At 59.5% G+C, this 56,643-nt stretch carries 37 protein-coding genes and 6 pseudogenes; 19 read left to right on the forward strand and 24 right to left on the reverse strand.

Annotated elements, in window-relative coordinates:
- The 3 genes from AC0L3E_RS31920 to AC0L3E_RS31930 form a co-directional block, all read right to left on the reverse strand.
- Positions 1–1,121: N,N-dimethylformamidase beta subunit family domain-containing protein (locus AC0L3E_RS31920; RefSeq protein ID WP_473606548.1), on the reverse strand; the 1,121-nt coding region annotated here is incomplete at its 3' end.
- On the reverse strand, positions 1,066–1,542 hold the full coding sequence (locus AC0L3E_RS31925) for a N,N-dimethylformamidase alpha subunit family protein (protein ID WP_473606549.1): 477 nt from the start codon (positions 1,540–1,542) through the stop codon (positions 1,066–1,068). The genes AC0L3E_RS31925 and AC0L3E_RS31920, both read right to left, overlap by 56 nt.
- A gap of 106 nt (positions 1,543–1,648) precedes the next feature.
- The gene (locus AC0L3E_RS31930; protein WP_473606550.1) at positions 1,649–2,386 is read right to left on the reverse strand and encodes an SDR family NAD(P)-dependent oxidoreductase; all 738 of its coding nucleotides are present in this window, start codon (positions 2,384–2,386) and stop codon (positions 1,649–1,651) included.
- A 1,249-nt stretch (positions 2,387–3,635) separates the two neighbouring features.
- On the opposite strand from AC0L3E_RS31930, the gene AC0L3E_RS31935 reads away from it, so the two are divergent.
- From AC0L3E_RS31935 to AC0L3E_RS31955, 5 genes are all read left to right on the forward strand, one after another.
- Positions 3,636–4,688, forward strand: a complete 1,053-nt coding sequence (locus tag AC0L3E_RS31935; RefSeq protein WP_473606551.1) for a GmrSD restriction endonuclease domain-containing protein — start codon at positions 3,636–3,638, stop codon at positions 4,686–4,688.
- Positions 4,688–5,545, forward strand: coding sequence for an SIR2 family NAD-dependent protein deacylase (locus tag AC0L3E_RS31940; protein WP_473606553.1), 858 nt, complete (start codon positions 4,688–4,690; stop codon positions 5,543–5,545). The genes AC0L3E_RS31935 and AC0L3E_RS31940 overlap by 1 nt, the downstream gene beginning before the upstream one ends.
- 133 nt (positions 5,546–5,678) lie before the next feature.
- Entirely contained in the window at positions 5,679–7,286 is a 1,608-nt protein-coding gene (locus tag AC0L3E_RS31945) for a DEAD/DEAH box helicase (protein WP_473606554.1), read from the forward strand.
- Entirely contained in the window at positions 7,276–9,099 is a 1,824-nt protein-coding gene (locus AC0L3E_RS31950) for an ATP-binding protein (protein ID WP_473606555.1), read from the forward strand. The genes AC0L3E_RS31945 and AC0L3E_RS31950 overlap by 11 nt, the downstream gene beginning before the upstream one ends.
- Positions 9,099–10,010, forward strand: a complete 912-nt coding sequence (locus AC0L3E_RS31955) for a phospholipase D family protein (RefSeq protein WP_473606556.1) — start codon at positions 9,099–9,101, stop codon at positions 10,008–10,010. Before AC0L3E_RS31950 ends, AC0L3E_RS31955 begins: the two co-directional genes overlap by 1 nt.
- Positions 10,011–10,062: 52 nt before the next feature.
- Here AC0L3E_RS31955 and AC0L3E_RS31960 read toward each other — a convergent pair whose 3' ends face one another.
- The 9 genes and pseudogenes from AC0L3E_RS31960 to AC0L3E_RS32000 form a co-directional block, all read right to left on the reverse strand.
- Positions 10,063–10,908 (reverse strand): phosphoadenosine phosphosulfate reductase domain-containing protein, encoded by an 846-nt coding sequence (locus AC0L3E_RS31960; RefSeq protein WP_473606557.1) that lies wholly within the window; start codon positions 10,906–10,908, stop codon positions 10,063–10,065.
- Positions 10,905–14,240, reverse strand: a complete 3,336-nt coding sequence (locus AC0L3E_RS31965; protein ID WP_473606558.1) for a hypothetical protein — start codon at positions 14,238–14,240, stop codon at positions 10,905–10,907. Before AC0L3E_RS31965 ends, AC0L3E_RS31960 begins: the two co-directional genes overlap by 4 nt.
- A complete protein-coding gene (locus AC0L3E_RS31970; protein WP_473606559.1) occupies positions 14,237–15,166 on the reverse strand; it encodes a DUF4007 family protein in 930 nt (309 codons plus the stop codon). The genes AC0L3E_RS31965 and AC0L3E_RS31970 overlap by 4 nt, the downstream gene beginning before the upstream one ends.
- Before the next feature lie 39 nt (positions 15,167–15,205).
- A complete protein-coding gene (locus AC0L3E_RS31975; protein ID WP_473606560.1) occupies positions 15,206–16,357 on the reverse strand; it encodes a cysteine desulfurase family protein in 1,152 nt (383 codons plus the stop codon).
- A 912-nt stretch (positions 16,358–17,269) separates the two neighbouring features.
- Positions 17,270–18,801, reverse strand: a pseudogene (locus tag AC0L3E_RS31980) (L-aspartate oxidase).
- Positions 18,798–19,753 (reverse strand): annotated as a pseudogene (nadA, locus tag AC0L3E_RS31985) (quinolinate synthase NadA). The pseudogenes AC0L3E_RS31980 and nadA overlap by 4 nt, the downstream one beginning before the upstream one ends.
- A 59-nt stretch (positions 19,754–19,812) precedes the next feature.
- A complete protein-coding gene (locus AC0L3E_RS31990) occupies positions 19,813–20,934 on the reverse strand; it encodes a tyramine oxidase subunit B (protein ID WP_473606561.1) in 1,122 nt (373 codons plus the stop codon).
- 56 nt (positions 20,935–20,990) lie between these two features.
- A complete protein-coding gene (eno, locus tag AC0L3E_RS31995) occupies positions 20,991–22,265 on the reverse strand; it encodes a phosphopyruvate hydratase (protein WP_473606562.1) in 1,275 nt (424 codons plus the stop codon).
- Between the two features lie 2 nt (positions 22,266–22,267).
- Positions 22,268–23,731, reverse strand: a complete 1,464-nt coding sequence (locus AC0L3E_RS32000) for a glycerate kinase type-2 family protein (protein ID WP_473606563.1) — start codon at positions 23,729–23,731, stop codon at positions 22,268–22,270.
- Between the two features lie 193 nt (positions 23,732–23,924).
- Between AC0L3E_RS32000 and AC0L3E_RS32005 the strand changes: the two genes are divergently transcribed.
- From AC0L3E_RS32005 to AC0L3E_RS32030, 6 genes and pseudogenes are all read left to right on the forward strand, one after another.
- Entirely contained in the window at positions 23,925–24,920 is a 996-nt protein-coding gene (locus AC0L3E_RS32005; protein ID WP_473606564.1) for a glycine betaine ABC transporter substrate-binding protein, read from the forward strand.
- 173 nt (positions 24,921–25,093) lie between these two features.
- Positions 25,094–25,981 carry an ABC transporter permease gene (locus AC0L3E_RS32010; protein WP_473606565.1) on the forward strand — a complete coding sequence of 296 codons (888 nt, stop codon included), beginning with the start codon at positions 25,094–25,096 and terminating at the stop codon, positions 25,979–25,981.
- A complete protein-coding gene (locus tag AC0L3E_RS32015) occupies positions 25,974–27,083 on the forward strand; it encodes a quaternary amine ABC transporter ATP-binding protein (RefSeq protein WP_473606566.1) in 1,110 nt (369 codons plus the stop codon). The genes AC0L3E_RS32010 and AC0L3E_RS32015 overlap by 8 nt, the downstream gene beginning before the upstream one ends.
- A gap of 99 nt (positions 27,084–27,182) precedes the next feature.
- Positions 27,183–28,729: pseudogene (locus tag AC0L3E_RS32020) on the forward strand (MFS transporter); the annotation flags it as partial.
- 1,120 nt (positions 28,730–29,849) lie between these two features.
- On the forward strand, positions 29,850–30,194 hold the full coding sequence (locus tag AC0L3E_RS32025) for a hypothetical protein (RefSeq protein WP_473606567.1): 345 nt from the start codon (positions 29,850–29,852) through the stop codon (positions 30,192–30,194).
- 282 nt (positions 30,195–30,476) lie between these two features.
- Complete coding sequence (locus AC0L3E_RS32030) at positions 30,477–31,196, forward strand: LuxR family transcriptional regulator (RefSeq protein WP_473606568.1); 720 nt, start codon at positions 30,477–30,479, stop codon at positions 31,194–31,196.
- Between the two features lie 673 nt (positions 31,197–31,869).
- Here AC0L3E_RS32030 and AC0L3E_RS32035 read toward each other — a convergent pair.
- Positions 31,870–32,139 carry a DNA -binding domain-containing protein gene (locus AC0L3E_RS32035; RefSeq protein WP_473606569.1) on the reverse strand — a complete coding sequence of 90 codons (270 nt, stop codon included), beginning with the start codon at positions 32,137–32,139 and terminating at the stop codon, positions 31,870–31,872.
- A 128-nt stretch (positions 32,140–32,267) separates the two neighbouring features.
- Between AC0L3E_RS32035 and AC0L3E_RS32040 the strand changes: the two genes are divergently transcribed.
- Positions 32,268–32,501 (forward strand): helix-turn-helix domain-containing protein, encoded by a 234-nt coding sequence (locus AC0L3E_RS32040; protein WP_473606570.1) that lies wholly within the window; start codon positions 32,268–32,270, stop codon positions 32,499–32,501.
- A gap of 195 nt (positions 32,502–32,696) precedes the next feature.
- Here the strand turns inward: AC0L3E_RS32040 and AC0L3E_RS32045 are convergent, their stop codons facing one another.
- From AC0L3E_RS32045 to AC0L3E_RS32065, 5 genes and pseudogenes are all read right to left on the reverse strand, one after another.
- Positions 32,697–33,215, reverse strand: a complete 519-nt coding sequence (locus AC0L3E_RS32045; RefSeq protein WP_473606571.1) for a (2Fe-2S)-binding protein — start codon at positions 33,213–33,215, stop codon at positions 32,697–32,699.
- Positions 33,216–33,238: 23 nt separating this feature from the next.
- The gene (locus AC0L3E_RS32050; protein ID WP_473606572.1) at positions 33,239–34,954 is read right to left on the reverse strand and encodes a xanthine dehydrogenase family protein molybdopterin-binding subunit; all 1,716 of its coding nucleotides are present in this window, start codon (positions 34,952–34,954) and stop codon (positions 33,239–33,241) included.
- 1,424 nt (positions 34,955–36,378) lie between these two features.
- Positions 36,379–36,683, reverse strand: a pseudogene (locus AC0L3E_RS32055) (iron-sulfur cluster assembly accessory protein).
- A gap of 861 nt (positions 36,684–37,544) precedes the next feature.
- Positions 37,545–38,240, reverse strand: coding sequence for an OmpW/AlkL family protein (locus AC0L3E_RS32060; RefSeq protein WP_473606573.1), 696 nt, complete (start codon positions 38,238–38,240; stop codon positions 37,545–37,547).
- Positions 38,241–38,400: 160 nt separating this feature from the next.
- Positions 38,401–40,506 (reverse strand): prolyl oligopeptidase family serine peptidase, encoded by a 2,106-nt coding sequence (locus tag AC0L3E_RS32065; RefSeq protein ID WP_473606574.1) that lies wholly within the window; start codon positions 40,504–40,506, stop codon positions 38,401–38,403.
- 1,035 nt (positions 40,507–41,541) lie between these two features.
- Between AC0L3E_RS32065 and AC0L3E_RS32070 the strand changes: the two are divergent.
- Positions 41,542–41,718 (forward strand): annotated as a pseudogene (locus AC0L3E_RS32070) (transcriptional regulator domain-containing protein); the annotation flags it as partial.
- 115 nt (positions 41,719–41,833) lie between these two features.
- Positions 41,834–42,349, forward strand: coding sequence for a DUF2285 domain-containing protein (locus AC0L3E_RS32075; protein ID WP_473606575.1), 516 nt, complete (start codon positions 41,834–41,836; stop codon positions 42,347–42,349).
- 1,440 nt (positions 42,350–43,789) lie between these two features.
- Here the strand turns inward: AC0L3E_RS32075 and AC0L3E_RS32080 are convergent.
- The 4 genes from AC0L3E_RS32080 to AC0L3E_RS32095 form a co-directional block, all read right to left on the reverse strand.
- Positions 43,790–44,563, reverse strand: coding sequence for an HAD-IIA family hydrolase (locus AC0L3E_RS32080; RefSeq protein WP_473606576.1), 774 nt, complete (start codon positions 44,561–44,563; stop codon positions 43,790–43,792).
- A gap of 498 nt (positions 44,564–45,061) precedes the next feature.
- Entirely contained in the window at positions 45,062–46,519 is a 1,458-nt protein-coding gene (locus AC0L3E_RS32085) for an NAD-dependent succinate-semialdehyde dehydrogenase (RefSeq protein WP_473606583.1), read from the reverse strand.
- A gap of 978 nt (positions 46,520–47,497) precedes the next feature.
- Positions 47,498–48,883 carry a M16 family metallopeptidase gene (locus AC0L3E_RS32090; RefSeq protein WP_473606577.1) on the reverse strand — a complete coding sequence of 462 codons (1,386 nt, stop codon included), beginning with the start codon at positions 48,881–48,883 and terminating at the stop codon, positions 47,498–47,500.
- Between the two features lies 1 nt (position 48,884).
- Complete coding sequence (locus tag AC0L3E_RS32095; protein ID WP_473606578.1) at positions 48,885–50,141, reverse strand: M16 family metallopeptidase; 1,257 nt, start codon at positions 50,139–50,141, stop codon at positions 48,885–48,887.
- An 847-nt stretch (positions 50,142–50,988) separates the two neighbouring features.
- On the opposite strand from AC0L3E_RS32095, the gene AC0L3E_RS32100 reads away from it, so the two are divergent.
- The 3 genes and pseudogenes from AC0L3E_RS32100 to AC0L3E_RS32110 all read left to right on the forward strand — a co-directional run.
- A complete protein-coding gene (locus AC0L3E_RS32100; RefSeq protein WP_008874821.1) occupies positions 50,989–51,201 on the forward strand; it encodes a cold-shock protein in 213 nt (70 codons plus the stop codon).
- Between the two features lie 435 nt (positions 51,202–51,636).
- Complete coding sequence (locus tag AC0L3E_RS32105; RefSeq protein WP_473606584.1) at positions 51,637–51,912, forward strand: prephenate dehydratase domain-containing protein; 276 nt, start codon at positions 51,637–51,639, stop codon at positions 51,910–51,912.
- Positions 51,893–52,333 (forward strand): annotated as a pseudogene (locus AC0L3E_RS32110) (prephenate dehydratase domain-containing protein); the annotation flags it as partial. The gene AC0L3E_RS32105 and the pseudogene AC0L3E_RS32110, both read left to right, overlap by 20 nt.
- Positions 52,334–52,784: 451 nt before the next feature.
- On the opposite strand, the gene hemN reads toward AC0L3E_RS32110, so the two are convergent.
- Together hemN and AC0L3E_RS32120 are read right to left on the reverse strand one after the other, a co-directional pair.
- Positions 52,785–54,122, reverse strand: coding sequence for an oxygen-independent coproporphyrinogen III oxidase (gene hemN, locus AC0L3E_RS32115; protein ID WP_473606579.1), 1,338 nt, complete (start codon positions 54,120–54,122; stop codon positions 52,785–52,787).
- 204 nt (positions 54,123–54,326) lie between these two features.
- Positions 54,327–54,794 carry a Ros/MucR family transcriptional regulator gene (locus AC0L3E_RS32120; RefSeq protein ID WP_473606580.1) on the reverse strand — a complete coding sequence of 156 codons (468 nt, stop codon included), beginning with the start codon at positions 54,792–54,794 and terminating at the stop codon, positions 54,327–54,329.
- A gap of 524 nt (positions 54,795–55,318) precedes the next feature.
- Here AC0L3E_RS32120 and AC0L3E_RS32125 point away from each other — a divergent pair.
- Entirely contained in the window at positions 55,319–56,356 is a 1,038-nt protein-coding gene (locus tag AC0L3E_RS32125) for a cytochrome-c peroxidase (RefSeq protein WP_473606581.1), read from the forward strand.
- Between the two features lie 36 nt (positions 56,357–56,392).
- A partial coding sequence (locus AC0L3E_RS32130) for a hypothetical protein (protein WP_473606582.1) occupies positions 56,393–56,643 on the forward strand: 251 nt, incomplete at its 3' end.

Consider the following 56,643-nt stretch of genomic DNA (forward strand, 5'->3'; position numbering starts at 1 on the left):
AAGACATCGTCTTCTCCGAACACCAGAAGGCTGCCCATGCTCATCTCGTCGAGCGGGTCGCGTGCAATGAGCGACTGGTTGGCATAAGCCATGTAGGTCGCGGTAGAGGCCAGGTAGACCACATCAGAAGTGGCCTGGCCCTTGGGCGGCCGCACGAAGAAGATCACATACGCCGGACTTGCATCCTGAGCGTCGAGGCGCGCGGCATAAACGCCGCTTTCCAGCCCGCTCGGGATCGTAAAGGCAAAGTCGGTCGCCCATCCTGCGTCATAGAGGTCATCGTCGTGAAAATGGATGGCACCATATTCACTTGGCGCGGCTCGCCAGTCATGGAATCTCCCGGTCCAGTTGTAACCCTTCATGGCCCGGGTAGGCATGTTGACCAGGCGACCGTCTCGCCCATTGCCCGAAACATCCTTGAAGACCTCCGAGCCCTGATCGATGCTGAAATCCCAAGCGGCCGAAACACACTTGTTCAGCCGGTCGACTGCGCCGCCGCTGCCAAGCGAGGCCATCTCCTCAACGGAAAGGGCGCAGGCGTGAAGTTTAGGAGAGTCGATCTTCCCGTTGTAATGTCCCCCCGCCAACAACAGTCCGTCGCCAGCCGACGCTTTGTGGGCAGCGATGAAGAAATTTCTTTGCGCAGCGTTCCCATGAGAGGCGGCAATATCAAACTTGCGGGTTTCCGCAGAGCCGAGATCACCGATGTCACAGCGGGGACTCTGGTGCAGCACCACCGTGCGATCTTTTGCGCTGTAGCTGGCCGCAACGAAGACCCACTGCCGCTCAAGCAAGGGCGTGATCAAATTGGCGGTGGTATCGCCGATCAGGAACGTCAATCGACCCATCTCGTCGATCTCGATGGCAAAACCCAAGCTGCGGCTCTCGTCCCAAGTACCGGCGATTGTTTGACGCTTGGTCCCAAGCAGGGTTGGCCACAGCCAGGTCTGGAACGTGAAATCCTCCACTCCGGAAAACGCGGTCGCATGCTCGACATAGCCGTAAGACCCAGTGTGGATTGGCTGCCGTCGAGCGCGATATTCCCCCTTGAACGCGGCATCGACTTCACGTTCGATCAAACCGGCGGTGCGCGGATGCTCCTCGGTAGTGATGAGCCGCACCAGACGAGCCGAGAAGGTCGACGCGGGGCCGTGCGAACTGACCTTGAATTCGACGGTGTCGCCCGGCTTGGCGCTTATAACGTTTGAGTAACCAGACAGCGTCCTCATGCTTCAGCCCCATCCGGAAGCTCAGTTCCAAAATTTGACGCCAGCGTTGGCGGAACACGTGCCACTCCGCCTCCGCCAGGTCCTCGAAGACAATGTCCTCATGTCTTGTGATGCGTCGGCCGGGGATCCCTGTGAGGGTGACGAGCATCCAGCTCCGATTGGGCCGGATTGCGAGCAAGGCGTGCTTTCCGGCGATCGGAACACTGCGAAACATGCGCAGAAGCTTCTGCAGGTTCGGGCTGTGATGCCCGAACGGTGCACGACGGAACTCACTGGCCAGTGCAAGTGCCTCGAAGGGATCTGCAAAGTTCATGAGTTCTCACCTGGCCTGAGCAACCGTTTTTGCCGGAGCAAGCTCACTTTCGAGCGCAGCGTCGATCGATTCGTCGATGGTGTCCAGAGCTTCGTTACGCTGCCACTTACTGCGGCAGGCTCAGCATAGCCATTCGGCCTCCGTCTATCGTCCACACTTGTCCAGTGACAAAGGACGACTCCGGTGATGCGAGCCAAGCAATCAGGCTTGCGACCTCCTCCGGCTTCCCGGTGCGGCCTACCGGATGGATTTTTCCTACCTTTTGGCGGAAGCCCTTTGGATCGGGTAGGTTTTGAATGAAATCCACGTTTATGTCAGTGTCGATCCAGCCGGGTGCCACTGCGTTGCAACGGACACCTTCGCCGCTGTGGTCGATCGCTACCGCCCGGGTGAGGCCGTGGATACCCGCTTTGGACGTGCAATAAGCCGCATGTTTCGGATTGGAACCCAATCCTTCGATTGAGCCGACGTTCACGATAGTGCCGCCCGCCGACCGCAAGTGAGGCATGGCCGCCTTGATCAGCATGAAGGGTGTGGTCAGATTGACAGCCATCGTGCGTTCCCAATCCGCCAGGCTCATCTCCTCGACCCGCGCCTCCTGCATCATTCCAGCGTTGTTCACCAGGACATCCAGCCGCCCGGATTGGTTGACTACGGCCTCGACCGCACGGCCCGCCTCGGCCGGAGCCGCGAAATCGATCGCGATCGCTTCGAATTCCTGGTCCTCACCCCGTTGCGCTGTGAAGACGCATGCACCCTCGTCCCTAAGACGTCGGGCGGTAGCGAGCCCAATGCCGCTACGCCCACCCGTCACGAGGGCGACCTTACCTTCAAACCTCTTCATCGTTGCTCCTTCCAACGTTTAACTTAGACAAGCGCTCGCATGGGGGGAGAGAAACGAACGAACTCATTTCGGCTCCGAAACCTGCCGAGCGCCGCCGCATTGGCTGCCCGACCGCCGCATGGATAAACTTCGTTGTAGCCATGTGCGGGGCATGGCGTCCATGCTCGGCTTCTCGATGTCAGCATTGCAGACCGCGATTGTTCAGCCCGCCCTCTATAACGCCAAAAGGCAGTCTGGAGAGCTCTTCCTGACCGATGCGAGCGAGGGTCGCACATCGACGCCAACGGCCTTCATGGTCCGATGGTTTTGCCTCGAATTTGGATGAGAATAGGGTTCGGAATCCGACCCGGCAAACATCCTTTTATAGTTAAACTCATACCTTTTCCGCTGTGTGGAGTGGAATCGTCGGACCGTCGCCTTTGCGGCCCGGGAATGGAGCAGTGTCAGTCCCCTCAAATCCACACTGCGGCGCCGGAGTAACTGTAAAGAACGAGCTACACCGCCGATACGGGGAGCTTGCTGACCATGAAACTCATGATAGGGGATCAGCCGCCCACAGTAGAATGCCTAAAAATTTTAGCTGGTGGTAAACTCAATTTATGTCTGGCCAGGCCGCGACAGGCCAAGAAGTGACAGCCAGGGCAAAGTCGCAGAAAAGTGGTCAGCCGGTCTTATCGCTGTCTTTGGTGAGGAGACCGGTAGCCGTCGTTGTGGAGCCTCTGGATCGGGTGGGAGACGCTCGGCTGCTTGGCTCTCTTTTGCACTGAGCAGGGCAGGCGCCCGAGACAAAGAGCAACTGGATCAAGGTACAAGGCTGAAGCTTAGACTGCAAGCTGGGTTGATATCGACTGTCACAGGTGGACCGCAACGTGGTCGTCCCGATTGTTGTTCGGGTGATCGGAACTCGGAGCCTCATTGCCGCCTTTCCCCTCGGCATAGGCATAGTTCCTAATGCGATGCCCTATCCTTAGTCCGAGTAGTAGCTCTCTGTTTTGGTCAGAACGGCTCAGCGACCTTCTTCTTTCCGCCGGAATTTCAGAAGGCAGCCATTGAAGCGCCCCGGCTCCACATGTATCTGTCTACGCTACGGAACTACGTCGAAGTAATCGGCGGCCGGCTGGAGTTGATAGTGAAGTTGCCAGACCGGCCAGATCTTCGGCTGCAAAACCGGCGAGACAATAGCGGATGCTCCACGACGGCCACCAAGGGTCGCCAGACGGCGGAAGCATTCGGGGGGGGAAGTTTCAGAATGCGAATTCGGCAACGCCGATGGAAGGTGGAAAGACTTGTCCGTGACCAGGCAGAGATCAATCTAAATCCGGCCTGGCAACGTGGCCCAGCATGGAAGTCCCCGCGTCAAGTTCTCCTCATTGACTCGATCTTGCGGGGGATGGACATCCCGAAGGTGTATCTGCGCGCTCTTCCGGCCGGTGGACTCCATACTTACGATGCAGTCGACGGGCAGCAGCGCCTTCGCGCGATCTGGGAATTTCATGCCGGCAAACTCGTGCTTGACCATCCTGAAGCGCTGCAGCCCATCGACGGTAGCCTTGTCGCTGGTCGGCGCTACGCCGAACTCGACGCCCATCTTCGCAGCCGGTTCGACAATTTCGTTGTCAGCATCGCGGACATCGAGTCAGCCAGCCAGGATGAGATTACGAACTTATTTTCCCGACTGCAGATGGGTGTGTCACTGAATCCTGCCGAGTTGCGGAATGCCCTCGGTGGGCCTATGCGACACGTCATTGACGTGATCGCGACGTCCCACGAGTTCTTCCTTGATAGCCGCATCCCCGATGCTCGCTACAAGCGTCAGGACTACGCGACACACGCCTTCGCTATAGCAGCATACCGCAGCACTCGGGACATCAAAGCACCAGATCTCCGAGCGATGATCGTCGAATACGGCCCTGATCGCGCGGCCGAGGTGCTTGAGCTCTCCGCAGAAATTGGCGACGCGTTGAACGTCCTCGCTCAGGTTAATCAACTCGCCAACTATAGGATTACCCAAAAGTGGATTTTCGTCGACCTGTGTTGGCTCGTCATGCAACGACACGCCGCGGATGCGCAGGTTGACCCGGTCAGGCTTGCCGCCGCCTATGAGGCATTTGAGACCCGCCGCAGGCAATACAATAGCTCTCCCGAGGTACTAATTCGAGGCCGGCGCAGGGATAGAGCGTTGGACCGGCACCTCTACAACTACATCAACGCGTTCCGCCTTCAGGGCGGCACAGCCGCTAACCTAGCCATCCGCGCCGCGGCATTGTGGGCCTTCTGCCCTGACATTGACGGGAGACCCTAATGGCGTACGACTCCAACCTAATTCCTGACAATCTCAAGGCCGCGTATAGGGACAAGAGATGCGCGGTACTTGTTGGAGCAGGTGCCTCTGTCGGGGCCGGCCTCCCCACTTGGGGCAAGTTCCTTAGTGACATGATCGACGTGGCCAAGTCCCATCGCGTTATCGGCGACGACAAGGCTGCCGAGTATCGAAAGCTTGTCTCAGACCCCGCCAAGTATCTGATGATTGCAGCAAGTTTGAAAGAGGACATGTCCGCCTATTTCGATGAGTTTATCGATCAAACATTCATGGCGCCAAAGCCCCAGCCCACCGACCTTCATCGCTCACTGACCCAAGCTGACCGACTTCAATTCGTTCTGACGACCAACTACGACATCGTCATCGAACAGGCTTATCGCGCCGCTGGTATGTACGATGTCTCGGTTTGTACATTCACAGACACGGGCGAAGTACAGCGAAGGTTGTCAAAGCGCGAATTCTTCATTCTCAAGGCGCATGGAGACGCATCCAGAGTGGGCAATGGCATCATTCTGACAGAGGTCGACTACCGGAATATAATCTATCGGCAGCGCGCATACCAAAGCCTGCTGTCAGCTATGTTCACGATGTTCACGATCGTCTTTGTCGGCGCGTCCATGACTGACCCCGAAATCAAGCTCCTCTTGAGTTACATCGCCGATGCTTTTTCCCCAACCTCAGGCCCAAGCCATTTCGCGTTGATGGCGGAGGAAGATATTACTAATGTCGAGAAAGATCGCTGGCTCCGAGATATGAAGGTACAGCTGATCCCTGTTAGTAAGGCCAATAAGTACAAGGAAGTCACTGAGTTCATTCAGGCTTTACACGCCTCGGCGTAATCATTCCGGATGGGATAATGCTGATGGTCAAAAAGCCGAGCGGTAGACTTGTGGCCAGTCGCGTAGAAAGGGGCAATAAATCTTGGTGTTCGATTCACAGCGGGGCTATGCGGGAGCTTCTCCAGGGCAAAGCTTGGAACGTTTGCTTGGTCGCCTAACCGTGCGCGACCTTGAAATGATCGTTGGCCCACGCGTGCTTCCCCTTCTTCCATCAAAGCCTAAGGGCGACCGTTCTGCTCTTCTCGCTGCGGCAGAGCGCGCTCTGCAAGACCGCGCACAAGAAGCCGTTTCGGATGTCGAAATCAGGAAGACCCTGCTGCGAAATCTGGATCCTGGTAAACTCGAGGAATTGAAAAACCGATTAACTCAAGGAGGGGTCGATGTCGCAGAGGATGCGCTGGACATTAGAGATCTCACGGCACTCCGGCCTTGGGCCATCGCTAGTGGCTTTTTTGGCTTGCAAGGCGAGGATACAGCCGCTGGAACGACTGCTCTAAACCGCCAAGAGATCCAGCCATCATTCTCTCTCTTTCCCCATCAGCGATCTGTGGTTCGACGAGCTTATACACGTGTTGGGAGCGGATTTGGTCGAACGCTCATTCACATGCCCACCGGCTCCGGCAAGACGCGAACTGCGATGCACCTGCTATCCCGCGCACTGAATGAATTCGAGCCGGGTATAGTTGTCTGGCTCGCCACCAGCCGCGAACTTTTAGAGCAAGCCGCCGAGACCTTCGAGGCGGCTTGGTCCTCGCTGGGCAATCGTGATCTGGAGCTTCGCCGTTTCTGGGGCGCGCGCACACCAACGCCAGAAGATATGGCGGATGGCATTCTCATCGCTGGGCTCGCCAAACTACATGCATGGCGTGAACGCGACGGCTTGGCTTTCCTGAAGCTGGCGGCCAAGGTTCGCTTGGTCATCATGGACGAGGCCCACCAGGCCGTGGCACCGACCTATCGGGAGGTGATCGAAGGTTTATGCGGCGCGGGAGGAGAAGGCGCCTTGCTCGGCTTGACCGCCACTCCGGGGCGGTCCTGGAATGATATGGGCGCCGACGAGGCCCTTTCGGATTTCTTCGGCGGTTCGAAGGTCGTGCTGGAGATAGGCGACGATCCCAATCCCGTCAAATACCTACTAGATAACGGCTACTTGGCGCGACCTACGTTTCAACAGATTGAATACTCGCCCGCCATACGGCCGTCCCCGGCAGAGTTGAAGAAGCTGGCGAGGCTCGATGATTATGCCGATGAGACTTTGGACAAGCTCGCCGCCGACACCGCCCGGAACCTTGCGATCCTCGATGCGGCCAAGGGACTGATCGATCGCGGCCATGCGCGGATCATCTTATTCGCGGTCAGCGTCGAGCATGCTCAAGACATGGCTAGCGGTTTGGCTGCACATGGTATCATGTCCGCCGTAGTGTCAGGGGAAACTCCTGGCACTAAGCGAAATTCGATCCTGAAGACCTTTAAGAGTGCGACCTCCCGGCCGCAGGTAATCTGTAATTTTGGCGTACTGACCACCGGCTTCGATGCCCCGCGCACGAGCGCAGCCATCATCGCGCGACCGACCAAATCCCTTGTGCTCTATAGCCAAATGGTCGGTCGGGCCACACGCGGGCCGCGGGCCGGCGGCAACGACAACTGCGAAATCCTCACTGTCCACGATCCCGCCTATCCTGGGTTCGGAGATATCGCCGAGGCATTCTTTAACTGGGAGGACGTCTGGCATGGCGACTGACGAGACCACGATCGAAGACGCGTCCTTCATTCCTGCCGATCTCGCAATCCAGGCGATGCGAGACAGCGGCTACAAGAACACCGCTTATGCTCTGGCGGAGTTGATCGACAATTCTGTCCAGGCCGAAGCCAAGGGCATCGAAATCATTTGCATCGAGGAGCAGGTGCAACTTGCGGACCGCAAGCGGAAGCGGCTCACCAAGATCGCAGTGCTCGACGACGGGTTGGGGATGGATGCGGTGGTGCTGCGCAAAGCGCTGCAATTCGGCAATGGGACGCGCCTAAACGATCGCTCCGGCATCGGTCGGTTCGGCATGGGCCTGCCCAATGCCTCCATCTCGCAAGCCGGAAGGCTCGACGTTTGGAGTTGGCAGAACGGGCCCGACAATGCGCTCCATAGCTTCCTCGATGTCCAGGAGATTCGTGACCGGCTGCGCAGGGACGTGCCTATCCCGAAACCGTCGGCGGTTCCGGTCGAATGGCGCGATCGGGCGCTGAGCTTGGGACATAGCGGCACCTTGGTCGTCTGGACCAAACTTAGCCCGGATCGGCTCACGTGGAAGGGGGCCAAGGCTACATTGAAGAATACCGGGTGGCTGCTCGGGCGTATCCATCGCAGGTTTGTGGGCGATGGGAGTCTCAACATCCGTTTGGTGGGTGGCGAGGACGGCTGTCTGGAGTCCGATGCGGTCACAATCAACGATCCGATGTACCTGATTGCGGCCCCCACCATGCCGGCGCCGTTCAATAAAGAACCCATGTTCAAGGATGTTTTCAGCGTTCCGGTCACGGTGGAGGTCAATGATAAGACCTATCAGGTCCAGACCCGCTACTCGGTCGCCAAGGATATCACGCTCGATCTCGCTGGCACGGTGAATCGCGGTGACACCGCTTATGGAAAGGACGCAGCCAACAATATCGGCGTCTCTGTCATGCGGGAGGGCCGGGAGCTAATGCTCGACCGATCCTGGACAATTCAGTACGATCCGCGCGATCGTTGGTGGGGGTGCGAGGTAGAGTTCCCCGCCGCACTCGATGAAATCTTTGGCGTCACGAACAACAAGCAGGCTGCGACGGTTTTCAACGAACTGTCCAGCCTGGACTGGAAGGATCTTGCGGAGCCCGGCGAGACCATGCCCGAGGTTGTCGCGCGTTTGAAGGATGAGGGGGACCCGAAAGGCGTGCTTCTCTATCTCAGCGAAACCATCAAGAACAACCTTTCCCAGCTTCGAAACACAATTAAGATTCAGGCCAAGGGAACGCGGAAAGGCGGCAAGCGCCACACCGATGGCGACCCGACCGAAGAGGCCAACAAACGCTGGAAGCAGCGGGACGGGATTAACCCCTTACCTGACGGGGATGCTGCGCCCTCGACCGACGATCTGAACGAGCTTTCGGACGACCTAACCGAGGATGGACGCAACGCCGAGGATACGTCGGAGATTGTTGCGCGGGTCGTATCCGGCGACCTGAAGGTCGTTTTCATCGACAAAGCCCTTGGGGGATCGTCCGAGCTTTTCACCGTTGTCGCACGCGGGCCACTCACAGAGGTGGTCTTCAATCGCCGGCATCCGGCTTTTGATATGGTCTTTGACACAGTTTCCGCCGATGACGATCTCGATACTCTCTCCAGTACCGAGTTGCAGGATCGTCTGCTGAAAGCAGGCCAAGCCGTCCAACTTCTCTTCGCGGCTTGGGCGCGTATGGAGCGTGAGGATCCACCAAACCAAGCGCGGTATGAAAGGGTCCGAGAGAGCTGGGGCAAGCTTGCTCGTGATTTCCTTGATCCGGTCGACATTTCGGGCCTCGACTAATGCGGCGTGACGGCGATCTGCTCATCGCCCATCTGGCGCGGGCGAAGACGAGCGTGCTGCTCTGCGCACCTTTCATCAAGATGGGCGTCGCTAAGCGCCTGCTCGCCGCTATCAGTCCCCATGTTGCCGTGGAAATCGTCACGCGTTGGCATGCTGAGGAAGTCGCCGCGGGCGTGAGCGACTTGACCGTGTTTGACCTCGCCGCCGGCCGGCCGGGCGTCACGATGCGGCTTCTCGACAATCTGCACGCCAAACTCTATGCCTCCGACAATCTGCTCCTCGCCGGTTCTGCAAATCTCACCGCGACGGCACTCGGCTGGTGCGACGATCCCAACCTTGAGCTGCTCATGCCCGTCCCGTCAGACGACGAGGCTGTCCTGCGGTGTCGGCTCGCATTATCTGCGGCGCGTCTGGCAACCGCCGAGGAACGCGCAGCAATTCAAGCGGTCGTGGATGGATTGCAACGACCGCCTCTTCCTGCGGGCAAGCCGGTTGATGAGGCGCTGGCCGAACCCTGGCTGCCCAAACTGGCGGCCCCCGAACGATTGTACGCCGCTTATATACCCTCGGCTCGGGAGAGACTGACGTCTTCAGCCATCGAAGCGGCTGATCATGACCTTCGAGCGCTTGCCATTGAGCCCAACTTGAACGAAGCGGTTTTTCGCACGCGGGTTGCTGAGCGCTTTTCCACTATGCCTGCTGTCCGCACCGTTCTGAGAGCAGCTCAGAGCGACCTCTCGGACGCGGCCGCCGCTGACCTGATCCAAACACTCGTCGGAACGTCCGATATGAGTGCTGCGGCGCGTTGGCAGATCGTGCGCGAATGGCTGATCTATTTTCTCCGGGATAAGTACGAAATCGCGCCACACTCCTTTGTCACGCGGCTACGTCCTGGAGCCGGCCGCGAGTAGACGATCCTATCAAGGAATAAGCTTTCGTGCCCTATTTCCGATCATGCCCGAGCTATTTGTGGCATACCACGCAGCCGGCCGAGGCTTCGTCGATGCCGTAGTAATCGTCAACGGTCAGAGTCTTGTCGCCTGCCAAGGGGTTCACGCGCCGCCGCGCCAGAAGGCGAGCGCGCCGCTGCTCGAACTCGAACTCGACCGCTGTGATCCGATCGGGTTGTTCAAGGTCGATAAGGCTCTCGCCCTGGCTCCAGGTAAAGGGTGAGCCGTGCTCAATGGCGGTTTTCTCGTATCGCTTGGCATCTTCATAGGCGTCGGGATGCTCGCGTTTTAGTCGGACCCACTCGATCTTCTGCTGAAAGAAGCAAAAGGTGCACCCCGATCGTGTCCGCCACTGATAATAGTCAGGCTCGCCGACGCCGGCACTTTCCAGCATGTCAATCACTCCGGCCCGATCAATACCGGCTTCGCGCAAAGGAAAATGCACGACCATGTTGCCGTTCGTAGCTTGGTAGCCCTCTCGGTTAGGTTCGTCGGCTCGGATCGCGACATAGGAATGGACGACAACGCCTGCTTCGAGATCATCCTTGAGCCAGTGCTCTAAGGGCCGCAGCTTGAGCTGACGGGTACACCAGCGGGTGCGCGGCGACGGAAGGAAATGCTTGTATTCCTTGAGCCAAAAATCGAAATCCCGATCCGGATTAAGCCGCGTGATCGGCCGCCCCAGAAAACCTTCAAGACGGTCCAGAAAGGAGTAAACTTCGGCCAGTTCCTTGCCGGTGTCGGTGAAAAAATACTCCAAATCCAAATCCGGTCGAGTTTGCCGCATATGGACCGCCAAGGCGGCGCTATCCCGTCCACCAGAGATGCCGAGAATATGACGCTCGCGAATATCAGTCATGCAGTCTCCGTCGCTTCCTCTACAGACAGCCGTTCGACGATCCGAGCTAACGCCGCCAACTCGACGGTCGGCCGCAAATTGCGTCCGCGCATTCGCCCTAGGAAATCGTCCGCAAGCTTTTCGGCTTGCGCAAGCTCCTTGTCCGTCACTTCAAAAGTATGGAAGACCGGCTGCTCCTTCGGATTGAGGCCGACCATCACTGATATCGCCTGCGACGTAGGCGCCCGACCCTTCACGCCAGCAAAGGTCTCCGCTTCGCGGAAGCGCCGCGAGAGCTTGGCCAATTCGAACAGAGCCTGCTCATGCTCACGGTCGGACCAATTGCGCGGTGGCTTATGGACTAGCAGGCTCGCCAGACCCTCGATATCGCCTTCATTGGCCTCAAAGGCACCCGCGCGCATGGCAAAGGCATCCAGACGCAGGTCGGCCGTGACCCCCGCGGCGGTGACTGCCCGAAAGCCTAGTCCTTCGAACGTGTCTATGTCTACGCCGAGGTGATCGGCGAGCGCACTCTTCAGCGCCGCGAGCATGCTAGGATATGCGGTCTCGGACGCCGCCAACGCCTTAGCGATCGCAACTGCGGGATCGACTTCATCCTTCAAGACCTCAGCGAGATCGGCAAATAACAGGGCTTCGGGATCTTTCGCCTTCAAAATGACGTCGCGCACCCGCGTCACAGCAAGAGGCAAGCTCACGGTGCGCTGCGCCCATATCGGAAGCGCGTGGAAGCGCTGAAAGAGCGCTGACGCAACCGGCAAGGCCTCGGCTTCAACTGCCGCGCCGCTCCGCGATAGCAACGTTGCAAGCCCAAGAATGAAGGCATCATCCTTTTTCGAACGCACGACGCGCCGGAACTCGATCGCCTTGGGCTCCTGCAGCATCCTATCCACGAAGACATCGTCGATCACAGCCTGATACAGCCCATCGACATAGACGGCGATCGTGGCGCGGTGCGCAATGAGAAAGGCAAGAACCAAGACCGGCATGACCCCGCGTTTGAGACCATAGGGCCGCTTACTCCATTTGTCGTAGAGCTCGTTGAGCGGCAAGCGTCGAGCGGTGGCGAGCACCTTCCAGGCTGGGCGCAAACTCTGGCCGGCGGCTTCGCCATTGGGATCCTGGAACCGCCAAATCCCAGCATCGTCCTGCCGATGAAGCCCGAACGGCTCCAGGATGGTGAGATAGAGACCCCGCTCCGCCGGAAACCCGCTTATACCCAAATCCGCTTCCCCAGATCTGGACACCATGGCATGCGCCAAGGCGCGCAAACCAGCCATGGCGCTACTCGACGGGCGATCCCGATAAAGCAACTCACTTTGAATGGTCGGCGCGTCATAGAACGCCGTGCTGGCTACGGCCGACGCGACGACGCTGAGAGATCGCCCGTCGAGATGCTTGTCGCGCTCGCCGAGCCGCCACCAGATCGCGGTGGCGAATGCGTCTAGCAGTTCACGCCGGACCGCGTCCGTGATATGTGATCGGCGAGCGGACAGCTCGCGACGGGCGATGCGGTCCCCTTCCAACTGAGGATGAGATGCCTCGATACGGTCGACCGCGTAAAGATCCGTCGCGTGCTCACGCAGCATGAAGATGTTCTTTGCCGTAGCAACGGCGGCAAGAACCCCGGCATCCTCTAACGCTTTTCCGAGCACCTTCGCAGCCGTCTCGGGTTTAGCCTCAAACGTGTAAGCGTCAGGCAATAACAAGATGAGCACACCGCTGGCACGCCGCTTGGTCCGGGTCAAACGCGCCGCGATGGCCGCCGCCCAGGGCGTACAGTCCTTGGGGACGTTCTCGCCGAACTGCAGCAAGACATCGAACGTGCGCAGCGCGCCGGTTTCGAAATAATGACGCTTCGCCGCGATCGGGCCGATCCCCAGCCGAACCGGCAAATCCGTCAGGGCGTCTGCTTCGAGCTTCTCGCTCGCCAGACGGATCGCTTCGTCGAGATCAAAGTCGCTGCCAGCAAATAGGGCGTAACCGCCCAGCCGCGGTTGTCGGATCAAGATCGCCCGGGAGACCAGTTCCGCCAGCGCAGCATCGACCTCCGCCGTCGTCGCTGTGGACGCGCACAAGCGCAAGAAGTCGTCGGCAACCGCTAGACCGGAGCCGTTTCGGAAGAACTCGATAAGCGCGGCCGCCTTGGCCAGCTTGGCGCAGAGCGCCCCGCGAAGCGCCGCCCGCTCAACCGCCTCCATCGCCAGCGTCATCCGGGCTCCGTCCGGACCGACCGACAGTGCCGACCCAAAGTTTGCGACCAGATAGTCCCATAGCTGGTCCGGCCCGAACCAGGCATCAGCCGCTCGCGCGTCGGTCGCCGCCAAATGCGCCTGAAAGCCATGCGGCTCTGCAGACGACAGGAAGCCGAACACGCTGCGTTCGTTCTGAGCGAAACGCTGGCGAGAAACGGGGCCGAGCAGGAGAGCGGTCACGGGATGCAGCGGCCACGCCTGCCGCAAGGCGTCTGCCAGACTGTCGGCATCAACCGGACGGCGCGCTGAGACCGCCTCGGCCGTCTTCCGAGCCAAGACCTCGGCCGCAGCTGGGGTACGATCGCTGGTGACTGCTCGCGCCAGGAGCGCCGCAACCTCATCGGCTTGGGCCACGAAGGGCACGTTCTGGAAACGGCCCTGCACCTTGGCCCATTCGTCGCGCGCCGTGCGATTGAGCTTCCCCGCATATTGCTCGAAGGACTGATGCAGCACACCAACGATCACCAACCTGCCCTCGGAGCGGCTAGCGCGTTCGGCGAGATCTTGAAGCAGATGCACGTCACCGCCCTCGGCGATTGCATGCTCAAAGAACTTGCCAAGCTCATCAACAATGAGCAGGAGGCCGCCACGCTTTTTCGCCTCGGCTTCAAGCTGCGCAATCAAGACGCGATCATCCGCCTCGACCGCTGTCCGAGTGGTCTTCGTCCAGTTGAACGCGTCTGTAGCCGCAGCGACGAGGTCGCCCGCAAGGCTAGCCCGGCGCCCCGTCAAGGCTAGGACGGCCCAATGCCTATCCTTGGCAACGAACGCACGGCCGAATTGCGCTACTAGTTCTTCGCCTGCGATCTCGCGCGCAATCTTGCGCTGCTCGGGCGCGCCTGCAACCAAGTTAGCCACGAGAAGAGCCGCGCACGACTTGCCCCCGCCATATGGGCCTGTCCAGGTAAACGCCCGCTGACCGCCATCCGCGATGGCGGCGACCATGGCTTCGAGGGACTTTCGTACGCTCGGCTGGAGAACATAGCCGGTCAACGGCGGAGTCCCCGTCAGGTCGGAATCAAGTCGTGCCGACAGCGCGAAACGGCGCTCAACGCGCACGATCTCCGTAAGGGTCGTCATGCGGCCCTCCGGTAGGGATAACTGGATGTGACGAGTGCCTTGTCGTCAATCGTAGCGAGTTTGCGGGTCATTGAAACCTGTCGAAGACCGGCGGTGTCCGTCCAAATGATCGCACCGCCCGTAACCTCGCCAATCTTCGCCAGACGCGCCATGACGCTATCCTCATCAAGTTTGAACACCCGGCCAGGCGACCCCGGGCTATAGCTTGCCTGCTCGGCCGATAAAGTGGGCGCATCCGGATGCCACCGCGCCCAGAACCGCTTCAACACCAGCGCAAAGACGCCGTCCTGAAGATTCGGCTTTGGGCCTCGCACGAACTCGAACTGGCCCGCCAGCCGAGATTCGCGGATCAAAGCCAGCTCGGCCAGCAGCGGCTCAGCAGCATCCTCGCCCGCGTCGCCAGTGCGCGGGGCATAGCTGCGCAAGAATACCTCAACGTCGCGCTTCACGGTCTCCGCCGTCGCGCGCGCACCGCGCACCTTCGCCAGATCGTGGATCGCCTCGACCAACCCCTCGCGATCAAACACCGCCTGATTCAATATATTGAAGGCGAAGAAAAACGTTGTCGACTGCTCCGGTGCTCCCGCCAGGGCAGCATGAACCAGCCAAAGTGTACTCGGGTCCTCCAGAAAGGGATCGAGGCCCGCTCGATTGTCGAGCAGCAACCACGCCAAGGGAGTTGGAACGAGCGAGCCGTCCTCGTCCGCCAGCATGCCCGTCGCTAACGCCCAATGACGCATGGCGAGCGCCATATTCTTACCCACACCAAATTGCGCGATCGCCGACTGTTCTTGAAATGTTCTGCGATCTGCCCCATGATACGCGACGGCGTCGAAGGCCTTCTTCAGCCAAAGCAGGCGAAGCGGGAAAGTTTCGTGACCTGCGAATTGCAGGCGCAGATTAGAATCGGTAAGCGCGTCTTTCATGCGAGGACCTTACTGGAGGAGCGGTCCAGGGCGCAAGGGTCAACTATAAACCGCGTCGGCGATCGCGGTCGCAGCGTAGTCGATTTGCGAGCTGTCGTTATATCGACCACAATAGATACGGATAGTTTCGCGAGTTTCTGCCTCCGAAAAACCCATTGCGGTAAGTACGTGAGAAGGTTGGATTTGACCGCTAGTGCAAGCCGACCCCTCTGACAAACATACCGTATCTGCCAAGGCATCGATTAAGGACGGCGCGTCTACACCCAAGAGACCTAAACTTAAACTTCCCGGCAACTGATGTTCATTCGGTACATTCCTTCGAAAGCGAATCTGGCGCGCCTCCAGACCAGCAACAAGGCGGTTGGCTAAGGCGCGGGCATGGGCGCCATCCTGCTCCAGTCTGTTCGCCGCGACCTTCGCCGCTGCGCCAAAGCCAGCAATAAGCGGTGTCGGCAAAGTCCCCGGACGAAGACCGGCCTCCTGCACTCCGCCATGAAACAGTGGTCGTGGGCGATATTGCGCGGCCGCAGATGTGAACAGGGCACCAACACCCACCGGCCCATACATCTTGTGCGACGATATGCTGGCGTAATCGTAATCGGCGATATCCATCGCGAGCTTGCCAACGAGCTGAGCTGCATCGACATGGATCATCGCGCCGACCGCCCGGACCATGGGAAGCACTGCATCGATCGGCTGGACAGTCCCGGTTTCGTTATTAGCGGCCATCACGGAGACCAGAAGCGTTCTGTCCGACAGCATACGCTCGAATGCAATGATATCGAGCCGACCATCGTTTCCTACCGGACAGACCTGAACACGAAAGCCGCGCTCCTCGAGACTTCTAGCCGCGTTCAAAACACTTTTGTGCTCAATCGCTGAGACGATGATTTCACGACGTGTGTCGCCGGCGCGACCGGCCGCTTCGGTAACGCCGAGTATCGCAATATTGTTGGATTCCGTCGCGCCCGAAGTGAACACAATCTCCTGCGGGGCGGCTCCAACGAGGTTAGCCACCTCGACGCGGGCCTGCTCTACTGCGGCAGCCGCCTCACTCCCGCGTCGATGAGGAGAATGAGCATTGGCAGCACGGCGGTGCCACCAGGGCGCCATCGCTGTCTCCGCTTCCGGAGCCAGCGGCGACGTCGCGTGGCCATCCAAGTAAACAGGAAGAGTCGTGTTTTCGCTCATGTGACTTCTCGATTCTGTCCCAGCTTATCGTGCAAATCGTCCGGCGGCGATGATCTCAATGACAACCAACGCAGTGCGGACGGTCGTCTGCAGAAGTGAGGCGTCTAGCCCCGCCCAATTCCGCCTTGACTCCTGACTATGAAATCCGGAACAGATAGAGAACATGATGCTGAACTCCCTCTCGGAGGTCAAGGAGGAACGCGCGGTCCTATGCCGCCGTCGAATTATTGCGCGCGCAGATCGAAAAGATCGAGGGCCGAAGCCGGCGCGTGAAGTGGGTCTTCCATTCGCAATTGCCGGGCAGACTTTACAACCCCCCGACGGCGGCTGCCGCTTGCTGTGCCGGCGGCGGTAACGGCGCGGTCGACGGCACGGCTGCGGCACCACTCGCATCAGGCAAGTTTTTTGGGTCAAACCTAGTGACCAACTTGCCAGTCGAAGTTCTTTCCGCGCGGTTTAGAAGCGTGGTACGGATGCCAGCCAACTTCACCTGCAGCCAGGTGGTCTCGTCCTGATCAACCACATGCGATGACGTCCCCCCGCCGCAACTTGCGCATAGACGCGATGAGAAGGATCGTGTGGGGCAGCATCGGCAGGCCGCTCGTCTGTCTGTTCGGCCTGCGCGGTGCAATAGAGCTCGTAGATGTCGCTCTCCCGGTCACTGATAAGCACGCGGCGCTCGGGCGCGCCACCGAGCGCAATGGACTGGCGCAGCTATGGACACGCTTGGATGATCGTGATGATCACGCGCGAATACATAAAACCGCACCCAAACGCGGGCGTTTTAGCCTTGCAATCGACGGGGGACGATCGCATCGCTCGTGATGTCACTCGCTCTGCCCAGGTCTTCCAGTAGGGCACAACGCACGACGGGCCATGATGATCTAAGGAACTGGTGCAAGCGAAATCATGTCAACGGCTCCGGTCGGATGCTTGCCATCTAAGCGTGACGGCATTCTCAAAAGCTGTGCAGAGCGTCAGTCGTCGTGAAGGAAGGGCGGCGGCATCGCGCCCGGGGAAATCGGATCGATAGTGGGAGCGCGGCTCTCCTCGCGCCGAAGGGCGGCGATCACCATCAACAGTGCCACCAGGGCCGGATCGGCCGCGGCCGTCTCGCCGACAGAGATCGGCAGCAGTGTCGCGACCGTGTCGCGCAATGATTTCCCATTCCGAACAATGCCAAGCGCATTCGACACAATCGGGCGAATAGGTGAAGGGTGGGGCCGGATGGGAACAGTTGCCGGAAGCCTAGGCCACTGCCAACCCGCAGAGGTAGCCGTGACGCTTTCAGCCACACCGCTTCGGTCAGCGAGTTGCTGGCAAGCCGGTTGGCGCCATGCAGTCCTGTGTATGCGACTTCGCCACAGGCCCACAGGCCGGTGAGGGAAGTTCGCCCTCGGCGTCAACGGCTACTCCGCCCATGTGATAGTGAGCAGCGGGCCGCACGGGAATGGGTTCCACCGCCGGATCGATGCCGGCATGCTTGCAAATAGCGTCGATTGCCGGAAAGCGTCTTGCGAATTTCTGCCCGAGACAATGTCGGGCATCGAGATAGACGCCATGCCCGGCGGCGAGCTGATCGGAGATCGCCCGCGCAACCACATCGCGCGATGCGAGTTCTGCCCCGGGCGTGTCTGCCAGGAAGCGATGGCCGTGCTCATCAATCGGCACCGCGCCTTCGCCGCGCACTGCTTCGCTGACAAGCGGCATTGGCCGGCGCGGAACATCGAGCGCGGTCGGGTGGAACTGCACGAATTCCAGATCGGCTAGTTCCGCGCCCGCGCAGGCAGCCAGCGCCAGGCCGTGCCCGAATGAGGAGAGCGGATTGGTTGTATCGCAAAACAGGCCGCCTATACCACCGGTGGCCAGCACCACGCGGCGTTTGGGCAATGCGAACACGCCGCCGTGCAGGGCAGACACCACCCCTACAATGCTGCCTTCCGCGACAACCAGGCGAAGCGCTGTCATGCCTTCCATGATCGTGATCGAACGGGTTCGCCGCGCTACGCCGAGTAGCGCCCGAAACAACTCACGGCCGGTTGCGTCGCCGGCGGCGTGCACGATGCGGCGACGCGAATGCGCCGCTTCCAGGCTCAGCCGCAGCCGCCCGTCTAGTGAGCGGTCGAAGGGAACGCCCAGGCGGACGAGGTTTTTCGATGGCTTGAGGTGCAGCCTCAATCACCCGCCTGGCCATTTGTTCGTCGCAAAGCCCATCGCCGGCAGCAAGTGTATTAGCGAGGTGCAGGTCGGGGCCGTCGTCCTCCCCCAGGCTCGCTGCGAGGCCGCCCTGCGCGAGGGTGCTCGAGGCTTCGGTTCCGAGCGCGGTTCCAGACAGAAGGACGACGGGTTGCGGCGCCAACTGTAGCGCCGTCATGAGCCCGGCGATACCAGCACCGACGATGAATGACTGGCGCCCCGCCAATGTCATGGATGTCCGCCCTCATACGAAGAGCATGCGCTCCACCGCCCACCGGGCGCGCTCGGCGACATCTGGAGCGATCGTGACGACGTGGCGGTTCTCCTCGAGCGCGGTCCGGATGTTGGCGAGCGTGATGCGTTTCATGTGCGGGCATAGATTGCAGGGGCGCACGAAATCCACGTCCGGATGCTCGACCGCGACGTTGTCGCTCATCGAACATTCCGTCATCAGCACCACACGCGCCGGCCTATGCCGTGCGACATAGGCGGACATCGCCGCCGTCGAGCCGGCGAAGTCGGCTTCCGCCACCACTCCAGGCGGACATCGGGATGGGCAAGGACACTGATGCCGGGATGGGCCGCACGCAGCTCGCGGATGTCGGCCGCGGTGAAGCGTTCGTGCACCTCGCAGCGCCCCTTCCAGGCAATGATCTCGACCTTGGTCTGCGCCGCGATGTTCTTCGCCAGATATTCATCGGGCAGCATGATCACACGCGGCGCGCCGAGCGATTTCACCGCCGCGAGCGCATTGCCCGAGGTGCAGGAGATGTCGGATTCAGCCTTCACCGCGGCGGAGGTGTTGACGTAGGTCACCACTGGAACGCTCGGATAGCGCTGCCGCATCAGGCCCACGTCTTCGGCGGTGATCGACTCGGCCAGCGAACAGTCGGCACCGAGATCCGGGATGAGCACCGTCGTGTCCGGGTTGAGCAGCTTGGCGGTCTCAGCCATAAAATGCGCGCCCGCGAGCACGATGATTTCGGCATCGACCGTCATTGCTTTGCGGGCCAGCGCCAGACTGTCGCCGACGATGTCAGCCACGCAGTGAAAAATCTCCGGCGTCTGGTAGTTATGCGCCAGGATGACCGCGTTGCGCTGCCGCTTCAGTTCCAGGATCGCGTCGATGTCCTCGACGAAGACCGGCCATTCGATCGGCGGGATCACTCGTCGGACGCGTTCATAGAGAGACGCGGCCATAGGTAACGCACATCAGTTGCGCCTCCACTTATAGTCAGACTGGAAATAAATGGAATAAGCTAAGCTTGGCTTGGCCGTTCCCAAAGGTTTAGGACTTGCCCGATTCCTTTGCTCTTAGCGTTTTGAAGAACTTCGAAACCCCAGCTGATGTCGAAGACCGCCATGCCGCAGGCGATGAAGATCACGCGCTCTTCCGCGCTCTCTCGGCCAGGCTTCTCACCGTTGACGACGTCGCCAAGGCCCGTCGAATCCTTGAGGGCCGGCAGCTTGCCGGCATCGATGAGACGGAAGAAGGGGCCACCGATAACACTGCTATAGTAAGCTTCCTTATTGCCGGACGCGATCGCATCCTCGACATAGGCCTCCTGCAAGGCCGTGTGGTCGTAGACGATCTTGGCCTCAGTCAGGAACGACGCGTCCGTGTTGAAAGGGCCAGACACCAGGATGGTCGCGCCGGCCTTGATCCACTCGTCGTTGAAGTGAAGCGGCTTGAGTCGTGAAGCGGCTATGGTGATTACGTCAACATCGCGGAACCCGGCCTCTGTCTCGTCTACCCCGATGGCCTGAATGCCATATTCTTTATTTACCCAGCTTGCGAATTCGTTGGCCTTTTCGAGAAAGAGGTCAAAGCAGACCACCTTTTGAACGGCCCTCAGTTGGGTGATGATTGCCGTAAAACAGGCCTTGTTGATCGGGCCACAGCCCACGACCGAGACGACACGTGCTTCCTTGTTGGCTAGGTGCTTGGCCGCGACGCCTGGCACACCCCCCGTGCGCGCGGCGCTCAAAAGATTCGCCGACATCAGCGCCAGCGGCGCGCCAGTGTCTTTGTCGTTGAGCATCATGGTCAGGATGGAACGTGGCAACCCCTTTTCAGCATTCGCATGGTTCGACCCATACCATTTGTTGCCGCAGACATCGAACCGTCCACCCAGGTATCCAGGCATGGCCGCGAAACGACGGTCAGGTCCGGCCACGGGCATATTCGGGAACTTCGTTTCCTTCGGAAAGACGATGTTCAGGCCATGATTGTTGTGGTTGGCGCCTCCCATCAAATAGTCGCCCTTGCCGAGGAGGCTGAAGGTTTCCTCGCATACGTCAACGCAGCTCTGAGCCTCTTGAACGCCAGCGGCAATCATGTCGGGCTCGGAAAGGTAGCGAAAATCGATCCTGGGATACATGGAGGCAACCTCTTCTATGATTGAATGAGTGTGTTCCTGCCTTGTCGCGGGCGGCGTCAGAAGCGGAGCAGGGGCTTGATGTCATAGAGGCGGCAGCCGGGGCTTGCCGCGTTGGCACGCATGAGGAAGTTCAGCTTTTCGATGCGCTCTCCCGAACGCGGCGCACCGTTCTTCTGGAAGGGCACCTCGAGACCGACGGAAAAATCCATCACCACGTCATCGACGACGCCGCCGGAACGGCCTGACGGCACCGAGATCATGCCGTGTTCGCTGGCAAACCGATGAGCATCTATGGCCTCCGAGATCGTGCCGACCTGATTGGGCTTCAGGACGAAGCCGTCAACGGCACGGGTTTCGTAGGCGCGTTTGAGCAGGGTAGGGTTTGTGACGATGAGATCGTCGCCGAGAACAATTGTGCGGGTGAGTTCCCTGGTCGCCTTGCTGTAGCCGTCCCAATCGTTCTCATCGAGCAGGTCCTCGATGAAAACGAGATCGAACTTGTCGGTGAGCCCTTTGGCATATGCGATCAGTTCGTCAGCCGAGACACGCCTGCCTTTCAGCAGATAGGTTCCGGTATCGCGGTCGTACATTTCGCTGGAGGCGCAATCGATGGCGAAGGCAATGCGGCCCGGATAGCCGCAGGCGTCGATAGCTTGGTCCATCAGCGATAGGATCACCTCCGGGTCGTCCGAGGGGGCCGCGTAGCCATAGGAGCTCGCGATTTGGGGCTTCCGACCGAGATGTTTCGTCAGGACTTCGGAGAGCTGCTGGAACACGGCGACCGTCATCTCGACGGCCAAGTCTATGCTGTCAGTGCCATAGGGCACGATCAGGAATTCGTTGAACGCCTGTGTCAACCCCTCGTAGCGGCCGCCGTTCACGAGGTTGAAACAGGGCACCGGCACCGTGCGTATGTCTCTGCCCGCAATGTATTTGTAAAGCGGGATCCGGCGTGCGTCCGCCGCCGCACGAAAGGCGGCGATTGAGGCTGAATAGATCGTGTTGCCGCCGAGATTGTGCTTGTTCGGCGTGCCGTCGAGTTCGACCATCTTCTGGTCGATGGCGCGCTGGTCGAACACGTTCATGCCGATCAACGCCGGGCCGATGACGTTCACTGCTTTGGCGACGGCCTTGTGGACGCCGAGGCCCTTGTAGCTCGCCGGATCTCCATCGCGCAGAACGAAGGCCTCATGCATGCCGACCGAGGTTCCGGTGGGAGCTGCGCCCCGGCCGCCTGCGCCGCTTTCCGTGCGGATCTCAACTTCCACGGCGGGCCGGCACTTGCAGTCGATGATCTGCTGAGCCCGGACCGATGTAATCCTGTCGTCCATGGCTACCGAGACTCCTCAATCGCCGGGACATAGAGGATGTTGAGGTCACAGAGATTGGTGCCGGTGTTCCCGGTGAAGACCGTCGAGCCGATGGCAGATAGCGCCTCGAAGCAGCTGTGTTCGCGCAGCGCCTGATAGAGGCTGATGCCCTTTTCGACGGCAGCCTTCAAGCTGCTGGAATCGGTGATACCACCTGCCACCGTCGCCGTGCCGTCAGTGCCCTCGCTGTCGATTGAAAGCAGGCAGGCCCCCTTGGTCTTGGCAGCGGTGATGGCAAAGCTCACGGTCATTTCCTGGCCTGGCCCCCCATGGCCTTTGATCAGACTGTTGTCGGCTATCTGCGTGGTAACCTCCCCGGAACTCAACAGCACGCAGGGCGGGTTGACCGGATTGCCGTAGGTTTGCATTTCCCGCGCCATCGAGGCGAAGAAGGTTCCTGCGTCTCGGCTTTCGCCTTCCAGGAATGAGCTGACGATGACTGCAGGAATGCCCATTTCCTCGCAGACTTGCTTGGCATAAATGCAGGAGTCCGGCAGCGTGTTCAGCAGGAAATAGGTGTTGTCGGGAAAAGCCTTCGGCGTCTCCTTGTCCGGACCCGCGTTCATCAGGTAGTCCACCACGCTGTTCGGCAGGCGGTCGACGACGTCGAAGTTGACCATCGTGGCACGGGCATCGTCGAGTGTCGTAGCATCTGGCCCGATCGGCGTGCTCTTGTAGGCGGCATACGGCACTGCGATGTCGCCCGTCGCCGGAGAACCGACCGCATCGCTGATGCCGAAGCCGATCAGTTCGGCCCCGACCTGCTCGATGCGCTTTGCCAGCATCCCGCCGTTCAGTGCCGAGATGTGGCGGCGGACGGCGTTGATTTCGTAGATGCCCGCGCCGGACTTCAATAGCACGTCGGTGGTGTCGATCTCATCCTGGAGGGAAATGCCGTCAATCGGGCAGGACATCAGGGCGGAGCTCCCACCGCTTATGACGACGATGAACAGATCATCCGGCCCAGCTTGATCGACCACTTCGATAATCTTCTTGGAGGCGCGGAATCCCTCTTCGTTCGGCAACGGGTGCCCGCCGACATACACTTCCGTCTTGTTGAAATGGTCAGTCTCCTCGCTGATCTTGACGATCACGATGCCGCGCGTCAGGCGTTCACCGAGCACGTGATCCACCGCCATCGCCATGTGATTGCAAGCTTTGCCGGCGCCAAAAAGGTAGATGTTGCGCTTAGTCGAAAGGTCCCAGGAGCGTGTGCCGATGTGCAGCACGTCGCCTTCCATCCGCATGATGCTGCGGATCCGCCTGTAGCTGTCCAGCTTCTCAAGCGTCCGGTCGGCGATCTCGAGCACGAGCTTCCTAGAAGCGACGTCACCCTGCGCGACGATTTGCTCGGCGTTTCTTATCTTCTTCATCTGATCACTCGGGACGACGTAGGGGCAACGAATGCGGCCCGCATCCGGGATCAATCCCGTCGCGAACGGCCATCAGGTACCACTTTCAAACTGTGCCCGGTACGGCGATAGAATCTCGTCAGCTATAAAGCCAGTTTATCTGAGCTCCATTCTTTTCTGCGTTGATGCGTGGATCAACCGGAGTACTAAACTGGCGTCACTGCGGTGGATCATCAAAACAAGTCCACGGACAATGGGAGAACGTCGGATGAGAAAGTACTTGCTTTCCTTGGCTACGGTCGGGGTTCTGATGAGCGCCGGAGCCGCCCATGCTGCTTGCGGCGACATCAGCTTGGCTCTGTTCAGTTGGCAGTCGGCCGAAGCGAATGCGTATGTTGATCAGTTCATCCTCAATAATGGTTATGGCTGTAACGCAACGACCGTTGCGGGTGACACGGTTCCAACCGTCACTTCTATGATCGAGAAGGGTCAGCCCGACATTGCTCCGTCAGTGGTCGTGAGCCTATTGGGCGATTTCTACGCCAAAGGCGTCGAAGAGGGGCGTGTCAGCCGAATTGGCACTGGAATCAGCGATGGCTCGGTCTCAGGCTGGTACATTCCAAAATATCTTGCCGACGCTCACCCCGACATCAAGACGGTCGAGGACGCCATGAAGCATCCGGAACTGTTTCCGTCTCCTGAAGATCCTTCCAAGGGCAGCGTGATCCAGGGCCCACAAGGCTGGGGCGACACGGTGGTGACGGCGCAGCTGTTCAAGGCCCTTGAGGCCGACAAAAAGGGGTTTGTTCTCATCCCAAGCGGATCTGCGGCGGCGCTCGATGGTGCAATCGCCAGGGCTTATGAAAGCAAGAAAGGCTTCATCGCGGCGTACTGGGCTCCGACATCCCTTCTCGTGAAGTATCCGATGGTGAGGCTCGAAGCTGCACACGACGATGCAGAGTGGGTGCGCTGCACCACGAAGCAAGATTGCCCGGATCCAAAGCCGAATTACTGGAAGACGGCCGAAGAAATCACCTTGGCCTCAGGGAAATTTTTGAAACGCGATGACGTAGCTCCAGCAAAAGAATACTTCGCGAAGCGGAGTTGGAGCCAAGCCGAGGTCGGCAAGGTGATGCTGTGGATGACGGAGAACCAGGCAAACGGCGAGGACGGCGCGAAGTGGTTCATCCAGAACATGCCTGAAGTCTGGACGAAGTGGATCCCGGCTGACGTTGCTGAGAAGATCAAGGCGGCGGCCAAATAAACAACTAACGATGCGGAGGCTTCGGATCGCGTTGAGGTCTGAACGACCCGGAGAGCGGCGAGACGTGCAGCTAGACTCTTCGTACTAACGCAGAATGGCAGCTCGCCTGCCATCATCTCCTGAATTTGGGAGCGCTTACGGAACTCACGGCGAACATGCTTGGGGGCTTTGCTATGGACTGGCTATTCAAATTTCCGCAGTTGGACCCCGACTTGCTGCTGACCATCAAGCGCGCGGTGGACGGTTCCCTCAGGGGACTGACGCGGCTCTATGGTGACACGATCGAGAACTTCTTTTACCCGCTGCAGCGCGTTCTGATCTTCTTTGAAGGCATGATTACGGGGTCGCCATGGCCGCTCGTGGTCGGCGTGCTGGCCGGCGTTGCATGGTTCGCGGCACGCCGTTGGACCGTGGTTGCGGCTGTGGTTGGGACGTTGATCGCGATCGGCCTACTTGGCCTATGGCAAGACGCGATGAAGACGATTTCGCTCGTCTTTACGGCAACGATCTTTTCCATCGCTGTGGGTATGCCACTCGGCATCCTAATGAACCGCTTTCGGCGCGTCGGCGGGATAATGCAGACGGTCCTCGATGTCATGCAAACGATGCCGCCTTTCGTCTATCTTATTCCGGTCGTCATGTTGCTCGGTATCGGCCGCGTGCCAGGCTTCATTGCCGTGGTGATCTACGCTGTCCCACCGATCATCCGCCTCACTGATCTTGGAATTCGCTTAGTCGACAAGGAGGTGCTGGAGGCGGCCGACGCTTACGGCTGCTCGCGGTTGCAGAAGCTTTGGAAAGTCCAGATGCCGCTCGCCATGCCGACGATCATGGCCGGCGTCAATCAGACCATCATGATGGCCCTTGGCATGGTCGTAATCGCTTCGATGATCGGAGTGCAGGGGCTCGGCCTGAACGTGCTGCAAGCAATTGCCAACCAGTATTTCACGCAAGGTATCTTCAACGGCTTTGCCATAGTCGGCATTGCGGTCATTTTCGATCGCACCAGTCAGGCCTATGGGCGCCGGCTGCAAAGGCGTCAGGGCACGGCGCATGACTAAGGGCGCGTCAATCGAGATACGCGATCTATACAAGATTTTCGGCAGATCGCCAGAGCGTTACGTCGAGCAGGTCCGGAATGGTTTGTCAAAACCGGAACTCGGAAAGAAGCATGGACATATTCTGGGGCTGAGCAATATCAACATCTCCATACCTGCCGGCAAGATCCAGGTCGTGATGGGATTATCCGGATCCGGCAAGTCAACTCTGATCCGGCACATCAACCGCTTGATCGAGCCGACGTCCGGCTCGATTACAATCGAAGGACGCAACATTCTCGAAATGTCTGAGCTGGAATTGCGGCAATTCCGCCGCAAAAAGACTGCGATGGTGTTCCAGAGATTTGCCCTTCTGCCGCACATGACCGTGATCGACAATGTGACGTTCGGGATTGAGGTCCGCGGGATCGAGAAGTCCAAGTGTCGCGAGATTGGCATGCGCTGGATCGAGCGCGTGGGCCTGGTCGGATTTGAGAAGCGCTATCCGGAGGAATTGTCTGGCGGCATGCAACAACGGGTGGGATTAGCGCGTGCCCTTAGCAATGATGCGTCGATCCTGCTTATGGACGAGGCCTACTCGGCTCTCGATCCGTTAATCAGGACCGACATGCAATCCATGCTTCTCGAGTTGCAGGCGGAGTTGAACAAAACGATCGTCTTCATTACGCACGACCTTGACGAAGCGCTCCGGCTTGGCGACCGGATCGTTATCTTGCGAGACGGGTCGATTGTTCAGCAAGGCGACAGCCAAGACATCTTATTGAACCCGGCAGACGATTACATCGCAAGGTTCGTCAAGGACGTTAATCGCAGCCGCTTCCTCAAGGTGAACGCCGTCATGGATCCTGTTCTGGAAGCGGGGAACAGACTGCTGCCAACGCTCAGGTCAGGTTCGACGCTCGACCTTGCCGCCAAGGAACTGACGAATTCTTCTTCCTACGAAGCCCTTGTGGTGGATAGCAGCGGCAAGCCCGTTGGAATGGTTTCCCTTCGTCAAATCACCGCAGCGATGTCATCACCATTTGGGAAGGACGCAACGGAACTGGGTGTCGGCGGCAGCGATAGTGTGGACGCACACGGCAAACGCGCCGCTCGTGCAACGTAAAGGGGCGGCAGGTGCCATGACGCTTGGAACTGGACCATCATCGTATCGGCGGTCGAGAAAGGTGGCCAGAAACGAGCACATGGCTGATGGCACAGCGGAATGAGCAGGGTTGCGCGCGCGGAGGCAGTTTCGTCGGCAACATTTGCTCCGCTGGAGAATCCGACGTTTCGCGCGATCTGGCTTGGCGCACAGCTGTCGAGCCTGGGCTGGCTGATTCAGACCGTTGCGGTCAGTTGGCTCATGGCGACCATCTCCACCTCGGACGTGATGGTGGCCCTTGTGCAGACCTCCTCAACGCTTCCCGTGTTCATTCTATCGATCTTAGCCGGAGCAATTGCCGACAATTTTAGCCGCCGCAACGTGATGACGCTCGGCTGGTGCATGATGGATGCGGCGCCGCTTTCACTGACCCAGCCTGGCACGCCTCTGTCGGCGACATCCTGCATAAACGCGAAGTTCCGGCAGCGGTCACGCTGATTTCTGTGGGCTACAATGCCGTAAGAAGCATCGGTCCGGCGCTCGGCGGCGTCGTTGTCGCGGCCTTTGGACATTTGACCGCTTTCGCACTGGCGACGCTGACTTACCTGATGATGCTGTTGGCCATTGGGCGCTGCAAATGGGCTGGTCGCTCTTCGCCGCTTCCACGCGAGTCATTGGGTACGGCCATCCATGACGGAGCGCGCTTCACGGCGCTGTCGGCGGAGATCATGGCCGCAATCGCGCGAGGGGCGCTTTTCGGCCTCACGAGCATTTCCATACTGGCGTTGCTGCCCCTGATTGCCCGCGATCAACTGGGCGGAGGACCAATCGTCTATGGCATCCTCATGGCCGGGTTTGGTGCGGGCGCTTTGACCGCCGGCATATCCAACAACGTGCTAAGGCGGTCGCTGTCGCAGGAGCGGCTGACGACGCTGGCCTGCATAGCCAGCGCTGCGTGCTGCCTTGCCCTTGCGTTCACTTCTTTCCTATTTGTTGCCACTGTTGCCTTGACGCTTGGCGGCGCGGCCTGGGTCGTCACCTGGACGGGACTTGACGTGAGCGTGCAGTTGTCGAGCCCACGATGGGTGGTTGGCCGGACGCTTTCGATCCACTATGCCATGTGCTCTGGCGGAGTTGCCGCAGGCAGCTGGCTTTGGGGCGCGGTGGCGGAGAACTATTCGCTCACATTGGCGCTGGAAAGTTCGGCTGGCGCGCTGCTTTTGGTTGCAGCCACCGGCCTCCTTCTCCCCATCCGTCAATGGAAAGAGGCCGACCAGGACGTCCTTAGCTTCGAAATCCCGCAAGTGGCGCTGGAGGTAAAGGCGAGAAGCGGGCCCATCGTCGTAAAGATCGAGTACTGGATACCGGAGGTGAATGGCGAAGCTTTCCTGGATCTGATGCGGCAAAGACGTCAAGTGCAGAGGCGCGTCGGTGCTCGGCACTGGAACATCCAGCGTGATCTGCGGGAGCCGTTGCTTTGGACGGAGACATTCCGCACGCCGACCTGGATGGACTACCTTCGCCTGAACCATCGCCTCACAGCGGCCGACAAGGAGTTGGATCAGCGCCTTCTCGAACTGCATGTGGGAGAGCTTCCCCCTTCCACGAGGCTTTCGATCGAGCGTCCAACGGGAGCGACTCGCAAAAGATATGAATCGACAGCCTTCTTTTTCAGACGGTGGCCTCGTTACGTGCCAAGCACGGCTTTGGCCGTCGACAGGATATCAAGGAGGCGCCGATCCGAAGTAAATCACGGAGCCTCGCAACCTTGCCTCGAACGCCGTTGGCATCTACAAAGCACCTATGGTTAAGTTTGTTGTGTTTTCAATAGGATTTTTGATCGCGCTGATTTTGTGGGTCGGTGGTGTTAGGGCTTGGTCTTCCATCGCCGCCCCTGAAAACGCGGAACGTCACAGAGATAGTAGCGTAACCCTTTGGCTGGTCCTATGTTCGTGGGCCACCATGATAGGCGTGCTGTTTGCTACACTGTATGTTATAAGATTAGTCTGATTAGCCCATCCTGCTTTGTTATAAGCACTACTCCTTCGTCTTGCAGCCTTGCCTGTTCTTGTGTGGCGATTGCGTCGTTCATGAAAGCAGTTCCGCCCGGGTTTGCGTCCGTGCTTCACATGTCCATTGACCTGACTGCCAATAAGCTAAGAGCTATGCTGGGTGCGCTGAACTCGCGCTTCTCTTACCGGTCGGCGATCCAAGTAAAATCGCAACCAGGCGCCTTTCTGAAAAATCTTACGCCCAGTGAACGGACTGGAGGTTTCGAAGATCATGTAGGGTAGGAACGTTCCCTCGTGCAGTCGATCTCAAGCCGAACGTCTGAGTACTCGAATGTAACCACCTTTGCTCCCGCCACCTTTGACGCTTCAGTCGTAGTCAGCGCCAATGCCTGGGACAATTTGCGCACCTCCTTGTATATAGCTATGGCGCTATCGAGGTTCTCGTGCTCGGCAAACGGCCGATGCAGATCCTTCGGGTTGCGCTGCACATTGGTGAAGCGGCCCCTTAAAAATCTGCCATGAATTCAGATGTCGGCAGCTAATCTAGTTGTCCGGTTTGGTAGCAGATGGTCACGCGGCTTGCCCGTTGATGCTCCAATCTATGGAGCTATCAAAGAACTTGCCCGAAAGTCCGATCCGGCATCACTTCGTCAAAGTCACGGTCAAAATCAGGCAGTACCCCGGATGGCATCCCGCAGTTCTCTCGAGCAAGCACATCATGCCTCGCGGCGGATATCATTTGCTGGCGAGGTGGTGAGCCGCTACGAAGCTTGAGATGAGGCTGTTCTATATCGGACGCTATCTTTTCCATCTACGATACAAATGCCACATCCTCTATTTGAGCAACAATCAGCTGGCCGGGATCGCAGCAGGCGTTCGTCTCGGTCGCATCAACTCGCGAGCTGGTATTGAATTCATGAACAAAACAATCATCCCAAGAGCGGGGATCGGTTCAGCCCGCGTCCCGGATACTGACCTCGGCAACGTGTATTTCGAAAAGGGTTCGCTGGTCGAGACGACGAGATTATCATGGTTAGACGAGAAAGAGTCGACGATTGGGCCCACACGAGTGGCGGTTCTGAGAGATGTTGGGAATCGGGAAGCGTTGATCAAGTTCTGACCGACTCAATTTGGACAGCAGTATGAGGGCGAAATGAACCTCAGGCACTGCGATCTGGGACAGTTTCATCGTCGCGAAATTGTCGGGATCATTTCCCTGGGGTGCGATTGCCCGAATGCCTGATTGACAAGTTCAGCTACCGGCACGGGCAACCCTGGTGCCGACCTCACCGGCGATGTGTCTGCTTCTATGACGTGCTGCATTGCAGGCGAGTAGGCCGGCTGCCTGGACCGCGGTATTAGCTTCGAGCCTGTGGGGGTGAGTTAAGGTAGGGCCAGATCCGTGCAAGCTGTCTTCGAGAGATTTTTGGAAAGGCTTTCAGAAAGCGTCGATGAGGCTGATTTCCGCGGCGCTATGGCCGATGTCGCCTCTGGATTCGATCTGCTCGCCTTTGCCTACCTGTCGTTGCCACGGGGTTCTGATGGAAAGCCCACCTTGATCTCGAATTATCCGGCCTCCTGGACAAAACGCTATCTTGAGAACCGGTACCAGAATGTCGATCCGGTCATTGTACGTGCACGCGGGGGCGGATGCACATTTCAATGGGGATCCGATCTGAGCGGCGCGGAGGCTGCCGGGGTCCAGGTTTTCGAAGAAGCCGCGCAATTTGGCATCCGCTGCGGCGTGACGATTCCCATTATCGATCGTCGAGGCACTTTTGCCGCGATGACCTTTGCCGCCGAAAAGCCCGATCCTGCACTTTTCCGCGCAGCAGAACGCTACAGAGAAGGTCTCCCATATATCGCTACTTGTTTTCATATGTTCGTTCGCCGCAAATTGTACGCCGATGGAATAATAGATGGTGTTTCGCTGACATCGCGCGAATACGAGTGCCTGCAGTGGGCGGCAAGAGGCAAGTCCGATTGGGAGATCGGTTGTATCCTGGGAATCACGCAGCGCACTGCGGCCTTTCATCTAGGGAACGCTCGCCGGAAGCTTGGGGTGGCGACCACCAAGCAGGCGATTGCGCGCCTCGCCGGTTCTGGTTCTGCTGTGCGTTGAGAACATCTCTACAACTGCACAGGTTGCCCTGGCGGGATGTGGCCTACAATGGTGCGCACTTCCTCAGAGAGGAGGCGTGCCTTTGGATCCGACTTTTAGCACACCACTGCTTCCGCAAATTCGTGGACGACCTACATACGATGCTTGGCGAACGCTTCGCTTTTAGCCGGCGCAATCCGGCATTTCGCGTGATCCGCTCGCCCCCCAGCAGGCCACAATTGTCGCGCGGAGTCTCCGCGTGGGTGGGCGATCTTTCACGCTGAGGTGTTCTGTTCGGTGAATGCCAGGGGCGCAGGGCGGCCCTGTTCTGTAATCCGCACCAAGCGCAATTGGCTGCCGGTCAGCATGTCCATTTTGGCAATGCGGAGCGCAGAATCCAGAGGGCTGCCTCCGGACGGGTAATCCTGGGTAGAATTCGGCGAATTGTCTGCGCCGGAAAAACATCGCCGTCGATTAAAATTTCGAGGCTCGAGCACTCGACGGATGCCTCGCCCCAGCGTGTTCGCGGGACCTCTGAAGTGCTGCTCAGCAAAAAGGGGTGTCTACGCGGACCGGAGGGATCCTCTCGATCATTTTCGCGACCGCCGTCCGCCGCGCCGTTCCTTGACGCCGTGCGCTCATGGGCAGGTGAAGGTCCTTCCTTGCTTGAAAAGGTCATTATCCGCGGCCTGCGTCAGCCGACGAACAGTTCCTTGTAGCCGGTTGTCACTATCCAGTTCGCCCGGTCGATATGGCTGCGAACAGCCTTCCGGGCGCGCACGGGTTCAAGCGCCGGATCGATGCCGAAAATGAGATCTGCCATCTCCTCTACGCTGGCATTGTCGGCGCAGGCGTCGAGGATCCTCAGATAGACCTGGAAATGCTCCCGGTCATAGCTTGTGAGGCTCTCCGACCAAGGGACCTCGTCGCTAAGTACTGAGCTTTGAGTCCCATCTGTTCCCATTGATCTATTCATGTCTGCCGCGAACCTCGCATGTTGATCGCTGGATTCAAGGCAGAATATCCCAAAATGGGATAATCCGGAACCGGGATTAGTGGCTGAGCCGGTCTTTACCTGACCGGTTCGCCTACATGCCCAAGTCCCTTAGATCTCCCCGCCACCAGCGCTTTCTGACCCAGCTGATATCGCTGCGCAAGGCCAGAGGCATGACCCAGGCGCAAGTGGCTGACAAGCTTGGCCGGCCGCAGTCCTTCGTGGCCAAGTACGAGGGTGGGGAGCGGCGTCTCGACATCATTGAATTTCTTGACGTAACTGCGGTGCTTGAAGCTGACCCGTGCGAGATTCTATTGAGCCTCCGGACATAGCGGAGCCGGCGCGCCTAACGCCGCTCACCGGCGCTCGTGGACCGGACGCGTTTCTCGGTACACGCGGCATCTCGTCAAAGACATTCTGCTTTCGAAGCCGAGGAGCACCGCCGGGGCTGCAATCACGTGTCCCCGCGAGCGCGAGAAGGAGAAAGTGCCGCAGGAGAAATAGCCGGGCGCCCTCATCGCCGGACCTCAGCCCTGTACTAGGCCGGGCGTGCTCAGGATCACGTGACGGACCGCCTCATAGTAACGGACATAGCCGGTGCAACGACAAATGTGCGGCGCAAGCGCCTGCTCGATCGTGCGCTCGACATCCGCTCTGCGGACCGGCTTCTCTTTGAGATGCTCAACCAGCACGGTTGCACCGGTGACAAAACCCAGCGTGCAATAGCCGCACTGGAACGAAAAACGTTCGACGAAAGCCTGCTGAATCGCGGAGAGCCGGACGACATCGCCATTCGCGTCGCGTTCGGCATGCGCTTCGATGGTGCGGACAGACTTCCCCTCGAAGAAATGCGCTGCGGTGATGCAGCTGCGGATTTCACGGGAACGTCCTTCCGGGCCCTCGAGAATGATCGCGCACGCGTGGCAGATGCCTTGGCCGCAGCCAAGCCGCGATCCCGTAAGGTTGAGATATTCGTGCAGGAAGTCGATCATCATCAGCTCGAGGGGTACGTCGACCGGTCCGACCTTGCGATCGTTGACGGTCATCGAAAGTGGTCGCTTGGCGACGGTCACAGCAGGGCCTGCAAAATCCTCTCTGGCGTGATCGGCGTTTGATAGAAACGCTTTCCGATGGCATGGTTGACGCCATTCGCGATCGCCGGAACGATCGCGATCATCACGACCTCGGCCATTCCCTTTGGTGGGTCGGTTTCGGAAAGCGGCGCCAACACCTCCGATGTCTGTGTCCAGACCGCGACATTCCTGGCATGCGGCAGGCGATACCGGCTCCAGTTCCAGGTGCCGTCGCCGGGACCGTCCTCATAGAGCGGCAATTCCTCGAATAAAGCGTGGCCGACGCCCATCGCCAGGCCCCCTTGGAGCTGACCCGAGACGAGTTCCGGCACGATTTGAGTGCCACAATCGAGGATCGAATGATGTGACAAGAGCTTCACCTCGCCCGAGGCGGTGTCAACGGCGACCTCCGCGATCGTCGCCATCCCGGTATAGGTGACGGCGGCGTTCAGTCGCTGCACCGGCGGGTAGAAGACCCGGCGCCGGTCGAGAAAATGGAACTCAGCTGGCGTGCTTCGGCCATAGCAGACCGAAAGCGCGTCGACCGGCAACCGGATTGCGCCGACCTTCGGCACGTCGAACACCGCCTCGGCCCATTGCCAGCGGTTGAAGACATGGACGCTGACGCCCGTTACGAGGCCGAGCTTGTGCGCCACTGCCGCGAGCTGGTCCAGTCCGAGCGGCTCCATTCCATCTGCCCTCAATTTGCCGCCGACGACTCGCGCATCGGCGATATCGATCGTGAGCGGCCCGCCACCCAGTCCGCTCGACCAGAGCGCGGTTGCCGCCGGCCAAAGCGACAGGCGCAGCAGTGCGCGCGCCGCCGTCTGCGTTGCGTGGCCGACGAAATAGGCGCTGCTGGAGGCGCTCATCGGCGAAATGAACGAGGGCGTCCAGCGCGGGTTCTGCGCCAGCGAATCCTCCTCGTCCGGTGGCGTCGTATAGGGCTCCTCGGTAGAAACGAGGGGCATTTCCGGCCAATCGACAACGCCGAATGCGCATTCGTCCGGCACCCGGCCGATGATATCGGCGACCATGACCGCCTGGGAGGTGGTCAGGCCCGTGCCGATATCGTTCCCGTTCTGCCGCATCATCAACCGACCGTTCGGATCCAGCGACAGCGTGGTCACTGCTGCGTCGGCTCGGGTCCCGTAATCCTTCTGCACCTGCGCGAAGCCCACGCCATAGCGCTTGCCCGGATTGGCGGTGTCGAACGCCGTTTTCTTCGCGGCGCGATTGTTCCAGAGCGGATGGGCACGGGCCCGCTCCAGGATTTCCTCAGTCCTTAGGGCCCCGCCGGGAATGGCGCGCTGCGAGTTCTTCATGCTGGTCTTGGACACATTCTTGAGGCGAAGCTCGATCGCATCGACGCCGAGCAGTTCGGCCGCCTCGTCGACCATCATCTCGGTCGCGGCCATGGTCTGCAGCGCGCCGTATCCACGCGTTGACCCAGCGTCAACGGCGCGCGAGGCGCGGACCTCGACCGAGAAATCGCTCTTCGGCAGGTAGTAGATACTGCGCGCCGCGCAGGCGCCGACATTGCCGACATCGGTCGACAAGTTGCGCCGCCCGCCGCCGTCCGTGCGATAGCTCCCCTTCATCATGCGGAAAGCGTGCGTGGAGCGATCGACGACGAGCGTGTCCTCCATCCAGAAGGGATGGCGCTTCAGCCCCATCTGGAACTGCTCGAACCGATCGTTGGCAAGGCGCACCGGCCGCCCGTCTCCATAGAGGCCTGCCAGGAACGGCGTAGTAAGGGAAGATCGAATGATTCTTGGTGCCGTACCCGACCGTATAGCCGATCGAGAGATCGAACGCCTTGAGTGCGAACCGCGATGTGGACAGCATCGCCAGAGCCGAGGTCGCGACCTCGTAGGGCGATTGGGTTGCGATGATTGCATGTAGCGTCAAGCTGGTCGGCTCGAACCATATATTGCCGTTGTCGGCCTCCATTGCCGAGGCGTCGATCGATTGCGAGAAGTATCGTCGCTTCAGGATCAATGCGTCGTCGCCAGTGGCGGCGATCTCGCGGTCGATCTCGCCCGCCACCCACATGGCACGGGCCTCGGCATCACCGCTCTGATCCGGCTTCGGCCAGACGACCTGGTCTACCTCGAAATCGCCGTACACCGTCGTGCCTTTTTCGAGTGGGGTATAAATTTCGGGATCGTCCGATGTCGCACTGCCGATGCGCACCACACGGCGAGCGCCGTAATGCGGCGGCGTGTCGTAGCCGCTGATCGCGGCCCAGCGCACGACGCCATCTGCGAAACGGACCAGCCGCTTCGCGGCGTCGAAGCGCGCGAAATCCTTGTAGATCAAGAGCGCAACGGGCTGGCCGAGCAGGCGCGGCGTGCGTCCCTTCGGCACCAGGAACATGTCGCCGTAAAAGCCCGGGGCCGCTGTTTCCGGCGGCACAAGGCCATCCCGAACAAGGTCTTCGCCGAGGACGAGCCGGTCGGGTTTGAGATCCTCGCCGAGCAATGAGAGGTCTAGTCCGTCGAACGGAGCGTTGGCCCGAGTTCCACGAATAAGGAAAGCATGGCTCTGTTCCTGCGGCCACCCGGCCACATCGCGGGCGCGAAAATCGCGGGTGAAGGTCTTGTCGCCGGTGACCTTGGCTACGGCGTCGATCCGGAAGCGCGGCCGACCATCCGGTCTGATCCAGTTCGGCGAACGGCCCGACCGATTGGCAATGAGCGCCGCCGAGGCAGGCCGGCCCAGAAACCCGATCTTGACCGAGATCCCGGCGCCGGCAGCCGCCGCTATGAACTGGCGCCGCGAAACCCTGCTGTTCATGCCGTCTGCCCGAACGGCCCAGAGCCCGACCCCACACTCGGACGGCTCGCCTCCCGGCGTTGCTGAAAAACGGAACAGTCCTGCAAGATCATGAAAATCACAGGAATTCTTTTGTATAAGTCCGCAACATTGAGGCACGTAGCTTCTGCTTCGGATCCGAAGGTTTTGGTAGATATTGTCCCCTCTGGTGAGTCCTTCCGGAGGACATGGTCCAGTTCGATGCGGTCGAGCCAAGCCGGCTGGCCCGTACTGGTGTCTCGCCCTTCACCGCGCGGAATCGCATGGGGAGTTTTCCCTTCCTGGCCGGTCTTATTCTCACAGCCAAGACTTGCCTCGGTCAGCCGAAGGACTTGCCGCGGGCGCGCTTGTCCCGCGTATTGGGATTGTCGAAGACAAAGCCCGAGGACTCCAGGTCCGTGACACGGCGAGATGGGGCTGGGAGCTTGCGTCGATTACACCTTGATCCCGTCCATCTCCATGAACGGCATCCCCCTCGCGCGGGACATTTTCCAGACCCATCAGGTATTTGAGGCCGGCGCAGCCGCCCGCCAGGACCATGATGCGAAAGCCTTCCGCCGGTTCGTAGGCGCGGGAAAGCGCGGCCTTGACGGCGGCGACGGCGTTTTCAGTCAGTGTGATCATGGGACTATTTTCTTGCTGATGCGTTCGCAAGCCACGCCGCACGGAACGTGCCAGACAGGAAAACTAAACTATAAATACTGGTTATAGCTTTTCGCGCCTTGTTTCTCATCAAACAATTTGGCGAATGTCGGACAGAGTGAATCGTTGCGTAAAAAAAGCGGCATCGGACAAGTCGCTAGTGTAGTCAGCTGAGGCAGCGGTTCTGAACACATGAATGTTGACCAGTGTAAGGCCGGATCTTAAGTCGTGCTGCGCTCCAAAAGCCGCGCCATCGTCACCACACGATGCGGCGGTCGACAGCCGTATCGATAGCGGCTTCTAGAAGCAGGGGCCGTTGATTCTGCGTCGGCCCTTGTGTGCCGAAGACCCACTCGCGTGCTCGGCCCTACGCCCTACGTGCCTGCCACATGGCGAAGACTTTGCCCTGATGTCCGCCACCTCTGCAGTCGAACCGCTGTGGGTTGCCAACCTGCTCAGGGTGCGAGTGTCCTGGGGTGGCTGTGTTGTCTCACCCGGTCTAGAGTGCCCTTGGGCGCGGAATCTCAGGCGAAGCGGCCAGGAGTTGGGCCCGGCACAAGTTGGCCATCGACATTCTTTGCATGGCTGTCGTCACTCCGTTGATCCGTTCCGGATGAACGATGCAATATGCCCACCAAAGGAAGATCCCTTTAGATCAAGGCGATCATCGGATCGGTTGTGTCGGATGATTGATCGCATATCCGACAGCGGATAACCCCAAGTTACATTGACCTTGGGTGTATGTCGGGTCGTCAAGAGTGGACCCTCGGGCCGACGGCAAAAGGGCGCACGAGGCGCCCTTCATTCGACGCGGCTGTGAATAAGCTGCTTTCGGCTTGCGTGTCAGAAACGGTAGGTGACACCTGCGCCTATTAGCCAGGGATCGAGCGCCGCTTTCCCGGTCAGCTTTGCGCCAGCCACTGTAACATCGAAGTCTGGCTTGAGAAAAAGCTTCTTCACGTCGAAGTTGAGGCCCCAATGCTGATCCACCATGTAGTCGAACCCGACCTGCAGTGCGGTGCCGAACGTGTTCTTGACGTTGAGAGCGTCGGCGCTGCCGGCGTCTTGGTTATAGAAGACCGTGTAATTCACGCCCGCGCCGACATAGGGTTTGAAGGCCCCGAAATCAGTAAAATGGTACTGCAATGTCAGCGTCGGCGGCAGCAACCAAACCTTGCCGATATTGCCCAGCCCACCAATCGAACCCTGGCCCGTGATATTGGCATAAGTGGTACCGAGGATAAGCTCGGCGGCGACGTTGTCCGTGAAGAAGTACGAGATGTCGAGCTCCGGCGTCACGGTGTTCGAATAAGAAAGACCAGAGCCGGGCACCGCATCAACGTAGCCCGAATCCTCAGTGATGACCCCCAAGGCGCGCAGGCGGATCTGCCAAGGGCTAGCCCATTCCGGCACCCAGGCACCCTCGTGGGGGTCGCACGGGACCTCTGGAACGTCAGCCGCAGCCGCCTGCTCTCCGACCAGGATCAGCGTGATGGCCGCTATTAGCCCCCGCGCAACGTTCAATTGCCTTGTTGCCATCGTATTCTCTCCTTGCTCTTCAGAAATGTGGACTGAACGTATGGTCAGGCTGTATGACCGAGAGCGACAGAGCGATGGCGCATTTTGCGCAAGCAGTGCTCGCATTTGTAGCTTTGCCGCAGCCGTGAACCTGCACTCACTCGCTCACTGTAGTTTGCTCTTATCTGGCTCCTGCGTTTACGACGCTGTCAGCGTGCCAGCCGATCGCGCTGCGAAGAAAATTGATGCCAAGACTGATGAACGCTGCTCGCTCGCGATTGTCCTTGCCGTAGCCGTGCCCACCGGCGCTGGGCTCGTAAAAGTAAGCGGGATAGCCAAGCGCTTGCAGTTTTGCGGCCATCTTACGCGCATGGCCCGGGTGGACGCGGTCGTCGCGTTTCATACTGGCGAGCAGGATAGGCGGATACGGCTGTCCCGGAGTGGAAGTGTGATAGGCGGAGATTTCCTTCAGGAAAGCCCAATCGTCAGCCTTGTCGGGATCGCCATATTCGTCGATCCAGCTCGCGCCTGCCAGGAGCTTGCTGTACCGTCGCATGTCGATAAGGGGAACTGTGCAGAACAGCGCGCCGAATTGCTCGGGATAGCGCGTTAGCATGTTGGCGATCAGAAGGCCGCCGTTCGAGCCGCCCTGCGCGGCAATGCGCCTCGGCAGCGTAATGCCCCTTCGCACGAGGTCGGCGGCAACAGCGGCGAAATCGTCATGGGCGAGACGTTTGCCCTGCCTGCGCCCGGCATCGTGCCAGCGGGTGCCGAACTCGCCGCCCCCGCGGATGTTCGCCACCACACAGGTGCCGCCGCGTTCGAGCCACAGCTTGCCGAGCGAGGAGTTGTAGGAGGGCAGGAGCGATACGCCGAATCCACCATAGGCGGAAAGGTGAACCGGGGCATCACCCTTCCCGTTCCGTGGACCGACCTGCGTGTAGGGGATCATCTCGCCATCGATCGACACTGCCTCATGGCGCGTGACCACCAGTCCGGATGGGTCGAAATTCTCCGGGCTGCGCTTTAGGATTACCGGAGCGCTGAGAGGCGGCGCGGCTTCGAGATCTAACAGGGAAAGCTGGGGCGGAGTCGTCGGGTCCTGGGCCAAGACCAGAAGCTCTCCATTGCTCTCGTGAACTGCGGAATCGAGTGACCAGAGGTGAACAGTCCCTTGCGCTGGCACGGTGTCCAGCACTCGGCGCGTCCATTCCTGCGGGCCTGGGATAAACATCTCAAATTTTCGGGCGAGGTCCGCCAGGTAGGTGATGATGAGCTTTCCATCAGTCCAGAAGAATGATTGCAGGCAGCGCCGCTCGGCCGGTTCAAACAGGGTACGAAAACGTCGCTCGCCGTCGATGAAAGAGGAAAGCGACATGCCGATCAGCGCGTCGGCGCAATAGGTCGTCCCTGCAACCGTCCATGCTTTGCGCGGCTTTACCGCGAGCCAATCGCCAAAGTTAACCCACTTGGCATCCTTGGGAAGGTCGATCTCAATCTTCGGGCCGCTTCTGTCGCCAACGCGTACCAGCTTCTCGAAGCAGCCCAGTTGCTCGACGAACCATAGGCGCTCGGTCGCGGCGGTGCGGTCCAGATGGCCAGACACACCGAGGTTTTCGTAACCGGTCTTGAAGATTACCGCCGCGGTGAGGGGATCCGCGCCACGCTTCCACAGCCGCACGGTGCGCGCATAGCCGGAGCGAGTTGCCATACCCTGACCAAGCGCACTGGAAAGCAGAAGGGTGTTGGGGTCGAGCCAATGAACGCCGCCCTTGGCTTCGGGAAGATTGAAGCCGTCGGCGGCAAAGCTCAGAGAGCTCAGGTCGAATTCACGATGCACAACTGCGTCGCCGCCGCCGCGCGACAAGCGCAAAATGGCTCTTTCCCGTTCCTCCGGCTCGATTGACGCGCCGCCCCAGATCCAGTCCTCTGCGTCGGTAGCAGCGAGGGCGTCAAGGTCGAGGAGCAGCTCCCATCGGGGATCCGCCTCCATGTAGACAGAAAGGGTGGTCCGGCGCCACAGCCCGCGCGGATTTCCAGCATCCTGCCAAAAATTATACAGGTACTGACCGCGGCGCGTGACCAGGGGCATCCGATCTGGGTGGTCGAAAATTGCTGTCAGCGCCGCCCGGTCGCGCTCAAACTTTCCTCCACCGAAGTGCTTCAGGGTCTTTGCCGACTGGCCCGCCGTCCACGCAAGTGCCCGTTCGCCTTCTACATCTTCAAGCCAAAGGTGGGGGTCATCGTCGGGTGCATTCACAGTTGGTCTGAAATCGAACTCGGTCATGTCCCGATAACCGGACGAGTGAAAGCGCAATGGTTTCGGTCTGCTCGGAAATACTCAGTGTTGGCGGGCGCGCCAGCATCTTCGAAAAGCGTGATCATCAGAGGGTTCTTCTCAGTTAAGGCGCCAGAGTGCTCTTGCGGACAGGGACTGCATCTGTCGTGCCAACTGTGAAACCGTTGAAAACAATGGGATGACTCTAGTAGCGCTGTGTCACATGGCCGACATAGTCAACAATCCGACAGCGAGCGCACCCGTAGTGGCCGGATCAAGCTCCGCCGGCGAGTTTGGCGACACAGTCAGAACTCAGGCACCTCAAATGACTTGGCTGGACCGCTACATCTTCGCGCCGGACCGCTTAAACGCTCCCGGATCCAATTGGCGGACGACACCACGACTCGATGCCGCCATGAAGGAACGAAGCGTCTGTGGGCTAGACACCAGAGCGGGAAAAAAATCGAAGTCCGAGGGCCGTTCGGCTGGCTTTGATGGTTGGTCAAGCCCCTGCCACCGCGCGCATCCCGACCGCGTGCTCCAGGTGCAAGAAGCTTCCAAAGGCCCGGCGTGAGCACCACCGCAAAGGAATTGCCCACCTCGCCGTTCGTGCTTTGAGGTCCGCTAAACAGTCGGCTTACCTGTACACCTATACAGGCTGCCATAGCCCGGAACTTGTCCTCCAATGGCGGGAGCTTCCCCTAGGAGACCTCCCATGACTACGCTTACAACGCCCGCGCTACCACGACCTGCGCACAATCAACGTACCCACCGCCGCAGCATGGGGTCTTCAAGGAACGTTAGGAACGTGGCGAAGGAGCCGACCACTGGCGTCCAACCAACTCACTTGGCCTGCTCGGGCCATGCTGGCTGCGCTGGTTCGATCAAGTCAACGCTATTTGCCTGCGTGATCTGCCCCGAAGGGTGCCGACCCCACACACTTCGACGAAACACATCCATTGGGGGTTGGTTGCTCGGGCGCCGGTGTTTCGCCAACCGGCATGATGTTTCGACCTGCCTGGGGGCGGGCAGGGGAGCACAACAATGCCTGCAGTTCTCGTGAAAGGCGCAGACGAGGCGGATTGGCGCGATGAAAGATCATACGATTACACTGCTGGTCTGACGCCTCGCGAGTGGGCTTGGGAGTTCTTACGTCGCAATCCAGCATTCCAGCGCGACGTGATCGCTGCAAGCCAGCACGCCAGTACTTTGTCCTACGGACGCTCTCTCGACGTAGTCTCGTCGACCGGTAACCTGTCACGGTGGGGCGTCCTGTTTCGCCGAGTCTTACGAGCGCAATTCGGTCGTATTCTGGTCTCCGCTGTGGTGCGCTCATGTGCTGCCGGTGATTGCAGAACAGCTGTCTGCTTGGTCGGCGACAAGGCCGTTCGAGCTCTCGGCATTGCAATGCCGTGCGGCGGTCCTGCTGGCGCCAGACAAGGGCCAGCATGTTATTCTTCGCAATGGGGAGCACACGCTCCAGCTCGCCGTCTCTGGCGCGGATATCCTGCGCCCCGTTGCCCTCCGTACCGAGGCCATTTGGCCAGCGACCCTTTCGAAGCACCGCCTGCGGGCGCTCGAGTGCCTCAATGCCTTAAACTTGGGTCAGCGCCTGCCCGCCCGCTTGTTGCCCTCGGAAAAACGCGGTCCCCGTTTGACCTTCGTTCTTCGTGCGCTCGACGGATCGCTTGCTGGGGCGTCACATCGCGAGCTCGCCGAAGCGCTGATCGGTCAACGGCGCGTCCATGCCGACTGGAGGGATCCTCGCGATCATCTGCGCGACCGCATTCGCCGTGCTGTCACCCGTAGCCGCGCCCTCATGCATGGAGGGTACAGGGATTTCCTTCTTTGAAAAGGTACAGTTCGACCTTGTACATCAGATGGCGAATAGTTCGAAGCTACGACCGGTCACCGCCAGTTCGCCCGGTCGGCGGCGAACGGCCTTACAGGTGCGCTCTGGTTCAGGAACAGTCGATCCTGAGAGGCATGTTCGACATTGTCCCATAGGTGACAATGTCGAGTACGCTAGAAAGTGCTGTCGCGTTGGGTGGTCAAATGCTTTTTGCCTGGCACGGTACATGCACGCTCAGCAAAACGTACGCACCGAGTGGTTCCCCCCGCCACGAAGGTCGCGGACTTACGCCACCTCCCAAGGCGTACCCGGCCCGGCAGCGAGTTCAGTCTCCTGCCGGGCATGCGGGTTCAGACGTGCTTGCGTTTAGGACTTTAAAAAGAGCCGCAATGTTTCGCGTTCGGCTCTGTGGGCTGGTGCCCAAAGGAAGTCGAGGTGGCGGAACTTGCCGCAGCGTTTGACATGACTACCTAAATGAAGCGCAAGGCCTAATAAATTGTCACACTTCGAGCGCGGTCGTTGTGGCTCCGTGTTCACGGCAGCGACTGTTTCGGCCGTTGCCAACTCGAGATCCCGCCTTTGAAGTAAATGCGGAAAGGCTCACTACGCAGCGTAGTCTTGGCACCTCATATCTGATCTTCGTCAGCACACGCGACGGAGCGTGAGGGCGGCAGGCGAACCTGTGGAGAGACAGGTTTCGCGATCGCATCGGTGTCACACCATGGGATGGTCAAGGAGCACGTATTTGGAAGGCGCGATGCTTGAACCCAATACCTGCGGCAGGCCGATTGCTCAATTGAAAGTTGTCTTGAAGCGCTTCGATGCCGCTCACTACCCGCAGCCGCCGAGCCGCCTATTCCTCGGCAGTCCGTCGGCTGCGCTATTCAGCGGCCGCGCTGTTGCCCGTTCTGTTCACCACAAAAGCGAGGCGCAACCACTCCCTAATGAGCAACGCGCCCACGGCTTACGGGCTGTGGAATTTGTGCGCCAACGGCTGAGCAGATCGACGTCGACGAACTCGTCTGTCAGAGCGATGCGATACGACCAACAAACTGCGTAGCGTCCACGTATAGGATCGCCTCCGAAGCACGCGGCGAAGAAAATGGGTCAAAACTCCAGTGGTTGAATGACACCCTTCTTGTTGTTTGAAGCCATGAAGAGGTCGGGCGTGATTTTCGCAGCGAACGCATCTGGTTCGATCCAACCTGACCCATTCGCTGGACGCAGCCTACTTCGGCGCATGCGGCTCTTCGGTCGAAGACTGCTTGCTTCATAGAGATCAGAAACGGCCTGCATTGGACGACATGGGTTCACTTCAACTAGGTTGTCACGCTTATCACTTTCTTTGCGGCCAGCTGTTGCTCCAGAAATGCCCAGGCTGAACGGCCGCCATTCGGAATGTAGCGGGAGCGTTCAGTTTTCGTGTAGTGGTCGTTGGGCTTATTGTTTCGCTACGATCTCGCCCAGATCGGCAAGGCACTCGACCACGTAGTCCGGTCTGAATGGAAACCGCTCTATGTCACCGCGTTTGGTCACCCCCGTAAGCACAAGGGCTGTTTTCAGGCCCGATTCCAGCCCTGCGAGCACGTCGGTGTCCATGCGGTCACCGACCATGATCGCATCGACAGCTCGTACTCCCAGCCGATCGAGCGCGTTGCGCATCATGAACGGGTTCGGCTTGCCGACGAAGTAGGGCTGACGGCCGGTGGCCTTCTCGATTAGTGCTGCGACTGCCCCGCACGCCGGATGGGAGCCCCGCTCGGTCGGGCCAGTCGCATCCGGATTGGTGGCGAGAAAACGCGCGCCCTTCGCCACAAGCTCGGCGCCAGTTGCGATCTGCTCGTAATGATACGAAATCGTGTCTCCGAGGACCACGAAATCGGGGGCAAACTCCGTTATTCGGCAGCCTGCCTGCCGCAGGGCCTCAACCAGACCGTGGTCACCAATGACATAGGCAGATGATCCGTGCTTTTGCAGTTCCATGAACCGCGCGGTGGCGAGCGCCGATGTGTAGATGTGCTCTGGCTGTACTGCGAAGCCAACCGCTCTTAGACGCTCGGCATGATCTTCGGGCGTGAAACGCGAGTTATTGGTGAAGATCTGAAACGGCTCGCCCCTGGCGATTAGCCCGGCGACATAGTCGACCGAGCCAGCGATCGGTTGGCCGCCCCGGACCAGGACCCCGTCCATGTCGAGCAGATGCGCTGTAATCATTGGATCTCAACCTCAATCTTTCGTGCATGCAGGGCCTGGGCACGTCTTGTGTCACTGAATGTTCTCCAGGCGAGAATGCCGGCGACTGTACCGATTGAGAGCGATGCGCGAAGGGCGCTCAGCTGGCCGGGCGGCAATAAGGAGGCTGCGTCGTAAACGTGTCGGTGGCACCCGCTCACCGTGCGGACGCCCAGCACCGTCGGCTTGACGACATTCGCTGCGTCAGCGCAGTTGATGGACAGTCGCGTTCCATTTTCAGTGAACCACTAGCCTGGCAAGACGTGCCGCGCTTGGATAGGGTGAGCAACCGACAGTCCGTTAGCGGCGGCTTGCCTCGTGGCCGTAGAGGCGTTCATTTAGCTGGGCGTCTGGATCTCACTTAAGGCGCGCAGGCCAGGGGGCGCGGTGAACGACCCGAAACCAGCCGCAAGAAGATTCGCCAGAGCGCTCGATCATGCCTTTGGTTAATTTGCGCCTGAGGTATCATCCCCATAGAGATCAGATGCCGCCCATGCAGAGGTATTTCATTTCGAGGTAGTCTTCGAGCCCGTGACGGGATCCTTCTCGCCCAATGCCGGATTGCTTGATGCCCCCAAAGGGCGCCGCTTCCGAAGACATTCGCCCCGTGTTGATGCCGACCATGCCGTATTCCAATGCCTCGGCAACGCGCCAGACACGCTTCAGATTCGAGGCATAGAAATACGCGGCGAGACCGTAGATCGTGTCGTTGGCCTCACGCACAACCTGATCCGCATCATGGAAGCGAATGATCGGGGCCAGCGGCCCGAAAGTCTCCTCTTGCGCAACCGCCATAATGCCGGTGATTTCAGTGAGGACTGTGGGTTTGAAGAAGGTCCCATCCTTGCCGATGCGTTCGCCACCGCATCGAATTGCGCCACCCTTGGCAACGGCATCTGCGATGTGGGACTCGATCTTGGCCAAAGCATGCACGTCGATGAGCGGTCCGACGTCCACTGCCGGAGCGAAGCCGTCGCCAACCGACAAAGACCGGACTTTCTCCACGAATTTTTCAACGAACTCATCGTGAACGCTCGATTGGACGTAAAGACGGTTCGCTGAAACACAGGTCTGCCCGGCGTTGCGGAACTTCGCCTGGATCGCGCCGTCAACCGCAGCGTCGATATCGGCGTCGTCAAAGACGATGAACGGCGCATTGCCGCCGAGCTCGAGGCTGACCTTCTTGATCTGGTCCGAACACTGGCGCATGAGCAGCCTGCCAACCTCGGTCGAGCCTGTAAAGCTGATCTTTCGGACCTTCGCGTTGGAGCAAAGTTCACGTCCGACGCCATCACCTTCAGACGCATAAATTAGGTTCACCACGCCGTCGGGAAAGCCGGCTTGGTGGGCGAGGGCGAACATTGCACCTGCCACGAGCGGCGTCTGTTCAGCAGGCTTAAGTACGATCGTGCAGCCCGCCGCCAGGGCCGGCGAGATCTTGCGCGCCACCATCGAGGCCGGGAAATTCCATGGCGTAATCGTGCCGACCACACCAATGGGCTGCTTGATCACCAGCATGCGACGGTCTGTCGACGGTGCGGAGATCGTCTCGCCATAGATGCGATTGGCTTCTTCGGCGTACCATTGCAGATACGCGGCCGCGTGCGAAACCTCCGACTTGGCTTCGGCAAACGGCTTGCCCATCTCTGCAGTGAGTATCGCGGCAAGATCATTGGCGTGGTCAATGATCAGCTCATGCCATCGCCACAAAACGTCACTGCGTTCTCGGGCGGTCAGCGCAGCCCAACCAGGCTGCGCTACATAGGCCTTGTCGATCGCAGCGCGTGTCTCCTCCACGCCCATGTCGGGAAGTGCCGCCAGGACCTCACCGCTCGACGGATTGAGGACCTCGAATGTCCGCTCGCTAATCGGCGTGCCGAGCGCCGGCAGGCGATCAATGGCGCCAAACAGGTCCGGGGATTTCAAGTGGCGGATCATCGGCAGGCACAGAGGCAATACCGTATTCCTTTCAATGCGGCTGATATTTAGGTCGACAGGGCGTCTGTGTGTACTGCGCGCCCTGTCGGTCCTGATAGCGCCTCGGACAGAGGGCCGGAAGACCATTGTACTCACCCTGAAGCCAGAAGATTGAACCGTTCTAGTCGAATCGATTCCGGTTCTCACCAGGTGCAACCTCAAGAATGGCCATCGGCTTCCCCACCGCGGCTGGTTTTGCGCATCACGATAGGACTCCTCGGCCAAAGCGACGGTGAGGCTGCATTTGATGATCACTCGACAAAACTGGGGCGGAAGGTTCCTGTCCGAAGAAGTTGCTTTTCTTCCAAGCTTCTTTTGGGGCATCTCTCAGCGCGTTTGAGGCTTTGTGTTGATAGCCGCGGCCGTGCTCGAGCCTAAGTAAAATCGCTGGTCCTAACGGAAGTTGGCGCCATCACGCTTGCGCGAGGAGAGCACTGCCTGCAGTCGCACATGACCTTGAACCGGTGAGACAGGCGACATTACCCAATCAATGACTCCATAAAATACTCAAAAGAGACGAACCTGGTTGCGGAGTATGTCGGATACGCTGGCAGGCTCAACCCAACCGCAAGATCCGCTTCGGCCCCCGCGGCTGAGGATCCCTAGTTGGAAAACAGCATCCTCGTCGGAGGCCTTGGCTCGTGTCCCGCCTTCTGGGTCTATACTGTCACTCTCGCGGCTGCCGTCTTGACTGATCTTGTCTTTGCAGCCGGGCCCGTGTCTCGGCCCTTTGCCTCGGCACAAGCTGCTCCTTGGGTTACTTCTTTTCCTCGAGAGGCGCTCTTAGATCTGCCGACCGGCTCGCACGTAAACAGAGATCCCAACTTCGCTTCTACGGGAAAGTTGGAATCCCTTGCCTGCCAATTGTTAGGATTCAGCTTTTACGCCGTTCCGAAGACGATCGGCGCGGACCTTGGCAGAGCGTGAGATTGCCGGTCGTCATGGAACATCGGCAAGCCCCGGGCCAATGCCCAAAATGGCGGGCTCGGCCGAAAGCAGCTTCTTCGCCGCCGCCCTGACCTGGTCGATCGTCACTTGTTGGATGAGGGCTTGGCGGCGCTCAATGTAATCTATGCCGAGCTTGTCAAGTTGCAACGCGAGAAGCGTGGCTGATACAGATCTGGAGGAACCCAGATTGTGGATAGCATAGGCGCCGATCAGATGCTTCTTGCTCGCCTCGAGCTCGGCCGCTGTTGGGCCCGTGTCCGCCAGCTCGTTGATCAATTGTCGTATCAGGCCGAGCGTCTCGGCCGCCCTGTCGGCGCGCGTCGACGTGGTCACCACAAGCGTGTTGGAATGCTGGTGGCTTTCCAAGCTAGAGGAGACACCGTAGGCAAGGCCACGCTTTTCGCGCACTTCCTGGAACAGCCGTGAGGTAAATGGCGCACCCAGTATATCGTTTATCAGCTGCGCGGCGTAGAATTCCGGGTCGCTGCGTCCGATGCCGGGAAAAGCCAGGTGGAGCGAAGTCTGGGGTAGGGCGTAGGCGACCAAAGTCAACCGGCCGAGCTTCGGGGTGACATCAGGCACCTGCGCAAGGGCCTGTTTCTGGGGCAAATCGCCGAACAACTCGTCGAGCCTTGCACTCAGGGACTTGGCATCTATGTCGCCCACGACCGCGACGTGCAGCCCGCCGCGGGCGAAAGCGGCCTTGTGGAAGGCGCTTAGATCGGTGGGCGTTATGCGGGCCAGGCTTTCCTTGGTACCCTCGGGCGGCCTCGAATACGGGTGTGCGCCGTAGATACTGCGTCGCCACGCATCCACGCCGATCGCGTGAGGTTCGCGCTCGTTGGCGATGATGCTGGAGAGAAGCTGAGCGCGGATTCGGTCAAAGGGTTCCTGATCGAAGCGGGGCCTGTTCAACGCGAGCCTGATGAGATCGAAAGCGGCGTCCTGGCGCAGGGAAAGCATGCGCACCGAGCCATAGATGCCGTCACGCCCCGCGTGGAAGCCCATCTCAGCGCCGGCATCATCGAGCCGCACCTGAAAGGAGTCGCCGCCGTAATCGCCTGCGCCCTCGTCGAACAAGCCAGCCATCAATTTGGCAAGCCCCTCCTTACCGGCTGGGTCTTGGCTGGTGCCGCCGTCAAACACGAACTGGAGCGTCATGATCGGCAGCGTATGGTCTTCCACCAGCCAGGCGGTGATCCCCTGTTCAGATTTCACCTCCTGGATGTTCACGGCAGCCCGCGCGGCAAGTGCCGGGAATACGAGGAACAAAATAGCAAGGCAAAGCACGGCCAGCGAAGAGGCGAGGCGCCGGCCCTGTCCAAAAGGAGAGGGCAACGCTCGTGGAATGGCCCTGCGGTAGAGGTTCGTCATCATATCAATTTTCCTTGGGCAGGAGATAGCCGGTGGTCGAATGGTCGGACACGAGGTAGCGGGCGGCAACGGCCCTAACCTGATCGGCGGTGACCTTGCGGATGCGGTCGGGCCATTCCTCGACGTCCCTGATGCTGCCGCCGGTGGCGAGTGTCTTGCCGTAGATGTGGGCCATCGAACGCTGGTTGTCGCGGGCGAAGATCATCGAGCGGACGAAACGATCCTTGGCCTTCTCCAAATCGCCTGATGTGACGCCGTCCTTGGCGATGCGTGCTATCTCGGCGTCGATGGCGGCCTCGACATCCGCAAGCTCGGCGTCGCCGCGCGGCCAGCCTCGGATGCTGAACTTGCCAGCATCCAGCATGGTGCCCTGGAAATCGGCGTAGGCCGCCGCGGCAATACCCTGCTTAACGACAAGCTGCTGGTGGAACCGGCTGCGGCTGCCGCCGCCGAGGATCTCCGCCAGGAGGTCCAGCGCCTCGGCTTCGCCGGGCTCGGCGGTGCTATAGGACGGCACCACCCAACGTCTGGAGAAGAGGGGGACCGAAACGCGGTCGTCGCTCAGCGTCAATACGCGCTTGGTGTTCTGCACCGGCTCAGACGCGCGCTCACGCGGCGGCAATTCCGGTCCACGCGGGAGCTTGCCATAGGTCCTCTCGGCAAGCGCCATCACGCTCTCCGGTTCGACATCGCCCGCCACCACCAGCACGGCATTGTTCGGCCAGTAGTATTTGTAATAAAACGCGACGGCGTCGCTGCGATTCAACTTCTCGATCTCGTGCATCCAGCCGATCACCGGGATGCGGTAAGGTTGGCTCTGCCAAAGCGTCGCATTGACCTCCTCGCCGAGCACTGCCTGCGGATTGCTGTCGATGCGCGAGCGGCGTTCCGCGAGGACCACGTCACGCTCGGTGGCTATGACATTGTCGGTCAAGACGAGGTTGCGCATACGATCGGCCTCGAAACCCATCATCTGCTCCAATGCCGAGGGCGGCACCGTTTCAAAGAAGGCGGTGTAATCGTGTGAGGTGAAGGCGTTTTTCGAACCGCCGATCTCGGCCACTGCGCGGCTCAATTCGCCGGCGGCATGATTGGCCGTCGCTTTGAACATCAGATGCTCGAAGAAATGTGCGATGCCGGACTTGCCCGGGGGTTCGTCGGCGCTGCCGACCTTGTACCACACCATATGGGTGACGATGGGCGCGCGGTGATCGGGGATGACGACGACCTCCATGCCGTTGTCGAGCAGGAAATTTGTCACTTTGATGTCATCGGTGGCCGCCAGAACCGGAGCAGGGGTGGTCACAAACGACAGCGCGGTCGCAAAGAGTGTCCCGCGCAGCCAGCCCGACCGAAGATTTACCCATGGCTCCTGTTGTGATGACCGGGTGATGGGCAAGGTTCCAGGTGAAGTGAGTTGTCCCTCATTTTCAAGGTGCTGCGTCCTCGTCGCCCTCACTGGGAGAAGGCGGATCGGTGGGCAGCGCCGGTCCAGACGAGCCCTCACGATGCTGCCGGACCCGGCTCGGACGTCAGTTTTAAGTAGGTCGGCGAAAGGTGGGGCGGCATTTTTCTGTTTGGGGATCATGGGACGACTCTCCTGCGCGTTTGCATGAACCGCGCACGAGCCGTGCCAGATGGGAAGCCGTTTCGGCGATCCGATTCACCCGGAGCCTGTGTTGCATACCTCCGACATTGTCCCACGTCAGACACCGCCGACGGGGAGCGCTTCACGTTAAAGAGGTTGCTAGGTGCAATACCATTCGCAAAGGGGCGCGAACATGGTGACGTTAGCGCGCGCCCGTGGTTGCTGGTCGTCAGCGTGCTCTTGCTACCATCGGCCGATCGGAGGTCCCCCAACACGGCTCCGAACCGGCGATAGACGCGGTTCTGGAATTTACCGGAGCGTTGCAGAACCTATGTTTGCCATTCGGAGCGCCAGCGCGGGAGACGCTTCCGTGACAGGCGGTCATGATGGAGCTCTCGAGCCGATTTGCGATTTGACCCGGGCTTTTGCTATTTTCGCTTTTGCTGCCCCTATAATCTCGGATATGAAGCGGACCTGGCTTATAGCCTGCCTACATTGAATGGTTACAAAGGAATACGCTATGGCGACTGGAACGGTGAAGTGGTTCAACAGCACCAAGGGATTCGGTTTTATCCAGCCTGACAACGGAGGTCAGGACGTTTTCGTCCACATTTCCGCTGTCGAACGAGCGGGCCTTTCGACCCTTAACGAGGGCCAGAAAATCAACTATGAGGTCGAACAGGACCGGCGTACCGGCAAGTCCTCAGCAGGCAGTCTCAGCAAAGCTGGCTAATCTTTTTCTGCTTCTGCCCGGCAAGAGCCGGGCAGAAGGGCCACTGGCCGCCTCATATGAGTGGGCAAGAACACGGATCTCCCGCTGACCGGGCGGCGGATTGCAGGAAGCTGCTGAGTTCTACTGAAACAGATGTTTGCAAGTGAAGAGGGCCGGTCCAGCCCTCTTATTGTCTGCAGTAGATTCTTGCGTAGCAGATGCCGACGGCAACCGCGCGCATCGGAACGAATCTGGACAAATGAGATCAGGCTGCGCTTGTTGTGTGCCTGGTCGCTTCACACCATCAATACTATATTTTCGGTCATGAACCCCTGCGTGTGATTTTCATGAATGAGGGCTCTGACGCATTCTCGATCGATCGTGCCGGGGAAATGAACCAGCAATTCAGCCATCCTCCAGCCATCGACACCTCCGGAATCAAAGAGGGCAGGGTACATTGGCCCTGAGGGGACCTGGACCCATCAAGCCTCGCTGGACCTCTTTGGTGACCAAGTTGAACTCCTCCCGTTCAGCGGCGGATTGTTCGAGGCATATGAGAATGGCTGCGTGGAGGTTGCATGCGTCCCAGCTACGACCTCTCTGGTCGGAACCACTCCCTACCTCGACCAAGTTCTGCGCTTGACGTCTCCCAGGATTGTCGCCGAGTACCCTAAGATCCTGAGCTACAGCCTCATGGGCCAGCAAGGATGCGAGTTTCTCGACGATCACTAAGGTGGTGGGCCACCCCGTGGCCCTGCAGGAAGTTGCCAGGTGGCTCGACGAGAACATGCCCAATGCCGAGCGAGAGAGCCGTAGGGGAGCGACATCTTTCGTGGCTGAGCAAAACTCTCCCTGGATAGCGGCGTTTGGTCCTGCGCTGGGTGCCAAGCTGTACAATCTTCAGATATTGCGAGCAGGAACTGAAGAAGGCCTGCATAACGTTACGCCGTGGTGGGTGCTCGGGCGCAGCACCCCTGCGCCGACAGGATTTGACCGGACAACACTTCACCTCCGCGTTTCAGAGCAAAATCTCAGTCGTGTCCTGAACAGGTTCTCGAAGGACGACTTGGCCGTTCTCAATGTCTATCAGCGTCCGACATGCGAGCGGCTGGACACCCATCACTATGTCGTCGATGTCGCTGGCGCTTTTTGACGCACCCGGCTTTGGCCGCGTTGGCGGAGATTGATGGCCTGAGAATTCTCGGATCGTACCCACGTGGCGATCAGCTTTGGCCAGGCTAGTCCCGCCCCTACCCCAACTGTTGATCCTCATTACTGACGAACAGGGGACCGCCGCATCGAAACTTGATGCGATGTACACGACCGTGCCTCGGGAAATGGACGAGATCATCGCGCGGACGATCTTTCGTCCGCCCTAATTTCTCGCCGGCGAAACGGTGGTATTCATAGGCACGGATGTCGACCGGCGGGCATCTCGCGAAACCAGTCACCGTTGTACGTCTGTGACGCTGCGGTACGCTTGCCGAGGGAAAGGTCAAACACTTCAATCCGCGCAGGGCGCCGTGACCGGGGCCGGCGGCGGCTTGACGAGCAGGCCGTTTGGCACGAGCTATCGCTTTGGCACCTCACGATGTTTGGCTGTGCTATGGGACAACCCGGTCGAGAAAAGCATCGAATGCGGCAGCAACAGCGCGAATGACGAATCGATGCTCCTGACGCACCCGAATGAAACCCTTTTCGATGTCCATTATCCCATCCTCGGCCAGCTTCGCCAGGCGTTCGGTAGCCGAATCGAGAAGGCGAGTTGGATCGAATCCATAGGTCGCACAAATTGCCGGCACATCGGCCTGCAAATCGCACATCAGCCGCTCGATGATTGCGGCTCGCACGCGGTCTTCGTCTGTGAGCCGGCAGCCTCTTGAAGTCGCCAGACGGCCAGCTTCTATGTGCCGGCTGTAGGACTCACGTGTCACCTCATTCTGGACGTAACCCTCGCCGACCCGCCCGATAGAGGACGCACCGAAACCGATCAGGGTTTTGCAGGTGTCGGCCGAGTAACCCAGCGAGTTACGCCGTAGGCGACCGCTGGTCTGCGCCAGCGTAAGTTCGTCGTCCGGCAAGGCGAAATGGTCCAGGCCGATCTCACGGTAGCCGGCCGCAACCAGCGTCTCTGCCACGGCGGCAGCCTGTTCGGCGCAGGCGACGCTGTCCGGCAGCGCAGTCTTCTCGATCAGGCGTTGATTTTTTATCACCGATGGAATGTGGGAGTAGGCGAACACCGCAAGTCGGCTGGGACGCATGGCGACAGTCGCCGCCGCAGTCTGGACGCAGGACTCTAGCGTCTGGTTCGGGAGACCGAAAATGAGATCGAAGTTGATGCCGCTTACGCCATGCCGGCGCAGCTTTTCGACGGCAGCGGCCGTCTGCGCCTCGCTCTGGACCCGGTTGATCGCTCTTTGAACGATCGGATCAAAGCTCTGCACCCCCAGACTCGCGCGGCTCACGTTCGCTGCTCCCAACGCTTCGGCGATCTCGGCTGTGAAGGTGCGCGGATCAATTTCGACTGCGATCGTGGCGGCTTCCCTGAACGCGAAGCGGCGGCGCAGGAGTTTTATGGTGGCCAGGAACTCGGCCGCCCCGATCAGGGTTGGGGTTCCACCGCCGAAATGCACGTCATTTACTACGAGCCCCTGCTGCACTTTCTCCGAGACCAAACGGATCTCGTCACGCAGAACGTCCAGATAGTTGAGGATCGGCCCCTGATTGCGGGCAATCGTGGTTGGAAAGCCGCAAAACCAGCACATCGATTGGCAGAACGGAATGTGCAGATAGAGCGACACCGAATCGTCAGCAGGCAGACCTCTGAGCCATTCCTTATAGCTTTCGGCCCCGACGCTGGCGGTGAACTCCGCTACAGTCGGATAGATGGTGTACCAAGGCAGGAGAGCTTCGCGATATTCTTTCAGGATAGAGGTCTGCAACGGTTTCCGTCCCAAGCTGAAAAGTTGGTCCTTTTACCGCTTCGGTCTCCTGTGTCTCTGCGCTATGTCAGTTCCATTCCGCTTCGCGGCGTGTAATCACACCGTGCAAGGAAAAGGCGGGATTTTGATCCCGCCTTTTCGAGTGTTTCGCTCACATCTTGCTGATCGAGCCGCCAGCCCCACAACGGGTCTGGATGGAGGAAGTCACGCTGGTACCTTCTTTCTAGACCGCTTCTCGGGCGTCGAGACCTCAGGCTCTTTCGGTTTGCGGCCGAGTCCCATCGTCTTGGCCAACGCAGAGCGCGCAGCCGCGTAGTTCGGCGCGACCATGGGATAGTCTGAAGGCAGACCCCATTTGGCGCGATATTCGTTGGGGGTCAGCCTGTAATGGGTCGCCAGATGACGCTTTAACGATTTGAATTTTTTGCCGTCCTCAAGGGAGACAATGTAATCCGGCGTCACCGATTTTCTGATCGGGACGGCCGGCGTCAACGCCGTCGGCTCTTGTGCCGAGACGCGACCGGCGGCCGTGCGTTTCAAAGCTTCGTGCACCTGGCCGATCAGGGTAGACAGTTCGCCCACCGGAACCGGATTGTTGGAAACATAGGCTGAGACAACATCCGCGGTAAGATCGATGAGGTTGTTGGCTTTTTCAAAGTCTTCTTCTGACATGAAACTCTCCGGTGGATTGGTTTGCGGAGCGGTCGCTTCTAGGGGTGATTCCCGTTAAAAGCAACAAATCTCGCGACAGCATTGTTCGTTGCTCGTCCAGGATTGAGGTTTATAGCGCCACTCCACGCTGTCGTGACACTAATCTGCGCGGCAATCGCTGTCCATAACTGCGACGGTATCCGCGTTCAGCCCCGATCTCGTCGGTCTGAAGTGCAAAAGAAAGACGCAGAAGGCTCGTAAAGCACCAAGAGCCGTGAATGCGCCGGGCGCAGCTTGCGCGTATGGATTGGCCTTGCGGCAGTGGCGACAGACCACGAAACCGAACAAACCCTCAGGCGAACAAACAGCGATTGCGCGCACCCACCATTAAAATCCGCCGTCGGGCGAAGAACCGCAGTCACTGTTCCCGCCGCTCGATTGGCTTGGACGGCAGACACGATTCCCTCGATCCGCTGATCTATCGCAGGGCGTTCCCGGGCCGCATGTGGACAATGGCTCCCGTGCACATCCTAAGGACTCCATTTATGAAAACTCTATTCCCTGCGGGGGCTGTTGCATTGGCGGCAGCCACAGCTTTTGCTGCGCGGTCCATTCCGCCAGACCTCAGAGAAACGGCACTGGCCATCTTCAAGCCCTTGCCGTCCATACCGGCGGTTACCAACAACCCGAGCACGCCGGAGAAGATTGCCCTCGGCAAAGCCCTGTTCTTCGATCCGCGCCTCTCGGCCTCAGGCGTTTTCTCCTGCAACTCGTGCCACAACCTGGCCACCGGCGGCGACGACAATCGTGAAACTTCGATTGGCCATGGTTGGCAGAAGGGGCAGCGCAACGCGCCGACGGTGTTTAACTCTGCCTTTAACAAATCACAGTTCTGGGACGGTCGCGCCGAAGACCTGAAAGCTCAGGCCAAAGGGCCGATACAGGCCGGTGCCGAGATGGCCAACACATCGCACCAAGTGGTCGAGACGTTCAAATCGATGCCGCAATATGTGGAGTGGTTCCACTCAGCTTTCCCGGGGGAGGTCGACCCCATCACCTTCGATAACCTAGCCACCGCACTCGCAGATTATGAGGCGACGCTGGTCACGCCGGCCCCCTTCGACGCCTACCTCAATGGCGATGACACCGCCATCGGCCCCGAAGCGAAAGAGGGCCTGGCCCTTTTCATCGAAAAGGGCTGCTCATCCTGCCATTCCGGTGTCAATCTTGGTGGGGACGGTTATTATCCATTCGGCCTCGTTGAGAAGCCTAGCGCCGACATTCTCCCCGAGAATGACAAGGGACGATTTGCCGTCACCAATTTACCAGAGGATTCCTATGTCTTCCGTGTGCCGTCGCTGCGCAATGTAGCAATCACCGCGCCATACTTTCATTCGGGCAAGGTCTGGGACCTGGGCAAGGCGGTCGCGATCATGGGCACCACCCAGCTTGGCGAAGAGCTAACCCAAATCGAAATCGATCGGATCGTTGCCTACCTTCATTCGCTGACCGGAAAGCGACCGGAGATCACATATCCCATCTTACCGCCTGAAACGCCCACAACACCTCGGCCTCGATCCTAGCATTGGAAAGCAGACGATGGGGCCTGTGAGCATTCCTTGACCGATCTGGGCGAATTGCTACGAGCCTCGTCCGATTGGGCCGCCTACGTCGCCGACCATTCGGCTCACGTTGGAGGGGAGCCATTGCACCAGCCAGCTCCCAGGCGAGGAGATCGCCGACAGCCAGGCGGTGTCCATCACCACCTTCGCAAAGTTAAGCCGGCCATCGCCCTACCAGTCCATCACCACCTTGCCGGAACTGCCGCTGCGCATCGCATCGAAGCCGGCCTGAAAATCGTCGATGCCGA

Source organism: Mesorhizobium sp. WSM4822 (assembly GCF_055811155.1).

Coding starts and splice junctions, on each gene's coding strand:
- AC0L3E_RS31925 (WP_473606549.1), bottom strand. CDS start 1,542: ATGAACTTTGCAGATCCCTTCGAGGCACTTGCACTGGCCAGTGAGTTC.
- AC0L3E_RS31930 (WP_473606550.1), bottom strand. CDS start 2,386: ATGAAGAGGTTTGAAGGTAAGGTCGCCCTCGTGACGGGTGGGCGTAGC.
- AC0L3E_RS31935 (WP_473606551.1), top strand. CDS start 3,636: ATGCGAATTCGGCAACGCCGATGGAAGGTGGAAAGACTTGTCCGTGAC.
- AC0L3E_RS31940 (WP_473606553.1), top strand. CDS start 4,688: ATGGCGTACGACTCCAACCTAATTCCTGACAATCTCAAGGCCGCGTAT.
- AC0L3E_RS31950 (WP_473606555.1), top strand. CDS start 7,276: ATGGCGACTGACGAGACCACGATCGAAGACGCGTCCTTCATTCCTGCC.
- AC0L3E_RS31955 (WP_473606556.1), top strand. CDS start 9,099: ATGCGGCGTGACGGCGATCTGCTCATCGCCCATCTGGCGCGGGCGAAG.
- AC0L3E_RS31960 (WP_473606557.1), bottom strand. CDS start 10,908: ATGACTGATATTCGCGAGCGTCATATTCTCGGCATCTCTGGTGGACGG.
- AC0L3E_RS31965 (WP_473606558.1), bottom strand. CDS start 14,240: ATGACGACCCTTACGGAGATCGTGCGCGTTGAGCGCCGTTTCGCGCTG.
- AC0L3E_RS31970 (WP_473606559.1), bottom strand. CDS start 15,166: ATGAAAGACGCGCTTACCGATTCTAATCTGCGCCTGCAATTCGCAGGT.
- AC0L3E_RS31975 (WP_473606560.1), bottom strand. CDS start 16,357: ATGAGCGAAAACACGACTCTTCCTGTTTACTTGGATGGCCACGCGACG.
- AC0L3E_RS31990 (WP_473606561.1), bottom strand. CDS start 20,934: ATGTATCCCAGGATCGATTTTCGCTACCTTTCCGAGCCCGACATGATT.
- eno (WP_473606562.1), bottom strand. CDS start 22,265: ATGGACGACAGGATTACATCGGTCCGGGCTCAGCAGATCATCGACTGC.
- AC0L3E_RS32005 (WP_473606564.1), top strand. CDS start 23,925: ATGAGAAAGTACTTGCTTTCCTTGGCTACGGTCGGGGTTCTGATGAGC.
- AC0L3E_RS32010 (WP_473606565.1), top strand. CDS start 25,094: ATGGACTGGCTATTCAAATTTCCGCAGTTGGACCCCGACTTGCTGCTG.
- AC0L3E_RS32015 (WP_473606566.1), top strand. CDS start 25,974: ATGACTAAGGGCGCGTCAATCGAGATACGCGATCTATACAAGATTTTC.
- AC0L3E_RS32025 (WP_473606567.1), top strand. CDS start 29,850: ATGAGGCTGTTCTATATCGGACGCTATCTTTTCCATCTACGATACAAA.
- AC0L3E_RS32035 (WP_473606569.1), bottom strand. CDS start 32,139: ATGGGAACAGATGGGACTCAAAGCTCAGTACTTAGCGACGAGGTCCCT.
- AC0L3E_RS32040 (WP_473606570.1), top strand. CDS start 32,268: ATGCCCAAGTCCCTTAGATCTCCCCGCCACCAGCGCTTTCTGACCCAG.
- AC0L3E_RS32045 (WP_473606571.1), bottom strand. CDS start 33,215: ATGACCGTCAACGATCGCAAGGTCGGACCGGTCGACGTACCCCTCGAG.
- AC0L3E_RS32060 (WP_473606573.1), bottom strand. CDS start 38,240: ATGGCAACAAGGCAATTGAACGTTGCGCGGGGGCTAATAGCGGCCATC.
- AC0L3E_RS32065 (WP_473606574.1), bottom strand. CDS start 40,506: ATGACCGAGTTCGATTTCAGACCAACTGTGAATGCACCCGACGATGAC.
- AC0L3E_RS32080 (WP_473606576.1), bottom strand. CDS start 44,563: ATGATTACAGCGCATCTGCTCGACATGGACGGGGTCCTGGTCCGGGGC.
- AC0L3E_RS32085 (WP_473606583.1), bottom strand. CDS start 46,519: ATGATCCGCCACTTGAAATCCCCGGACCTGTTTGGCGCCATTGATCGC.
- AC0L3E_RS32090 (WP_473606577.1), bottom strand. CDS start 48,883: ATGATGACGAACCTCTACCGCAGGGCCATTCCACGAGCGTTGCCCTCT.
- AC0L3E_RS32100 (WP_008874821.1), top strand. CDS start 50,989: ATGGCGACTGGAACGGTGAAGTGGTTCAACAGCACCAAGGGATTCGGT.
- AC0L3E_RS32120 (WP_473606580.1), bottom strand. CDS start 54,794: ATGTCAGAAGAAGACTTTGAAAAAGCCAACAACCTCATCGATCTTACC.
- AC0L3E_RS32125 (WP_473606581.1), top strand. CDS start 55,319: ATGAAAACTCTATTCCCTGCGGGGGCTGTTGCATTGGCGGCAGCCACA.